Genomic DNA, 54,778 nt, shown 5'->3' on the forward strand with positions numbered 1-54,778 from the left:
AACCGTCGGTGGGCGTTGTCCACCGGCGGTTTCGTTGTGGAGGGACTCGGCGGCCGTGCTCATCTCCGGGCGAGCACCGTTTCGGCGATCACGCGGAGTGCGTCGGTGATCTGTCCGGAAGTCAGGCCGCGCTCGCGTTGCTGCCGGTAGACCTCGGCCGCCAGGGGTGCGAGGAGCGGGTCGACCAGCGCGTCCGGTTCGCGAATCCCGGCCGCCGCCAGCAGCGCTCGCACGTGGGCGTACCAGAATCCGTAAGCCCCGGTCGCGAAGCGAGCCCCGCCGATCTCCGCGCCGAGCGCCAGATGGGCGTGCGCGTCCAGCAATTCGACCATCGCGGCGTAGAACGCGGCCAGTCTCTGCCCGGGCGGAGCTCCGGGCCCGAGCGGCGGCGGACCGGAGAGCAGTTTCTCTTGCAGTGCTCGCTCGTGTTCGTCCAGCAGGGCTACGGCGACCGAATTCGTGTCCGGATACCGCCGGTACAGGGTGCCGCGGCCGACGCCCGCGGCCTTCGCGATGTCGTCCATCGTCACCGTGCGTGGGTCCCGGGTGGCGAACAACTCGGCCGCGGCGGCGAGGACTTTGGCTCGGTTGCGGGCCGCGTCCGCGCGTTCCGGGGGAGCCGACCGGCCCGGACCGAGGCCGGCGAGCAGATCGGATCGGTGGTGCATGCCGTGACTGTAGCCGATCCCGCGATAAGTGGACAACGTGTCCGTATTGCGAGTACGGTGGGCCCGTCGCTAATCGGACAGTTTGTCCACTTAATTGGAGGTCGGACCATGAGCACTCTGTTGCACGTAGACGCCAGCGCCCGGCGGCGGTCGATCAGCCGGGAACTGAGCGGCGCCTTCGCCGACGCGTGGCGCGCGGGGCATCCGGATGGCGGCTACCACTACCGCGACCTCGCCGCCGAGCCGGTGCCCTTCATCGGCGAGGCGTGGACCGAGCTGTGTGACGCCGTGCTCGCCTTGCCGAGCACCGACCCGGCGCGGCTCGGGGCCTTGGTGCGCACCCCGGAGCAGGCCGCCGCGTGGAAGGTCGTCGAGCCGTTGCTCGCCGAGTTGCTCGCGGCCGATGTGATCCTGATCGGCACCCCGATGTACAACTACTCGATCCCGGCCTCGCTCAAAGCGTGGCTGGACCAGGTGACCTTTCCGCGAATGTCGCTGGGCCACCGTCGGTTCGTCGTGACGAGCGCGCGCGGCGGCGCTTACTCGCCCGGCGCCCCCAAAGCCGCCTACGACTATCAGGAGCGTTTCCTGCGCGACTTCTTCGCGGGCCATTTCGCCGTATCCGATACCGTTTTCGTGCAGGCGGAACTGGCGAATGCCCGTCAGGACCCGGCGCTGGCGCACCTGCGCGCCGAGCACGAGACGTCGTACGCGGGCGCTTTGGCCGCCGCCCGCGCTCTGGCCGGGGAGTACTGACATGAACTGGGTGGTTCTCGCCGCCGCCGGGCTCGTGGAGATCGTCTGGTCGCAGAGCATCAAACCGACCGAGAATTTCACCAGGCTCGTCCCCACCCTGGTCTGTTTCCTGCTCGGCGCGACCGCTGTCTATCTGCTGTCGCGCGCCATGCAGACGTTGCCGGTCGGCACCGCCTACGCGGTCTTCACCGGCATCGGCGCGCTCGGCGCGATCACCCTCGGCATCGTCGTCCACAAGGACCCGCTGGGCATCGGGCGCATGCTGGCGCTCGCGTTGATCCTCGGCGGCATCGTGCTGGCCAGGATCACGAACCCGGAGTAGGACCCTCGACCGCCCGGATTCGCTTGGGCGTGGGGCACTTACCGCAGACGCGCCCGCCGTGTTCGAGCCCCTGCGTCGCGGCGAACGCGATCGGTGAACCGGTGGGCCGGGGCGCGTCGGCCGGGGTAGGTTCGTCCTGAATCGTCAAACGATCATCGGCGAAAGGACCGTGATGCCCACACGTACCGCGCGTACTGCCTGGACCGGCACCCTGCAGGAGGGTTCGGGACAGGTCGAACTGGCCAGTTCGGGGGTCGGTAAGTACGACGTGTCGTTTCCCAAGCGTTCCGCCGAGGAGGCCGACGGCACCACCAGCCCGGAAGAACTGATCGCGGCCGCGCACTCGTCCTGCTACGCGATGGCGCTGTCGGCGCAGATCGGCAACGCGGGCGGCACCCCGGAGAGCCTGGACGTCGCCGCCGATGTGACCCTCGGCCCCGACCCGGCTGGCGGCTTCCGGATCACCGGGATCAAGCTGACCGTCCGCGGTCGCGTCTCGGGCATCGACGCGGACGCCTTCCAGGCCGCGGCCGAGGCCGCCAAGGCAGGCTGCCCGGTGAGCAAGGCCCTCGCCGGCGTCGACCACATCACCCTCGACGCGGCCCTCGCCTAGCGCGCCGGTGCCCCGCACCCGCCACGGGCGCGGGGCACGAAGCGTGCTCGGGGATCAGTGCTCGCGGAAGTAGCGGCGCGCGGGCCGGGTGTAGAGCGCCGGGATGGCGATCAGCACGGCAATGACGTGAACCGTGCGGAAGGCGGCGAGCAGCAGCGACGCGGGTGCGGCATCCCGTACGAGGTCACGCAGTTCGTTCGCGGACATGGCCGCTGCGAGCGGCTCGATGATCAACGACAACAGGCCGAAGACGCCGATGCCGACGGTGAGCAGCAGGCGGGCCCAGCGGTCGCCGCGAGTCATACGCACCGCGACGGCGAGCACCAGAAGGTAGATCGCCATGCGGAGGCCCAGCCCGTTCGTGACGCTCGCCAGGTCGGCTCGGGGGGACACGAAGGCCCGCGCGATCGCCTCGGCGACGCCCGCGACCAATGCCACGACCAGTGCGACGAACGCGACACGGACGGCGCGCGGTGGTCCAGCGGGGTAGACGCGCGGTGGCTTGGTTCGGACGGAAGAGGCAGTGCCGGTCATGGGACCGACACTGCCTCAATGCTGCTAAGCGCGAATCACTCCGCGGTAGCGGCCGCGACCGGTACCGGGGTATCGGTGCGTGTCGCGAACTCGCTGAGCGCCGCGAAACCGAGGGCCAGGCAGGCCCACAGGGTCGCGGTCTCGGCCAGCGACGCCACCCGGAACTGCCACAGCAGGGTGGCCGGGAAGTCCGCGCTCACCTCGTTCACCCCGGGCAGCAGGATGTAGCCGAGCGTGGTCACCAGGACGAACGCCGCGACGCCACCGATCAACCGGAACGTGGGAAGTCGCCCGCGCAGCGCGGTGAACACCGCCACCGCCGCGCCGACAGCCACGAGGCCCAGCACGACCGCCGCCACCCACAGCAGGGTGCGCTCATCGATGGTGTCCGGGTCGCCGACCGCCGGTGGGTTGGCCGGGTACTTGAAGAAGGGCACCGCGACGATCGCGGCCCAACCCGCCGCGCCGAGCGCCAGTGCGAGCCGTGGCCCGGTCAGCGCGGTGTGGCGCCGCGCGAAATGCGCGACCGATGCGTAGATGGCGCCGAGCGCGAGCCCGGCCAGCCCGAGCGCGAGAAATTGCCCGAACTTCTGGCCGCCACGGCTCACCAGCGGTTCTTCCTCGTCACCGTGGGAATGCCCACCCGGGGATTGGGCGTGCTCGCCGTGCGAGTGCGGCGATTCGGCTTGTTCGCCGTGCGCGTGTTCGGTGGCGGAGCCTGCTTCCTCGATGGCGATGGCGGCGTCCACCTTGGGTTCACCGACGAAGTAACCGACTGTGGCGGCCAGCAGTCCGGCGATCAGACCGGCCAGCAGGCCGCGCAGCAGCAGTGTTCGGAGCGAACCGATCAGTGGCACGGAAGCCCCAGCAGGTGGCGTCCGTCGTGCATCAACTCATGCAGGTACATCCCGCTGCGCGAGATGACGCCCTGGTCGAACCCGACCAGGTACAGCGTGAGCAGTGCGAGAAGAACGACACCGACCGTGACGAGCACGGTGGCCAGGGAATCGGTTGCCCGGCTGGGTGAATGCGCGATGGCCATTCGAGTCCTCCTTGGGATACGCGTCCCGTCGGGTGGTGGCGCGACGGTGCCGGTGTCTGGCTTTCCGGCACCGGACTCGGTGCGTGGAACACAGTGGCGCGACCGCTCCGGAATCTCACCGGAATTACCGCGTCACCCTCGCGTTTGTCCTTCGAACTGTGACACCCGCACGGCCCCGGCGTCAACCGGGTCCGGCACGGGCGTACCACGGCGTCGGGCGAGTCGCCGGGCAGGCGGGCCTGCCCGGCGGTAGGTCTCGGACTCAGTTCGCGGGCTTCGCGTCGACGTCGAGCACGACCTCGAACTCGAGCAGGGACGCACCCGTCGAGACCGGCTTCTGCCGCTCGCCCGCGTGCGCCTCGCGCGCGGGCCCGTCCCGCCAAGCCGCGAAGGATTCTTCCGAATCCCATTGGGTCACCACGAAATAGCGCTTCTCGCCGGCCACCGGACGCAGCAGCTGGAAGCCGAGGAAGCCGGGGGAATTCTCGACCGCGTGCGCGCGGTGGGCGAACCGCTTCTCCAGCTCGGGGCCCGCGCCCTCGGGAACCTCGATCGCGTTGATCTTCACAACAGCCATGCGTCCAAGCTAGCGGCTGCTGCCGAGCAGACGCTCGGTGACTCGTATTGTCGAGACGATGTTGTACGACGAAGGCGGAGCAGGCGCGCCGATCCTGCTGCTGCACGGACTGATGGGCAGCGCGCGCACCTGGCGCGATCAGCTGGGCTGGCTGCGCGAACACGGCCACGTCTACACCTTCGACGCCGCCGGGCACGGCAGGCCCGCACCCGAGCGACTGACGACCGAGGCTTTCGTGGCCGACCTCGCCGCGAGCACCGCCGGGATCGCCGAGCCGATGGTGGTGATCGGTCATTCGATGGGCGCGCTGCACGGCTGGGTGTTCGCCGCGACCCACCCCGAGCGGGTCCGGGCGCTGGTGATCGAGGACATCGCGCCGGACTTCACCGGCCGCACCGCCGCGCACTGGGCGGCCATGATCGAGGCTTGGCCGCAACCGTTTCCCGACGACGAGGCGGTGCTGTCCTTCTTCGGACCGGTCGCCGGGCGGTACTTCCTGAATTCGTTCGAGCGCGGGCCGGAGGGATACCGGCTGCACGGTTCGGTCACCACCTTCCGCGATATCTCCGAGGAGTGGGGAACGCGCGACTTCTGGCGGCAATGGCATGCGGTGCGAGTCCCCGCCCTGCTGCTGGAAGGCGAGCACAGCATCACCCCGCCTGGGCAGATGCGGCAGATGGCCGCCGCCCATCCGGACGCCGACTACGTCCTCGTCCCCGGCGCGGGCCACCTCGTGCACGATGACCAACCGGAGCGTTATCGAGCCGAAGTCGAGCGCTTCTTGCGCCGGGTATCGGGCAGTTAGGAACTTCGGCGCTTCCGTCGCGCGGCCCGATGTCGGTTCAGCTGATCGCCCCGGGGTGCCCGCCCTCGCCCGCCAAGGCGAACAAACCATCGGGTGTCTGCTCGATCAGACCGTCCACCAGCAGCGAATCCAGAGCGCGGTCGCGCTGGCCCGGATCGCGGGTCCACGCCAAATCCAGGCGCACCCGTTCCACCGGACCGCTGGCGTGCCGCAAAACGTCGAGCAGGCGACCGCGCGCTTGCCGGTCGGTGCCCTCGTACTTCTGAGCGCGGCGGACCACATCGCTCACCGGACGGCCCGCCGCGACCCAGGCGCAGCTCGGCAACGGGCAGCGCGAGCAGTCGGGCGTGCGGGCAGTGCACACGGTCGCGCCGAGCTCCATCAGGGCGGCGGAGAACACCGCGGCGCGATCGACCTGGAGCGGCAGCAGCGCCTCGGTTTCGGGGAGGTCCCGCGACGACGGATTGCCCGCTTCCGCGCGCCCGTGCACCGCCCTGGCAACCACCCGGCGGACATTGGTGTCCACCACCGGAACACGCTGACCGTAGGCGAAACAGGCGACGGCGCGCGCGGTGTAGGCACCGATACCGGGCAGCCCGAGCAGCACCTCCACGTCGGCAGGCACCTCGTCACCGTGCTCGGCCGCCAATACCCGGGCGCACTCGTGCAGCCGCAGCGCGCGGCGCGGATAGCCGAGCTTGCCCCAGGCGCGCAGCACTTCCGCCTGCGACGAGGCGGCCATCGCCGAGGGCACCGGCCAGCGCGCCACCCACTCCCGCCAGATCGGTTCCACCCGCGCGACCGGCGTTTGCTGCAGCATGATCTCGCTCATCAGAATCTGCCACGCGGTGACGCCGGCGCGGCGCCACGGCAGATCGCGCGCGGTCGCTCCGTACCAGTCCAGCAACGTGTCCGCGTCGATGCCATTCGGTGCGCCGTTCCGCACTGTCCTCACTGTCCCCGTCCTACGGCCGCCAGGCGGTATTTGCCCACCCGTAACCGACCTAACTCGCTGGTAGCGCAACCGTCCTGCACAATGGTCGGTATGCCGGATTCCAACCCGATCAGTGCCTGGAAGTCCCTGCGTGAAGGCAACGACCGCTTCGTCAGTGGTGCGCTGCTGCATCCTAGCCAGGGTGCCGCGGACCGGGCCAAACTTGTCAGTGGCCAGCATCCGCACGCGATCTTGTTCGGTTGCGGTGACTCACGGGTCGCCGCCGAATTGATCTTCGACCAAGGTCTCGGCGACATGTTCGTGGTACGCACCGCGGGCCATGTGGTCGACAGCTCGGTGCTCGGTTCGATCGAGTACGGGGTGCAGGTGCTCAACGTGCCGCTCATCGTAGTGCTGGGGCACGACAGCTGCGGAGCCGTGAAGGCGACCATCGACGCGCTCGACGGCGGCGAGGTCCCCGGCGGGTTCATCCGCAGCGTGGTCGAGCGGGTCACCCCGTCCATCCTGGTCGGACGCCGCGAAGGACTGTCCACCGTCGACGAGATCGAGGCCAGGCACGTGGTGGAGACCAGCCGCCTGCTCATGCAGCGGTCGATGATCATCTCGCAGGCGGTCGCGACCGGCGCGTGCGCCATCGCCTCCGTGACCTACAAGCTGGCCGAGGGCAAAGTGCAGCTGCACCGGGTCGTCGGCAACATCGGCGAGGAGGCCTGAGGCCGCGATCGGCCCAGCGTGCCGGCGGAATGTACTCGCCGCCCGCGGGTGCGGGCGGCCGACACGCCGTGCCCCTGAGACGATGCGCCCGACGATGCCCTTACCGTTGAGGCGTGCTGGAACCGAATGGACCGCTGCCACCGGAGATCTACTGGCGTCGACGCGTGTTCGCCATCGGAATCCTGGTGGTCGCCCTGGCGCTGGTGATCTGGGTCGTGCTCGCCGTCGCGCGCGGCGGCGACTCACCCGGTGACGCCCGCACCGCCGGGTCCAGCACGGTCACGGCGAAGCCCGCCGACGCCGCGGCCAAGCCGTCGGGCGAGTCCGGCGCGCCGAAGACCTCCGCGGCGGCGAGCAGCGCCGCGGCGGGGCCATGCCCGGACCAGTCGCTGGCGATCAAGGTGACCGTCGAGCAGCCCACCTACAAGACGGGCGAGCAGCCGGTGTTCGGAATCGTCATCACCAACATCTCGGCGGTGCCGTGCACCCGCGACATGGGCTCCGGCCTGCAACAGGTTTCGGTGCACACGCTCGACGGCCAGCGGCGCCTGTGGTCGAGCACCGACTGCTATCCGGACGGGCAGCCCGACGTCCGCACGATGAGCCGCGGTGAACAGGCGGCGTTCACGGTGACCTGGTCGGGCACCACGTCCCAGCCCAACTGCGCGGGCGAACGCGTCCAGGTTCCCCCGGGGGCGTACAGCGTTGTGGCGCAACTCGGTTCGGTACGCAGCATGGCGGAGCCGTTCAACATCGCTTGACGAGGAGCGGTCAGCTGGCGGCTTCTTCGGGTGCGGCGCGTAGTTTGCGCAGGCCGGCTATGCGGATGGCGGAGCGGAGGTCGGTGACCTCGTAGATCTTCATGGTGCTCCGCACCGGCGCGAGGCCGGGCGGCACCAGGGCGGTGGTGAAACCGAGCCGTTCGGCTTCGGCCAGCCGCCGGTTGAGGCCGGTCACTTTACGGACCTCGCCCGCGAGCCCGACCTCGCCGAGGATCACCCAGCCCGGCGGGATCGGAACGTCGGACTCGGCACTGGCGATGGCGAGCGCGATGGCCAGGTCGGCGGACGGCTCGACCAGCCGCATGCCGCCGACCGTCGCGGCGTAGACGTCGCTCTTGCCGAGAAACACCCGGCCCCGGCTCTGCAGGACGGCCAGCACCATGGCGACCCGGTTGTAGTCCAGGCCGCTCACCGCGCGGCGCGGCTGCGGGATCTCGGTCTTCACGGTCAGGCCCTGCACCTCGCCGACCAGCGGACGCTTGCCGTCCATCGCGACGGTCACCGCGGTGCCCGGCACGGAATCCGTCCGATGGTGCAGGAACAGTCCGGACGGGTCGTCGACGCAGGCGATGCCGTCCTCGTGCAACTCGAAGCAGCCCACCTCGTCGGCGCTGCCGAAGCGGTTCTTGATGCCGCGCACCATGCGCAGTGTGGAGTTCTTGTCGCCTTCGAACTGCAGGACCACGTCGACCAAGTGCTCGAGCGTGCGCGGGCCCGCGACATTGCCGTCTTTGGTGACGTGCCCGACCAGCAGCACCGCGATCCCGCTCGCCTTGGCCAGCGAGGTCAGCGCGGCGGTCACCTCGCGGACCTGGGTGACGCCGCCGATCACGCCGTCCACCTCCGGCGCGAGCATCGTCTGCACCGAGTCGACCACCAGCAGCGTCGGGCGCACCTGCTCGACATGCCCGAGCACGATCGACAGGTCCGATTCCGCGGCCAGATAGACCCGGTCGTGCACCGCGCCGGTGCGGTCGGCCCGCAACCGGACCTGCCCCGCCGACTCCTCGGCGGTGACGTACAGCGACTTCTCCTCGCGCTGGGCCGCCCAGCGATGCGCCACCTCGAGCAGCAGCGTCGACTTGCCCACCCCCGGCTCGCCGGACAGCAACACCACCGATCCGGGCACCACCCCGCCGCCGAGCACCCGGTCCAGCTCGCTGACGCCGGTCGGCCGCGCTTTGGTGACCTTGGAATCGATCTGCGAGATCGGCGCGGCCGCAGTACTGGGCAACATCGCCTTCCGCCCCGGAGCCCCGACCGCCCCCGCCCCTGCCACTATCTCGTCGACGGTGCCCCAGGCCCCGCACTCAGGACACTTGCCCACCCACTTGGCGACTTCGTGCGAACAGGCGGAGCACCGAAAGGTCGGCTTGGTCTTTGCCACACGGGCACCATACGCACCAACCCCGACAGTGTTGGATTTGCCGCGACTGCGTCGCGGCGTGTTCGCGGCCCTCTTGTGGCTCGCGTTTGCGCGACCGCCGCTTGCTCCTTCGTCACCTACGCGACGGCCGCGCAAACGCGAGCCGGGCCGCGAACGGCGGATGCTCGGTCTCGCTTCGCTCGGAAGACGGGGTCGGGGTGAGCTGGGTGCGTCGGTAGCGAAGCGAACTACAAACGGGTGCGCGGGTTAGCTCGTCGAGCCCTGATTGGCGCAAGTCTTACGAGCGCCGTTCGCGGACCGGTTCGTGTCCGGGTGGGCGAAGCGCATGCGACGCAGTCGCGAGTCTCGCCCGCCCGGACACGAACCATCGAGGGGCCGCGAACCCGCCGCGCCGTAGGCGCGGCAAATCGGATACAGCTCAGTGGCCGCCGGAGTGCTCAGCTTCGGCCGGGCCGGACTTGTCGGACTCGTGGCGCTCGGTGTGCTGGCCCGCGTCGACCGGGACCTGGACCTGGACGGTGCCGTTCTGCTTGAAGTTGAACGAGACGTTGTAGGTCAGGCCGGGGGTGACGTCCCTGGTGAGGCCGGTGATCTCGATCAGGATCGGATTGGCTTCCGGGTCCTCGGAGGCGGCCGGGGAGCCGTGCTCGCCCGCGCCGTGCGAGTCGGCGGTGGTGGTCGGCGCGGCGGAACGGGGCGCGGAGGTGGGCGCGGTGGCGCTCGTGGTCGGCGCGGCGCTGGTCGTGGTGGACGCGGCTTCGCGCTTGACCGGGTGATCGGCCGCGACGACGGTCTGCTGCGGGGCGAGCTCGACGACGGACTTGCCGGAGGCCGGGGTGATCTTGACGGTGCCGAGGTCGGTGGTGATGCTGGTCAGCTCATCGCGGACGGACTCGCCGTTGTTGACGATGGACAACGCGATGAGCGCCTTGCCGCCTTTGGCGTTGTTGTACGCGGTGCCCTCGGTGGGGTACACGATGTGCACGTTGCGCAGCGCGATGCGGCCGACGTCGGCGTGGTTGCCGTTCACGGCGGCGACCTGCTCCGCGGTCTGCGAGATCTGGCCCGCGCCGCAGCCGGACAGCGCGATCGCCGCTCCGGCGGCGAGTGCGGCAACCGTCACCATGCGACGTCGCGCCCCCTTCGGGGCGGTCACAGCTTTCAGGGCAGTCACGGGTTGTCCCTCCATGTCGACCGGGCTCTGGCTCCGCGCGGGAGCGTAGTAACTAGGCAGCGTAGTAGTTCCCTCGGCGGACCGGGCGCGGGGGCCGTGTGGAACGCGGACGCGGCATCGCGCTGCGAATGCGCGGTGTGCGGCGGGCCACAGGACATCCGCGCCGACACTCGGCATGTCGATAACGGTTCGATCGAGCTTCGGAGGTTGCCGCGAAGGTGCCGGCGCGCGGGAGGCGAGCGGCGCGGAACGAGCCCGAAGATAACCCCTTCTGGCACAACGTAATGCACACCGCCTGGCATCTGTCAAGCCCCACGGTAGCCTCGTTGTGGCCCTGACCTGCACAGTTGATCGCGCCGTTATCGAGTCGCATGTTAAACTGTGAACATCGAAAGGGGCACGGGACACATGATTTTTAAGGTCGGAGACACCGTCGTTTACCCCCACCACGGAGCGGCGCTGATCGAAGCAATCGAGACTCGCACCATCAAGGGTGAGCAAAAAGAGTATCTGGTCCTGAAGGTCGCCCAAGGCGATCTCACTGTTCGGGTTCCCGCGGAGAACGCCGAATACGTCGGCGTGCGTGACGTCGTGGGTCAGGAGGGTCTCGATCGGGTCTTCCAGGTGCTTCGCGCGCCGCATACGGAGGAGCCGACCAACTGGTCCCGCCGCTACAAGGCCAACCTCGAGAAGCTCGCCTCCGGCGATGTGAACAAGGTGGCCGAGGTCGTTCGCGATCTGTGGCGCCGGGAACAGGACCGCGGCCTGTCCGCGGGCGAGAAGCGCATGCTCGCCAAGGCACGGCAGATTCTTGTCGGTGAGCTCGCGCTGGCCGAAGGCACCGATGACGGCAAGGCCGAGACCCTGCTCGATGAGGTCCTCGCAGCGGCTTCCTGACCGTGAACAAACCTGACAACGGTGTCCGTTCCACCGACGGACCCGTCGTTGCTCTGGTGCCTGCCGCCGGCCGTGGCGTGCGTCTGGGTGAATCCACACCCAAGGCGTTCGTCCCGGTCGGCGGCACGCCCATGGTCCGGCTCGCCGTCGAAGGCTTGATCGCCTCCGGCGCGGTCGACCGGATCATCGTGATGGTTCCCACCGAACTCGTCGACAGCGCCGTTGCCCTGCTGCCGCCCACGAGTTCGGTTCAGGTGGTCGTCGGCGGCGCCGAACGCATCGACTCGGTGCGGGCGGGTATCGCCGCGGCGCCCGACGCCGCCTTCTTCCTGGTGCACGACGCCGCCCGAGCCCTCACGCCGCCCGAACTCATCGCGCGGGTCGCGGCGGAATTGCGCGCGGGCCGGCCCGCGGTGATTCCCGGGCTCCCGGTGGCCGACACCATCAAGTCCGTCGACGCGGTCGGCGCGGTGACCGGTACCCCCGATCGCGCGTGTTTGCGCGCCATCCAGACGCCGCAGGGCTTCGCGGCCGATCTCCTCCGCTCTGCCTACGCGCCCGAGGGCATCCAGGCCACCGACGACGCGGGGCTGGTGGAGCGACTCGGCGTCGCGGTCCACACCATCCCCGGCGATCCGCTGGCTTTCAAGATCACCACTCCGCTCGACCTCCGGCTCGCGGGCGCGGTGCTCGACGGCGCGAGCCTCGGACCGGTGGTGGCGCCGTGAGCATGCGCGTCGGCATCGGCAGTGACGTCCATCCGATCGAAGCGGGCCGGCCCTGCTGGATGGCCGGTCTGCTGTTCGACGGCGACGACGGCTGCGCCGGTCACTCGGACGGCGACGTCGCCGCGCACGCGCTGTGCGACGCGCTGCTGTCCGCGGCGGGCCTCGGCGATGTCGGCGCGGTCTTCGGCACCGGACGCCCGGAATGGGCGGGTGTCTCCGGCGCGGCCATGCTGAAGGAAGTCCGCAGGTTACTGAACGAAGCGGGCTTCGAAGTGGTCAACGCCGCGGTGCAGGTCATCGGCAACCGGCCCAAGATCGGGCCTCGGCGCGCCGAGGCGCAACAGGTGCTCGGCGAGCTGCTCGACGCGCCGGTCTCGGTGTCCGGCACGACTACCGACGGGCTCGGCCTGACCGGTCGGGGTGAGGGCGTCGCCGCCGTGGCGACGGCCCTGCTGCAAGCCTGTCGTTGATCCAGCTCCGACGGACCCGAGCCGGTCCGTGAACGACCTTATACACCAGCTAGGATCGACTGCCGTGACGCTGCGCCTCTTTGACACCGACACGCGGACCGTGCGCGATTTCGCGCCCTTGGTCCCCGGCCGTGCTTCGGTGTATCTCTGTGGCGCCACCGTGCAGGGCGAGCCGCACATCGGCCACGTGCGTAGCGGAGTCGCGTTCGACGTGCTGCGACGCTGGCTGCTCGCGCACGATATCGACGTCTTCTTCATCCGCAACGTCACCGATATCGAGGACAAGATCCTGATCAAGGCCGCCGAGGCGGGCAGGCCGTGGTGGGAGTGGGCCGCCACGCACGAGCGCGCCTTCGATCGCGCCTACGAACAGCTCGGTGTGCTGCCGCCGTCCGCGGAGCCGCGCGCCACCGGCCACATCACCCAGATGGTCGAGATGATGCAGCGGCTGATCGAGCGCGGTCACGCCTACGCCTCGGCGGGCAACGTGTACTTCGACGTGGTCAGCTATCCGGATTACGGCAAGCTGTCCGGCCACCGGCTCGACGACGTGCATCAGGGGGAGAGCGCGGGCGAGGGCAAACGCGACCCGCGCGACTTCACCCTGTGGAAAGCGGCCAAGCCGGGCGAGCCCACCTGGCCGTCGCCGTGGGGTCCTGGCCGCCCGGGGTGGCACCTGGAGTGCTCCGCGATGGCCGAGTTCTATCTCGGTTCGGAGTTCGACATCCATTGCGGCGGTATGGATCTGGTGTTCCCGCACCACGAGAACGAGATCGCCCAGTCGAAGGGAGCCGGGGACGGCTTCGCCAGGTACTGGCTGCACAACGGCTGGGTGACCATGGGCGGCGAGAAGATGTCCAAGTCGCTGGGCAACGTGCTGTCCGTGCCGAACGTGCTCAAGCAGGTCCGTGCCGTCGAATTGCGGTTCTACCTCGGTAGCGCGCATTACCGCTCGATGCTGGAGTACTCGGACAAGGCGCTGCACGACGCGGCGCAGTCCTACCAGCGCATCGAGGCGTTCGTGAACCGGGTGGTGGACCGGGCCGGTGCTATTCCGGTGGGTAAGTGGACCGACGCGTTCGCCGCCGCCCTCGACGACGATCTCGCGGTGCCGAAGGCGCTGGCGGAGATCCACCGCGCGGTGCATGACGGCAACAAGGCGTTGGAGGCAGGCGCGATCGACTCGGCGCGCGACTTGGCGAGCCAGGTGCGCGCCATGCTCGCCGTTCTCGGCGTCGACCCGCTGGACCCGCATTGGTACACGCCGAGCGATTCCTCCGCCGCGCTCAGCGCTCTCGACGTGCTGGTGCGGGCGGAACTCGACCGCCGCCAGGAAGCGCGCGCCGCGAAGGACTGGGCGACCGCCGACGCCGTGCGCGATCGCCTGCAGTCGGCGGGTATCGAGGTCACCGACACCGCCAACGGCCCCGAATGGGCGCTCGGCGCATCGCAAACCGGAAAGGCCCAGTGATGGCAGGCAATTCGCAGCGCCGAGGTGCGGTGCGCAAGAGCGGCACCAAGAAGGGTGCCGTGGTCGGGTCCGGCGGCAAACGCAGGCGCGGATTGGAAGGGCGTGGCGCCACCCCGCCCGCCGAGATGCGGACCAAGCATCCCGCCGCCAAGCGCGCGGCCGCGAAAGCCAAAGCGGCGCAAGCGCGCTCGACCGCGCGCGGCGGGGCGGCCCGGCCCGCCGGACGCAAGACCGACGACGGTCCGGAACTGGTGCTCGGACGCAATCCGGTGGTCGAGTGCCTGCGCGCGGGCGTGCCCGCGACGGCGCTCTACGTCGCGGTCGGCACCGAGAACGACGACCGGTTGACCGAGAGCGTGCGGCTCGCCGCCGACACCGGCATCTCCATCCTGGAGGTGCCGCGCACCGATCTGGACCGGTTGAGCGCCAATGGTCTGCATCAGGGCGTCGCCCTCCAGGTGCCGCCGTATCGCTACGCCCACCCTGACGACCTGCTCGACCGGGCGCGCGGATCCGCGCAGCCCGCTTTGCTGGTCGCGCTGGACAACATCTCCGACCCCCGCAACCTGGGCGCTGTGGTGCGGTCCGTGGCGGCCTTCGGTGGCCACGGCGTCCTGATCCCGCAGCGGCGCAGCGCGAGCGTCACCGCGGTGGCCTGGCGCACCAGCGCGGGCGCCGCCGCTCGGCTTCCGGTCGCCCGCGCGACGAATCTCACACGGACGCTGAAGGATTGGGCCGCTCAGGGCGTTCAGATCGTCGGCTTGGACGCCGGGGGCAACACTTCGCTGGACGATTTCGACGGCCGCGAGCCGACCGTGATCGTGGTCGGTTCGGAGGGCAAGGGCCTGTCCCGCCTGGTCCGTGAGTCCTGTGACGCGATTCTGTCGATTCCGATGGCGGGTCCGGTGGAATCGCTGAACGCGTCGGTCGCCGCAGGCGTGGTGCTCTCCGAAGTCGCCCGCCAGCGCCGCGCCTGAGCGCCGTTTCCGCCTCGTACGCCTAAAAACCCGGAGAGGCGGCCCCGCCCAGTAGAATTCGGCTGGTGGTGATACCCAATCAGCCCATCGGTACTCCGGTCGAGCATCCGAACGCGACGGCGGTGTTGTTTCTCGGCGCGGCGAGCGTCCTTTGCTGCGGGGTGCTCGGGCCGGTGGCGTGGGCGCTGGGACGGCGCGCACTCGACCAGATCGAGGAATCCGGCGGCGCGTACGGTGGCCGGGCCCAGGTGCTGGTGGGCTACGTCCTCGGCGTCATCGGCACCGTCCTGATGATCATCTTCGCGGTGCTGTTCCTGCTCATCCTGATCGGCGGTAATGCTTGAGCGAGGCCGCGGGGCCACGCCGTGGGCCGACAGGGTCTAGTCCAGACTCGGCCGTTCGCGCTCCTCGGCGTCCCAGGCGGGCCATTCCGAGCTGACGCTGCCCGACCAGCTGGGCTGCCTGCGATCCCGGAACGCGGCCATGGCCTCGCCGCCGTCGACGCTCTTGGACGCGTGCTGGTTGAGTTCGGTTTCCAATTGGCCGACCACGGCGGGGCTCATCCCGAGCCCTTCCCAGAGCAGCCGCTTGGACAGTGCCACCGGTAGCGGCGCCGAGCCGTTCGCGATGTCGTGCGCGACGGCCAGCGCGGTGGGTAGCACCTCGCCCGCGGGTAGCGAGCTGTTGGCCAGCCCCATCGCCTTCGCCTCGTCACCGTCGAACGTGCGGCCGGTCAGCATGATGTCGGCGGCGTTGGCCATGCCGACGAGCCTGGGTAGCGTCCAGTGCGCGTAGCCGTCGGCGAGGACGCCGCGACGCACCTGGTTCAGCCCGTACACCGCGTCGCGGGCCAGGTAGCGCAGGTCGCACTGCAGGGCCAGGGCCAGGCCGATGCCGACCGCGTGGCCGTTCACGGCCGCGATTACCGGCTTGCGCACCCGCCACGGTGGCGGATCGATGGTGGCGCTGACCTCGCCCACCCGGTTGGACAGGTCCGCGCCCGCGCAGAACGCGGGCGGGGTGCCGGTGACGACCACGGCACGGATGGCGTCTTCCGAATCGCAGCGCTGCAACGCGGCGCCCAATTCGGCCGCCATCGTGGGGGTGAAGGCGTTCTGCTGGGCGGGACGGTTGAGCGTGAGCACGGCGACGCCTCGCGAGACATCGACGTGCAGTTCCGAACTCATGCCACAGGATGTTAGCCGACGGACGCGCACCTGACCCGGGGCCGAAAGTCCTCCGCTATCCGCGCAGCACCTTCCGCCCGATGGCGTACTTGTGCACCTCGGTCGGCCCGTCGTAGAGGCGGAACGCGCGCATGTCCCGGAAGATCATCTCGACGACCGTCTCGTCGCTGATGCCGATGCCGCCGAGCACCTGCACGCACCGGTCGGCGACCTTGAACAGTTCCTCGGACACGAACGACTTGGCGATCGAACTCTCGTGCCGCGCCTTCTCGCCGTTGTCCATCAGCCAGCACGCGTGCCAGATGGTCAGCCTGCACTGGTGCAGGGCGATCTCGTTGTCGGCGAGCATGAACGACACGCCCTCGTGCTCGCCGATCGGTTTGCCGAACGCGGTGCGGGTGCGGGCGTGCTCGATCGCGATGCTCTGGGCGCGTTCGGCGGCGCCGAGCCAGCGCATGCAGTGGGTGAGGCGGGCCGGGGCGAGCCGGAGCTGGGCGTAGCGCAGCGCCTGGCCCGCCTCGCCGAGCAGCGCCTCTCGCGGCAGCACCAGATCGTCGAAGCGGACCACGCCGTGCCCGGCGACGTAGTTGCGGTCCATCGTGTTCATCGTGCGCTCGATGACGATGCCGGGCTGGCCGCCGTCGGCCAGGAACAGCGTGGGGCCCTCGGGCAAGTGCGAGTTGGCGGCAAGGCGCGCCATGATGATCCAGGTCTTCGCGCCGTTCGCGCCGGTGATCAGCCATTTGCGGCCGTTGATGGTGAAGTTCTCGCCGTCGAAGGTCGCGGTGGTGGCGAGTTGGGCCGGGTCGGAGCCGGCGCCGTCGGGCTCGGTCATGGCGAAGACCGAGCGTTGGTGGCCCGCGACCACGGGGGCCAGATAGCGCTGGACCTGGTCGGGGTCGGCCACCTTGGACAGCAGGAACATGTTGCCCTCGTCGGGCGCCGCGCAGTTCATCGCGACCGGGCCGAGTGTGGACCAGCCCGCCGCCTCGTAGATCACCGCCTGCTCGATGTGGGTCAGGCCGCGCCCGCCGAGCGACTCCGGCGCCTGCACGGTGAGCAGTTTCTCGGCGCGGGCGAGTTCGACGAGTTCCTGCCGCAGCTCGTCGGTGGGGCCGTGCGCGGTCAGGCGCGGATCCCGCTCGTAAGGGACGATCTTGTCGATGACGAATCGGCGTACTCGGTCGCGTTCGGCGGCGAGGTCGGCGGGAATCGCGAAGTCGATCATCGTTGGTCACCATTCGTTCGGGGGGCGCGACGTGTCGAGCATACGAAAGTATCCGGTACCGACTGAAGGCGGCTGCCATCAATGGTGTGTCGCTTCCTGGTATGCGTCCTGAGCTGCGTCGACAATGGCTGACTGCGGCCTCGGCATAGCCGGAGACGGTGCCGAGAACCGCACCGATCGCGCGGGCATCCCCTGAACGGCCTCCGCGGCCGAGCTCGAGGTCGGTGCGCCGAGATGACGAAGGCGGGACAGCGACGAACCTGCGGCGACGTGTGGCCGAGGGCGTGCGACGACCTTCATGGCGACGCTCCGTAGCAGGCGGCGATTGCGGCGGCGCGGTCGCGCAGGGAAGTGCGCAACCACTCCGGGGAGAGGGCTTCCGCGTCCGCGGCGAGCTGCCACAGCGCCCATTCGGCATGCCGGGAATCCTGGAAGGTCACCTCCAGCCGCAGCCGGCCGTCGGCGTCGGCTTCTTCGGCGCGGACGGTGAGTGCGGTGCTCACCAGGTCGTCCCGCCGGGCCGGGTCCACCCGCACCAGCACGGTGACTTGGTCGCCGCCCATCCGGAACCGCGTGCTCCGTTCCTGCCAGGCCCGGTCCAGATCGACCCGGTCCGGGCGCTGTGCGGGTTCGGGAAGTTCCTCGGCGGCCAGCACACGCGACAACCGGTAGGTGCGGTCCGCGCCGGACCTCGTGGCCAGCAAGTATCCCTGGCCGCGCGCGGTGACCAAGCCGATCGGGTCCACCGTGCGCCACGCCGGGGTCTGGTCCACAGCCGCGTAATGGATGCGCAGCTTGTGCCCGGCGAACACCGCTCGCCGGATCTCGGTCACTACGGCGTCGGGCACCTCCTCGGCGGCCAGCCGCCGTGAGAGGAGGTCGGTTTCCGGGTCGATGAGCAGTCGCTGTGCCGCGTCGCTCGCGGTGGCCCGATAACTTTCCGGCAGCGCGTCGACCACCTTGAGCATGGCCGAAGCGAGCGCCGAGCCCAGGCCGAATATTTGCGCGCCGCGCCGAGTTCCGGCGACGAGCAGGGCGAGCGCCTCGTCGTGGTTCAGACCGGTGAGTTCGGTCTGGAACCCCGGTAACAACGCGAAACCGCCGTGCCGCCCGCGCTCGGCGTAGACCGGGACGCCGGCCGCGGACAGGGCTTCGATGTCGCGCAGCACCGTGCGGGTGGATACCTCCAGCTCGCGGGCGAGCGCGTCCGCGGTCAACCGACCGCGCTGACGCAGCAGCAGCACCAGCGAGACCAATCGGTCGGCGCGCATCCGGAAAACCTACCGGAATACACGACGGAGGATGTCGTGATTTGTTGGGAGGCTCATCTGCGTAGGAATTCTCGATGGATTGATGGGAGCTGATGTGGGAGTGCAACGAACGGCGGTCAACCCGGTGACGTGGGCGGCGGAGCTGGGTTTCAACCAGGGTGAGCTGGTCTCCGGGCACACCCGGACCCTGTACTGCTCCGGGCAGACCGCGATGAGCGGCGACGGCAAGCCCCAGCATGACGGGGACATGGCGGCGCAGTTGGCGCTGAGCCTCGACAACTTGGAGGCCGTGCTCGGCGAGGCCGGTATGTCTCTCGCGAACCTCGTTCGCCTGAACGTCTACACCACCGACGTCGACCTGCTGTTCCCGCACTACGGTGTGCTGGCGTCGCGGTTGGGCGCCGCTGGGGTGGCACCGGCCACCACGATGCTCGGCGTCACACGCCTGGCTGTCCCGGGCCAGATGGTCGAGCTCGAGGGCACCGCCGTCGCGTGATGCGGCGCCGCTCCTCGTGCCCGTTGAACCGGCACGAGGAGCGGAAAGTGGTGATTCGCCCGTCTCAGCGGCTCTGGAGCGCGTGCCGACCATCCGGGGGACGGCGAGTCCCGCGAGGCATGCGACCGGCACGACGCCGGCAGCGGTAGGCCGGACCGGTGACCCGTGGCTCAGCGGGCGCGGGCGAGTCGGCGGTTACGGGTGCCGAGCACGCGGCACGCGAGGTAGATCAGGAACGAGATGGTGGTGACGAAGGTCGAGACCGGGACGCCCGGCGCGAGCGACAGCAGAATGCCGCCCACGGCGGCGACTTCCGCGAACACCACGGCGAGCATCGTCGCGCGGATCGGGTCCGCGGTGAGCTGGGCGGCCGCGGCGGCCGGGGTGATCAGCAGGGCCAGGACCAGCAGCGCGCCGACGATCTGCACGCCGAACGCCGCGGTGATGCCGAGCAGCACGGCGAACACGATGGACAGCGCGCGCACCGGAACACCGCGCGCCACCGCCACCTCCGGGTCGGAGCTGGCGAACAGCAGCGGCCGGTAGACGAACGCGAGCACGGCGATCACCCCGGCGGTGCAAACGGCGAGCAGGCCGAGACCGTTGTTGCCCACGCTGACCACCTGGCCGGTCAGCAGCGAGAATTTCGATCCCGCGCGATCGGGCCCCAGCCACAGGAACAGCACCGAGAGACCCAGGCCGAACGAGAGCACCACCGCGATCACCGAATCGCGTTCGCGCGCGCGGGTCCCGAGCAGGCCGAACAACACCGCGGCGACCACCGACCCCGCGATGGCGCCCAGACCTACCCCCACCCCCGCCAGCAGCGCGGCGGCGGCGCCGGTCAGCGACAGCTCGCTGGTGCCGTGCACGGCGAACGACATCTGCCTGCTGATGATGAGCGGACCGATCACTCCCGACAGCAGCCCGAGCAGCGCCGCGGCGAGCAGTGCCTGCTGGACGAAGCCGTAGGACAGCAGGTTCGCGGTGGTGCCGAAGTCGAGCATCTTGCCGAGGACGCCGGAGAGCTTGTCGGTCACGACCGCGCTCCGCTCTGTTCGGGATCCGCGGGCCGGGCTGGACGGCCGCCTTTGCCCTCCGGAGAGTCCGCCGAAGCCTGAGATGCCGACGGCGCGCCGTTGCCGTGTAACGAGCCGATCGCCCCGTCAGCCGCCACCGCGATGGCCAGGCTCGGCGGCGACGCGTCGCCTGCCGCTCCGGTGCTCGCCGACCGGCCCGAGTTCGCGCGGTCGGCGGTGGTTGGAACCGCCGGTGTTCGGGTGCCGTTGGCCGCCGGGCGGGTTGCGTGGTCGGTTCGTGCGCTGGTCTGGAGATCGGCCGAAGTTGCGGGGGCGGTTGTTTCGTCGTCGGTCGACGATCCGCCTGGAATCGGGCGGGCGGACGCGCGGGCCGTAGCCGTTTGGTCGCCCGGGACGGCGCCGCTGGTTACCGAGTGGGTTGTGGACAGGCCGCCCCGCGCGCTGGTTCCGGAGTCGGCCGGTATCGCGGGGGCAGCGTCGGTGATTGCCGGGGTCTGTGTGGTGGGAATCGGCTCTGCTGCGGATGCCCCCGTCGCGGCATCGTCCGCCGGTGCCGAGGCGGAGGCCGAGTCGCCGTGTGGGAATTCGTCGCCGGCCGGGCCGTGACAGTGACCGCCTGCGGTGCCCAGCGCGTCCATGGTGTCGCCGGTGCCGACGACCACCAGACGCCCGCGCACCCGCAGGACGTCCACCTGGGTGCGGTACAGCTCCGACAGCACCGCCGAGGTCATCACCTGCTCGGGCGTCCCGATCCGGAACCTGCCGTCGACCAGGTAGAGCACCCGATCCACCAGCGGCAGAATCGGGTTGATCTCGTGCGTTACGAACAACACCGCCGTGTCGTGGGTGCGCCTGCGGCGATCGATCAGTTCGGCCACCAGTCGCTGATTCGCCAGATCCAGGCTGAGCAACGGTTCGTCGCACAGCAGCACCTTCGGATCGCCGACCAGCGCCTGCGCCACCCGCAGGCGCTGTTGCTCGCCGCCGGACATCGATTCCAGCGGCGCGTGGGCGAAGTGCTCCGCTCCGACGTCGGCGATGGCCGCGGCCACCTTGCGCTTGCGCTCGGCGCGGGAGCGCAAGCCGAGCCCCCAGCGATGCCCGTCGACACCGAGCCCGACGAGGTCGACGCCGCGCAACTGCACCCCGGCGTCGATCGTCTTCTGTTGCGGCACATAACCGATGTCGTGATTGCCCGCGCGCGCGGGAGAGCCCGCGATCCGCGCCGTGCCGGAACTCAAACCGACTTGACCGAGCAGCACCTTCAGCAGCGAGGTCTTGCCCGACCCGTTCGGGCCGAGTATCGCGACGAATTCGCCCGGCGCGACGGTGAGATCCAGCCCGTCCCATAACGTTCGGCCCCCGAACGAGAGGCGGGCCGCCTCCAGCCGCACCGCGGCCGAGTCGTCGCCGCTGTTCGATCGCCGCCGGTCCACCCCGTCGGTGTGCTCGGTCAGCGCGGCTCCCTCGGTCATCTGCTCAGCCCAGCGCGGCGGCCAGCGCCTGCGCGTTCTTCGTCTGCCACTGAATGTAATCCACGCCGTCGGGCAGGGTCTCGGTCACCTCGACGATCGCGACGCCCGCGTTCTGCGCGGTGCCGCGCAGGTCCTTGGTGATCTTGTCCTCGGTCTGCACGTTGTAGATCAGCGCGCGGACCCGTTTGCCCGTGAGCAGATCCTGAGTCGCCGCGACGGCCGCGGGCGCCGGGTCGGTCTCCTGCTCGACGGCTTCCTGGAACTCGTGCGGAGTCAGGTCCTCGGCTCCGGCGGCGGCCACCAGGTAGTGCGCGAGGGGTTCGGTTTGCAGGACCGGCGTCTTCGGGTGCTCGGCGGCGAGCTTGCCAGTGATGGCGGCGACCGCGGCGAGCCGGTTCTTGAACGTCGCGGCGCGCTCGGCGTAGGCCGCGGCCTTGTCCGGGTCCAGTTCGCCGAGCTGGGCCGCGATCCGGTCGGCGACCACGTCGACGGTGCGCACGTCGTACCAGACGTGCTCGTTGTCGTCGCTCTGGTCGACGCGCACGGAGAACGCGTCCACGGTGCGCTTGTTCGTGCCCGCCACCGCCTTCTCCGCGAACTCGTCGTAGCCGCCGCCGTTGTAGACCACGAGGTCGGCATCGCTGAGCGCGGCCGACTCGACGGCGGAGGTCTCGTGGGAGTGCGGGTCGGCGGACGGATCGGTGATCAGCGACCGGACGGCGGCGTCGGGGCCGGCGACGGCGGCGGCGATGTCGCCCCAGACGTCGGTGGAGGCGACGACGGTGGGCCGTGCGTCGTCGTTCGATCCGCCGCAGGCGGTCAGCGTCAGGGCGGAGACAACCCCCACAGCGATGCCTGCGCAGGTGATGGCAAATCCGGTTCTCACGTGGGGGTACTCCTGGCAGTGCTCTAGATCATAATGGAAATCGTTCCCGTTTAACTCTAGCAGGGGACGGTTAGCCGCGAGCCGAGAAGCCCCTCGAAAGAACGGAATGCGAAGGGCCCGGGAACGATTCCTCGTTCGCGGGCCCTCGGCCGGCTGCGCGCTGTCAGACCAGCGCGGCCTCCACCGGTTGTCCCAGCAACTGCGCGCAGCGCAACAGGCCGAGATGGCTGTAGGCCTGCGGGTGGTTGCCCAGCGAGCGCTCGGCCACCGGGTCGTACTCCTCGCTGAGCAGCCCGGTCGGACCGGCCACGTCGACCAGCTGCGCGAACAGCGCCTCGGCGTCGGAGCGCTTCCCGATCAGCAGGTACGCCTCGACCAGCCAGGCGGCGCACAGGTGGAATCCGCCTTCGCCGCCGGGCAGGCCGTCGTCGTGGTGGTAGCGGTACACCGTCGACCCGCTGCGCAGCTCGGCCTCGGTCGCCACGACGGTCGCCGCGAAGCGCGGGTCGGACGGGTCGATCAGACCGCTCAACCCGATGTGCAGCGTCGCCGCGTCCAGGTCCGTGCCGTCGTAGGCCGCGGTGTAGGACTGGACCTCGTCGTTCCAGCCCTTCGCCTTCACCTCGTCGGCGATGGTGTCGCGCAGCACCGACCAGGCCGGATCGACCTCGCGGTCGAACTTCTGCGCCAGGGTCAGCGCCCGGTCGACGGTCAGCCAGCCCATCACCTTCGAGTACACGTGGTGGCGCGGGTTGCCGCGGATCTCCCAGATGCCGTGGTCGGGCTCCTGCCAGCGCCGCTGCACGGCCGCGACCATGGCGCAGACCAGCTCCCAGTCGGCGTCGGGCAGCACGTCCGCCGGATCGGTGACGCCACGCAGCTCCCTGGCGTGCGCCAGGGTGGCGATCAGGTCGACGATCGGGCCGAAGACGTCCAGCTGTACCTGCATGTTGGCCGCGTTGCCGACGCGCACCGGGCGCGAGCCCGCGTAGCCGGGCAGCTGATCGATCGAGGCCTCCGGCGGCAGCGTCTCGCCGTACAGCGTGTACAGCGGGTGCAGGCGCTCGGGGCCGGGCAACGTCTCCAGCACCCGGTGCACCCAGCCGAGGTAGTTCTCGGCCTCGGCGAGCGAGCCGAGCGAGACCAGCGCCTGCGCGGTCAGCGCCGCGTCGCGCAGCCAGCAGTAGCGGTAGTCCCAGTTGCGCACACCGCCGATATCCTCGGGCAGCGAGGTGGTCGCGGCCGCGAGAATCGAACCGGACGGCGCGTGCACCAGGCCGCGCAGGGTGAGCGCGGAGCGCTTCATCAGGTCGGGCTTGAGCGGCGGCAGCGTGAGCGTCGCGGCCCACTCCGACCAGTACCGCTCCGCGGCCCGCCGCCGCTCCGTCTCACTGGTCGTAGCTGGATCGAGATCAGCGGTGCCACAGCGTAGTTCGAGCACGACGGGGCCCTTGGACGGGTCCACCACGGCCCGGGCCGATTCGTGCGTTCCGTCCGAGACGATCTCCCAGTGCACGCCGGGGGAGCGCAGCACGATCGGGTCGTTGGTGCCGTACACGCGCAGCCCGCCCTCCTGCGCTTCGAGGTTCACCGGCACCTGGCCGAACTCCGGCCGGGGGGCGAAGGTGATCACGGCCTTCGCGTCGCCGGTGATCACCCGGGTGAGGTCGGTGCGGGTGGGCGCCACGTCGTGCGGCAGGTAGTCGGTGACCTGCAACTTGGCCCAGCGCGTTTCGACGGTCATCGTGCCGTCGACGTAGCGCTGCGACAGCGGCAGGCCCGGCCGTTCGGGCTCGATGGTGAAGTGACCGCCCTGCGGGCCGCCGAGCAGGTGCGCGAACACCGCGGCGGAGTCCGGTTCGGGGTGGCAGAACCAGGTCACCGTGGCGTCCGGGGTGAGCAGCGCGACCGAGCGCGGGCTGGCCAGCATGGTCAGCCGCTCGATGCGCGGCGCGCTCGCGCCTGCCAGCCAGGTCCTGCGCTCCTCCAGCAAGTAGGCCAGCGCGCAGGCCACGGCCTCGGTGCTGTCCACCCGGAACTTGGCCAGGCTCTCGCCGTCGCCGACCTTGATGCCGACGTCGGGCCCCGACAGCACCCGGAACGCCTTCTCGTCGGTGACGTCGTCACCGAAGAACACCGCGGCCGACGCCCCCGCCTGATGCCGGACGGTGTCCAGAGCCGTGCCCTTGTCGGTCTGCACCACGGCCAGTTCGATGACCGCCTTGCCCTCGGTGACCTGCACGCCGAACCAGCAGGCCGGGCCCAGCCGGACCTGCGACAGCGCGCGATGACCGATCTCCGGGCTGGCGTTGCGCACGTGCAGCGCGACACTGGCCGGCTTGATCTCGACGGTGACGCCCGGATTGTCCGAGGCGATCTGGTTCAGGGCGGTCTGCACCTCTTGGAGCAGATGCTTGGCGTCGTTGTCGATCGCGTGCACGAAGCCCACGTCGAATTCCGAGCCGTGGCTGCCGATCAGTTGCACCTCGACCGGCAGGCGCGACAGCGCCGCGAGATCTCGCAGCGCGCGGCCGGAGATCACGGCGGCGGTGGTCCCGGTCAGGCCGGCGAGGGCTCGTAACGCGCTCACCGATTCCCGATGGGGGAAGGCTTTGGCCGGGTCGGACACGATGGGCGCGAGTGTCCCGTCGTAGTCCGATGCGACCAGCAGCCGTGGCACGCGCGCGACCGTCGACAGTGCACGGCGAAGTTCCAGTGGCAGATCCTGTGCGCTCACGCATCCAACCTAGTGATCGGAGGAGTTTTTTCAGGGGCGGGCAAAACAATACTGGGTTGAATTTGCCGCACAGCAACACACCGGTCCGCGTGCGCACCATAACGCACGAGCTGAACCGGTGTCCGGTAGATCTGCCCAGCTGACGCCAACGGGATCCGGGTAGGTGAGCTTCGTCGCAGCACGGGAGCCCTTCGGGCCCGGCGCGGTGACCGGGCGCCGAAATCGCTCGATGTGCGCTGAGAGATCCGCCTGAAGCTTACTGGTTGCGCTCGCCCAGCAGCAGGTCGACGGTCAGTTCCAGGCGCTCGGTGACGTCGGTGGCCGAGGCGCGCCGGGTGAGCCAGGCGACCAGATTCGACAGCCACACGTCGCTGATCACCCGGGCGATGGCGAGCTGGCGCTCGGTGGGCTCGCCGTCGTTCATGGCGCGGGCGAACACGCGGTCCATGACCTTGCCGACGCGGTCCACCTCGGCGGCGGCCGAGGCGTCGGCGAACATGAACGCCCTGGTCATGGCCTCGGTGAGGAGCGGGTCGCGCTGCATCATCCGGGTGATCTGGGTGAGCAGCAGATGCATGCGCTCCTGGGGAGACTGTCCGGCAAGCGGCTTGCGTTTGCCCTCGATCTGCTCGAACTCGCGCGACAGCGCCGAGACCAGCAGGTGCACCTTCGACGGGAAGTAGCGGTACAGCGTGCCGACGGCGACGTCGGCGCGTTCGGCCACCGCGCGCATCTGGACCGCGTCGTAGCCGCCCTTGGACGCGAGCGCCAAGGTCGCGTCCAGGATCCGCTTGCGCCGTTCGCGCTGCGCCGCCGAGCTCAGCTCGTCCTCGCTGAGCGTGGTGACCGTGGCCGCGGGCCGGGCCGCGCTCGGGTCGGCTGGCTGCGATCGGGACGGACTGGCCATTGATGAAAGTCCTTTCCGGAAACGTCGTTTCGTCGGCTGCGTGCGCGGTGTGGCCGCGGCGGCGATGGTCTCTTGACTTCCGCCCGGCTAGGATATTAGAACATGTTCTAGGTGTGGGAGTCACGCCGGAAAGGCGGTATGGAGTGTGACCATCGCCACCACTGACGAGCATAAAGCCGTCCAGGAGTCGATGCGCGGATGGGCGGCGTCGGTCCGTCCAATTGCAACAATGCGGACCGGTGCGGCCGACTTCTGGCGCGCCTATTGGCCCGCGCTGGCCGAGATCGGGATCTTCCGGGTCGCGGTGGCCGAGGACGCGGGCGGTGCGGGCGGGTCGGTCGCCGATCTGGCCGTGCTGGTGGAGCAGGCGGCGCACGACCTGGTCGGCGGCCCGGTGCTCGCAACGGCTTTGGCCAATCTGATCACCGGCGGGCGGCTCGACGAGGACCTGCCGTGCGGTGTCGCGCTCGACTTCGTCGTCGGCTCGACGGTGAGCGTACCCGCCGCAAGCGATGGTGTGTTGCTCACGGGTACCTGGGATTCCGTGCTCGGCGCCGCGCCCGGGACCGCCGTGCTGCTGCCGATCGACCATCCCCAGGGGCAGCGCTGGTGCCTGGTGCCGCCCGACGCCGCAGGCTTGCGGGTGGAGGCGCTCGCGCCGCTGGACCCGAGCACGCCGCTGGCGCGGGTGCACTGCGCCGACCTGCGCGTGCCCACCGAACGCGTGTTCGTCGCGCCGCACGCCGCCGAGGATCTGCTCGTCGCGCTGGTCGCCGCCGAACTGTCCGGCCTCGCGGGCTGGTGCCTGGAGACCGCGGTCGAGTACGCCAAGGTGCGCGAGCAGTTCGGCCGCAAGATCGGTTCGTTCCAGGCGGTCAAGCACATCTGCGCCTGGATGCTGTGCCGCACCGAACTCATCCGCGCCGTGGCGGCCGACACCGCGGCCGCCGTGGACGACGGCGGCGCCGAGCTGCCGATCGCCGCCGCCATCGCGGCCGCGATCGCTCTGGACGCCGCGGTCGAGACCGCCAAGGACTGCATCCAGGTACTCGGCGGCATCGGCTTCACCTGGGAACACGACGCGCACCTGTATCTGCGCCGGGCGACGGCACTGCGCCAACTGCTCGGCGGTTCGGCGCGCTGGCGGGCCCGGGTCACCGAGCTGACCCGCCGGGGCCTGCGGCGCACCACCGGCGCCGACCGGGTCTTCGCCGAAGAAGGCGTGGCCGCCGTGGACGGCGACCGCGCGCACGAACTGGCGGCCGACGTCGCGCGGATCGCGGCGCTGCCCGCCGAGCGGCAGCGCGACGCGCTGGTCGAGGCCGGCCTGGTCATGCCGCATTGGCCGCGGCCGTACGGGCGCGCCGCCGACCCGATGACCGGCCTGGTGATCTCCGAGGAACTGCGCCGCGCCGGGCTCACCGCGCCCGACCTGGCGATCGGCGGCTGGGCGATCCCGACGTTGTTGCAGCACGGGACGCCGGAGCAGATCGAGCGCTTCGCCTGGCCCACTTTGCGCGGCGAGGTGGTCTGGTGCCAGCTGTTCAGCGAGCCGGAAGCGGGCTCCGACCTGGCGGCGTTGCGCACCACCGCGAAGAAAGTGGACGGCGGCTGGGTGCTGCGCGGTCAGAAGGTGTGGACTTCGCTGGGCGACAAAGCGAATTGGGCGATCTGCCTGGCGCGCACCGACCCGGACGCGGCCAAGCACCGGGGCATCACGTACTTCTTGGTCGACATGCACAGCGCCGGGCTCGAAGTGCGCCCGCTGGTGCAGATCACCGGGGAGGCGCGTTTCAGCGAGGTCTTCCTCGACGACGTGTTCGTGCCGGACGACTGCGTGGTCGGCGCGCTGAACAACGGATGGAAGATCGCCCGCTCCACCCTCTCCACGGAGCGGGTGGCCATGGGCGGCAACGGCATCGGGCCCGTGCTCGAAGAGCTGATCGCGAAATCGCCAGCCACCGGTCCCGGCGCGGAGCTGGTGAACGATCGCCTGGGCGGCTTCGTCGCTGAGGCGATCGCGGGCCTGCTGCTCGAGCAGCGGGCCGCGGTGAAGATGCTGGCGGGCGGGGACCCCGGCGCGCAGAGCAGCGTGCGCAAGCTGGTCGGCGTGCGCCACCGCCAAGCGGTCGCCGAATTCGCCGCGGAGGCGGCGGGCCCGCTGGGCGCGCAGGACTCCGAGGTCACCAAGGAGTTCCTGCTCACGCGCTGTCTGTCGATCGCGGGCGGGACCGAGCAGATCCTGCTCACCGTGGCCGGTGAGCGGATTCTGGGGCTGCCCCGTGACGCGGACAGCTAGCCCTACAGTCGATCGGGAGACAAGCGTGGACTTCACCAGGGACGAGGGCCAGGACGCCGTGGCCGAGGTCGTCGTGAGCTTGCTGGAACGTGAACCGGCGCGCGACATGCGGTTGTGGCCGAAGCTGGCCGACTCCGGCTTGCTCGTCGTCGCGCTGCCGGAGCGGTACGGCGGGGACGGCATGGGGCTGCTGGAGGTGTCGGCGCTGCTCACCGAGCTGGCTACCGATGCCGTGGCGGTTCCGGCGCTGCCGACGCTGGGCTTCGGCGTGCTGCCGGTGGTTGCCTGCGCGCCGGAGCGCGTGCAGGAGCTCGTGTTGCCCGGGGTCGCCGAAGGCGCCGTGCTCACCGCGGCGCTGAGCGAACCGGCGGCACCGTTCACCGTCAAGCCGGAGACGACCGCGATCGTCGACGGCGACACGGTGCGCGTCACCGGCCACAAGGTCGCCGTGCCGTACGCCGAGGAGGCGAGCTGGCTGCTCGTGCCGACCAACGCGGGCATCGCCGTGGTGGACGCCCAGGCCGACGGACTCACCCGCACGCCGACGCCGGTCTCCGGCGGCATCCCCGAGTGCACGGTGCGGCTGGACCAGGTGGAGATCCCCGCCGACCAGCTGTGGCCGGTCGGGCTCGCCGACCTGCACCGGCTGGCGCTCGCCTCGATCGGATCGGTAGCCGATGGATTGCTCAAAGGGGCGATCACGCTCACCGCCGAGCATCTGCGCACCCGTCACCAGTTCGGCAGGCCGCTGGCGGAGTTCCAGGCGGTGGCCCAGCAGATCGCGGATCTGTACGTCGTCTCGCGCACTCTGCACGTCGCCGCGGTTTCCGCGAACTGGGCTCTGGCGCAGGACGATGCGAGCCAGGAGCATCGCGAGCGCACCGACGACGATCTGGAGATCCTGGCCTACACGGTCGCCGGGGAATTGCCCGCGGCCATGCAGAAGTGTCATCACCTGCACGGCGGCCTCGGCGTCGACATGACCCACCCGATGCACCGCTACTACTCACAAGCCAAGGACATCGCTCGCTGGCTCGGCGGCGCGTCGTTCCGGCTCGACCGATTGGGGGCCAGATGTTCATCGACCTGACCATCGAGCAACGCCGGCTGCGCGACGAACTGCGCTCCTACTTCGCCGATCTCGTGACTCCCGCGGAGGAGGCCGAGATGGCGGTGAACCGGCACGGCGACGCCTACCGCGCCGTGGTGCGCCGGATGGGCCGCGACGGCTGGCTCGGCGTCGGCTGGCCCAAGGAATACGGCGGCCAGGGCTTCGGGCCGGTCGAGCAGCAGATCTTCTTCAACGAGGCGGTCCGGGCCGACGTCCCGCTGCCGCTGGTGACGCTGCTGACCGTCGGGCCCACCTTGCAGCAATTCGGCACGGACGAGCAGAAGCAGCGGTTCCTGCCCGGAATCCTGTCGGGGGACATTCATTTCGCGATCGGCTACTCCGAGCCGGAGGCGGGCACCGACCTGGCCGCGCTGCGCACCTCGGCGGTGCGTGACGAGTCCGGGGACTGGATCGTCAACGGGCAGAAGATCTTCACCACGGGCGCGCACGAGGCCGACTTCATCTGGCTGGCCTGCCGCACCGGCTCCACCGAGTCGCGCCACCGCGGCATCACGATCCTGATCGTGGACACCACCGATCCCGGCTACTCCTGGACGCCGATCATCACCTGCGACGGCGCCCACCACACCAACGCGACGTATTTCGACAACGTGCGCGTCCCGGCGAGCATGCTGGTCGGCGAGGAGAACCGGGGCTGGAAGCTGATCACGACGCAGCTCAACCACGAGCGGGTGAGCCTGGGTCCGTCCGGCAAGATCGAACAGCTCTACGACCGGGTGCGCGACTGGGCGCAACCGCGCGGCGTGCTCGCCGAATTGGACGTGCGGCGCGCGCTGGGCCGCATCCACGCCATGGTCCGGTTGAACGAGCTGCTGAACTGGCAGGTCGCCGGGACCGTGGACGGCGACCAGGCCCAGGTGATCGCCGACGCGTCCGCCACCAAGGTCTACTCCACCGAATCGCTCCAGGAGGCGGGCAGGCTCGCCGAGGAGATCGTCGGCCGCTACGGCGACCCGGCCGACCCGGCCACCGGCGAGCTGCTGACCTGGCTGGACCGCAGGACCAAGCAAAACCTCGTTGTCACCTTCGGTGGCGGCGTCAACGAAGTGATGCGTGAGCTGGTCGCCTCGTCCGGGCTGCGGCTGCCGCGAGTACCCCGATAACCAGTGAAGGAGCCGCGCGTGCCGGAAACCACTACTCCGGAAGCCATTCTCGCCGCAGCCGAAACGATCAAGGCGGCGGGTGCGTGCGCGCCCCGTTCCGGGCGCGATCCGGTGAACCAGCCGATGATCAACAACTGGGTCGAGGCGCTGGGCGACGCCAACCCGATCTACGTCGACGAACAGGCGGCGCGTGCGGCGGGACATCCCGGCATCGTCGCGCCGCCCGCCATGGCCCAGGTGTGGACCATGTTCGGGCTCAACGGCTCCAGGCCCGCCGACGACCCGATGGGGGCGGCCACGGAGCTGCTCGATGCCGCGGGTTACACCTCCGTGGTCGCCACGGACTGTCAGCAGACCTACCACCGCTATCTCAATGTCGGCGAGCAGGTCTCGGTCACCAGCACGCTGTCGGATATCCGTGGCCCGAAGCGCACCGCGCTGGGCGAGGGATGGTTCGTCACCTTCCAGACCAGCTGGCGGGTCGGCGACGAGGTGGTCGCCGAGATGCTGTTCCGGCTGCTGAAATTCGCTCCCGGCACCGCGGCGCCGAAACCCGCCGCGGGCGAGCGGGTCAAGCCGCTGGTTTCCTGGGACACCGAATTCTTCTGGGACGGAACCAAAGCCGGTGAGCTGCGCATCCAGCGGCTGCCGGACGGATCGCTGCGGCATCCGCCGATTCCCGCCATCTGGCAGGACAAGTCGAAACCGACCGACTACGTCGTCGCCTCCGGGCGCGGCACCGTGTTCAGTTACGTCGTGCATCACGCGCCGAAGGTGCCGGGGCGGCAGCTGCCGTTCGTGGTGGCGCTGGTCGAATTGGAGGAAGGCGTGCGCATGCTCGGTGAACTGCGCGGCATCGACCCCACCGAGGTGCGGGTCGGCCTGCCGGTGGAAGTGGGCTTCGAGAAGCTCGACGACGAGACGGTTCTGCCGGTCTGGCAGGTGGTCGCATGACCGCGGCCGTCGAACCGGACGCCGTGCGCGTCGGCACGGTGCTGCCCGAGCTGGTGATCCACGCCGATCCGACATTCGTGATCAGCACCGCACTGGCCACCAGGGACTTCCAGGACGTGCACCACGACCGGGACAAGGCCGTCGCCCGCGGTTCGAAGGACATCTTCGTCAACATCCTCACCGACACCGGCTTGGTGCAGCGGTTCGTCACCGATTGGGCGGGTCCGCGCGCCGTCGTCAAGTCGATCGCGCTGCGCTTGGGCGTGCCGCTGTACGCCGGGGACACGCTGACGCTGACCGGCACGGTGACCGCGCTGGAGGGCGACGACATCCACATCGCCGTGGTCGGCACGGACAGCCTCGGCGATCACATCACGGCCACGGCCGTCATCGCGTTGCGGAGGGCCGATGTCTGACCAGCGGATCTCCGGCCGGGCCGCCGTCGTCGGCATCGGCGCCACCGACTTCTCCAAGGACTCCGGGCGCAGCGAACTGCGCCTGGCCGCCGAGGCGGTCACCGCCGCACTGGCCGACGCGGGGCTGACGCCCGCCGACGTGGACGGCCTGACCACGTTCACCATGGACACCAACACCCAGGCCGCGGTCGCCAGGGCGGTCGGCATCCCGCAGCTGACCTTCTTCAGCCACATCGGTTACGGCGGCGGCGCGGCGTGCGCCACCATCCAGCAGGCCGCCATGGCGGTGGCCACCGGCATCGCCGACGTGGTCGTGGCCTATCGCGCGTTCAACGAGCGGTCGGTATCGCGGTTCGGGCAGTTCTCCACGGCGCTGGCCACCGCGCCCACTTCGTCGGGCATCGACGCGGGCTGGTCCTACCCGCAGGGGTTGGGGACGCCGGCCGCGCAGGTCGCGATGGTCGCCCGGCGCTACATGCACGTCTACGGAGCCACCAGCGAAGACTTCGGCCGGGTGGCCGTGGCCGACCGTAAACATGCCGCGGTGAACCCGGCCGCCTTCTTCTACGGCAAGCCGATCACCCTGGCGGACCACCAGAACTCCCGCTGGATCGCAGAGCCGCTGCATCTGCTGGACTGCTGCCAGGAGTCCGACGGCGGTGTGGCGATCGTGGTCACCAGCGTGGAGCGGGCCCGCGATCTGCCGCAGCGTCCCGCCGTGATCGCCGCGGCCGCGCAGGGTTCCGGCGCCGACCAGTACGTGATGACCAGCTACTACCGCGACGCCATGACCGGTCTTCCGGAGATGGGGCTGGTCGGTGAGCAGCTGTGGGCGCAGAGCGGATTGCGTCCGGAGGACATGCAGGCCGCCATCCTCTACGACCACTTCACCCCGTTCGTGCTCATGCAACTGGAGGAGCTCGGGTTCTGTGGCCGCGGCGAGGCGAAGGACTTCATCGCAGGCGGCGCCATCGAGATCGGCGGCCGGCTGCCGCTCAACACCCACGGCGGCCAGCTCGGCGAGGCGTACATCCACGGGATGAACGGCATCGCCGAGGCCGTGCGCCAGATCCGGGGCACCTCGGTCAACCCGGTCTCCGACCTGACCAACATCCTGGTCACGGCGGGCACCGGCGTCCCCACCTCCGGCTTGGTGCTCACCACCGGCTGATCCGGTCGGCGTCGCCTGCGCGCGGACGACCGGTGGGAATCGCCGAGGCGTAGGTTGGGCTCGGTGGTGGACCGGCATCTGGTGGACGTGCACGTGCTGTTGCTGCGCGGCGCGGAGGTGTTGCTGAGCAGGCGGCGCAGTGCGGACGAGTTCGACGGGCTGTGGCACCTGCCGGCCGGGAAACTGGAGGCGGGGGAGTCGGCACTCGCCGCGGCGGCCCGCGAAGCGTGCGAGGAGGTCGGCGTGGTGATCGCTCCGGCGGATCTGCGGCACGTGCACTCCGCGCACGTGGTAGATACCGGGCGGGAGGCGCGGATCGGGTTGTTCTTCGAGACGCGCCGCTGGTCGGGCGAGCCGGTCAACCGCGAGCCCGGCAAGTCGTACGAACTGCGCTGGTTCCCCCTGGCAGACCTGCCGGAGACGCTGATCCCGTACCCGGCCGCAGGCATCCGCGGCTATCTCGACGGCGTGACCTACAGCCAGCGCGGCTGGCCGGACTGAGCGCGGCGGTCACGCGTTCAGGTGTGCGGCGAGGATACGAGCCAATTGCCGCACACTCTCCGGCGTGCCTGGGCGCAGGGCGGTGCGGTTGCCCGCGAAGCGGTCGAAGACGGCGCCCTCGACGACGGCGACGAAGTCCGCCGCCCGGGTCCGCGGGTCGGACGCGCCCATGGCGTGGAAGAGGTCTCGGGCGCGGTCGACCGAGAACAGGCTGCGCGCCAGCCGGGGATGCAGGTCGCGATCGTCGAGCAGGTCGACGAGCAGGGCATGGCGGGCGATCAGATGCGCGCGCCGGTCGGCCAGCAGCCGGTCGAGCCAGGCGGCGACGGCCTCGGCGGCCGATTCCGGCGCGGCGGCGGAGGGGGGCGCGAACGCGGCGGCGAAATCCGTGCGGGATCGGTCGGTGATCCGGTCCACGATGGCCTCGATGAGCGCGCGTTTGGTGCGGAAGTAGTACGAGGTCGATCCAGGGGGCAGTGCCAGTTCCGTGTCCAACGCGCGGTGGGTGAGCCCGCGCAGGCCCTTGGTCGCGATCAGTTCGATGGCCGTGTCGACGAGGAGCACGCGCCGGTCGCCTGTGGACATCATCACCCTTCCTGGCGGCCGCCCGGCCACGTCCTCTACAAATGTAGAGGACTCAGGAGGTGTCATGGAACCCGGTGTCATCCGGTGGGATTCCGATCAGGCGCGGGCGGCGGCGCGGTTGCGCGAGTTGGTCGATCGGCGCGGCCGCCCGGTCCGGCGTCATCGGGGCGTCTATCTCCACGGCAGACCCGGGCGCGGCAAGACCATGCTCATGAACCGGTTCTTCGCCCAGGTGGCGTCCGAACGCAAGCGCCGCTACCACTTCCACCAATTCTTCGCCGAATTGCACGCCGCGGCACACGCGTCCGGCTCGATCGATGCGGCGGTGGACGCGCTGCTCGGTGACGCCGTGCTGATCTGCTTCGACGAGTTCCACGTGCACGACATCGGTGACGCGATGCTGCTCGCACGGCTGCTCGACGCGCTGTTCGCCCGCCGCGTCACGCTGGTGGTGACCTCGAACTATCCGCCGGACGGACTGCTGCCGAATCCGCTGTTCCACGATCGGCTTCTGCCGACGATCGACCGGATCCGCGCGCACATGGACGTGGTGCCGGTCGACGGCGCGATCGATTATCGCTCTCTCGGCGTGCGCGCCGGCCGCACCGGATTCGCCGCCGGGCGATACATCGTGGCGCACTCGGCGGCGGTCGTCGGCGCGGGAAAAAGCGCTGTGCCACAACGCGAGAACGAAGCGTCTGCCGAGATTTCCATCGGCGCCCGCAGTTTGCGCGCCATTGCCGGAGACGGCGGCGCTCTCGTCATCGACTTCGCCGCATTGTGTGGAGTCCCAACTTCCGCGCCGGATTATGTTGCGCTGGCCCAACGTTTTCAGCGCTGGGAAATCCGGGAAGTGCCTCCGCTGTATGAAGTTCCGCCCGACTGGGCGATGCGTTTCGTGAACGTGGTCGATGTTCTCTACGACATCGATCGGGAGCTCACCGTCGTCGCGTCCGCGCCGCTCGGCGGGCTCGTGCGAGGCGTGGCGGAAGTGCCGGATATCTCACGTTTGGCGAGCCGTCTTTGTGAATTGTCCCAGTCCTCGTCGGATATCGCCCGGTAGTCGCCGCGACGACGGACGGGCCGTCGACTTCCCGCACAGCTGCGGTTTAAGAGGAGGGACTCCGAAGTATTCCATTCCATCCCGAGCGGACCGCCCGGCATGTAACTATGTGGCTGTTTTGTGGAGTACTCAGATTTGGCGGTAACCAGTGGCCCGGGCGCGAGCGCCGATATCGCGCGTGATCGTCCTGATCACGCTGCTGGCTTTTGCCGCCATCGCCCTGCACGGATACATCCCAGGAATTACCGAAACCGAGTCGCGCAGGCACGTCCCGTCCGCTCTGTCGGTCGCGCTCATGCCGGTGCTGCTCACCGTGTCGATCGTGATCCTGCTGGCCGGGGTGATCGCCAGTCAGCACCGTTTGCCGCTGGCCATGCCCGAGCAGGAACGGGAGGACGAACGCACGCAGTGGCGTCTCGGGCGCGTCGGCCTCGCACTGCTCGGCGCGCTGGCGCTGCTCGGAGTGCTGTTCGCGGCCGCAGCGGCGATCTACTTCCTCGGCGCGAGCAAGTCGAGCGAACCCGCGCGCCCCGCGGCGCCCGCCACCACCACGGGCACGCCGCCGGAGCACGGAACGCCGCCGTCCGCCGAATACGACCCGAAGTCGGCGGAGCTGACCGGTACGGCGCTGGTACTGGCCGGAATCGCGGCCGCGGGCTTGGTGACGGTGGCGATGAGCGGTCTGGTCGTGGTCGCGGTGTCGACCCGGCGCAAGCCCGCTCCGGCGGCCGCGCAGCCGGTCGCGGCGACCCCCACCGCGGCGGACTCGCTGGCCCGCGCGGCCGAGATGGGCCTGGCCGCGATGAACGCTCCGGGTCAGGACCCGCGCACCGCGATCATCGCCTGCTACGTCGCGATGGAGCGCGGTCTCGCCTCCGACCGCGCGGCCGCACCGCTCGTCTCGGACACCCCGATGGAAGTGCTGGCCCGCGCGTTCGAACGCGGCGCGCTGCACGACGCGTCCGCCCGCGAGCTGGTCGCCCTTTTCGAGGAAGCCAGATTCAGCCCGCACGCCATGCTGGAATGGCAACGGATGCGAGCCGAGCAATTGCTGCGCATCGTGCTCGCCGACCTGCAAGGGGAGGTGCCCGCGTGACCGGACGGGCGAGAAGGGACCTCGCGTGAATCGGATGGGGGTGGTGATCACCGGCGTGATCGTCATCGGGCTGGTCGAGCTGGTCGCCGTCGAGCGCGCCCGCGGGTTGCTGCTGGTCGTCGCCGGGATTCCGGTGGCGGTGGCGCTGGTCTGGCTGGTCTGGTCGCTGTTCGAGCGCTCGGAGGCCGCGGACGACGAGGTCGAGGACATGGAGAACGGGCCGGCGGAGATGCTGCAACGCTGGCACGCCAGGGCCGAGATGCTCGCGGACCGCGCGGACGGCAGCCGTGCCGATTGGGACCGGCACCTGCGTCCGCTGCTGGCCAAGGAGTTCGAGCTGTCCAGCGGACAGCGGGTGGCGAAGAACCGCAGGGCGATGGAGGCAGCGGGTATCCACCAGTTCGGGCCCGAGTTGTGGCGCTGGGTGGACCCGGCCAACTCGGCCCTTCGTGATCAGGCCGGCAGGGCACCGGGACGTGCGGCGCTGGACGAGATCCTGAGCCGCCTGCAGAGAATGTGAAATGGGTTGAGGCAAGTGCGGGTACACACATGACCATGCCGATGGACGTGACCATCCAGCGCAGCGAGGCCGTGCTCCGGGAGCTGTCCCGGGTCGTGGTCGGCAAGCAGGACGAGTTGCAGTTGATCATGATCGCCGTGCTGTCCGGTGGGCACGTGCTGATCGAGGACCTACCCGGCCTCGGCAAGACGCTGATCGCGAGATCGTTCGCGGCCGCGCTCGGGCTGCAGTTCACCCGGGTGCAGTTCACGCCCGACCTGCTGCCCGCCGACCTGCTGGGGTCGACGATCTACGACATGTCCTCCGGCCGGTTCACCTTCCGCCGCGGGCCGGTGTTCACCAACGTGCTGCTGGCCGACGAGGTGAACCGCACCCCGCCGAAGACGCAGGCCGCGCTCCTGGAGGCGATGGCGGAGGGGCAGGTCAGCATCGACGGCGAGACGTTGCTGCTGCCGCAACCGTTCGTCGTGCTGGCCACCGACAACCCGATCGAGTACGAGGGCACCTATCCGCTGCCGGAAGCCCAGCTCGACCGGTTCGCCATCCAGCTGCGGCTGGGGTACCTGTCCGAGCGCGACGAGACGCAGATGATCCGTCGCAGACTGGAGCGCGGGGCGCAGCAGCCGCAGGTCAACCAGGTCGTGGACGCGAACGGGCTGCTGGAGATGCGGCAATCCGTCGAATACGTGACCGTGCACCCCGACGTGGTGAGCTACGTCGTCGCGCTGGCGTCGGCCACCAGGGGGCACCCCCAGGTCGAGGTCGGCGCGAGCCCGCGCGCGGAACTCGACCTGGTGCAGATGTCCCGGGCGCGGGCGCTGCTGCTCGGCCGCGACTACGTGATCCCCGAGGACGTGAAGGCGCTGGCGATCCCGGCCATGGCGCACCGGATCACGTTGCGGCCGGAGATGTGGGTGCGCCGCATCCGCGGCGAGGACGTCATCACCGAACTGCTGCGCCGTCTGCCGGTCCCGCGCGCCACCGTGACATGAGGCACCGTGACGCCAGCTCCGCGGTCGACGCCGAATTGCGGTGGCGGCCCGCCCCGCTGGTCTTCATGCTCGCTGGATGCGCCGCGGCGGCCCTGGTGCTCGCAGTGGTCCTCGGCAGGTGGCAGCTGCTGGTGTTCGCCGCGCCGCTGCTCGGCGTGCTGGCCACCGCGCCGTGGCAGCAGTCCTCGACCCGGATCCAGGTCGACGGCGGCGGCACGCTGCGCTGCTTCGAGACCGAGGAGGTGACGCTCACCGTCGCCGCCTTCGTCGAGAAGGGGCACGCGCTGCTGCGCCTGAAACCGCAGAGCTCGGCAGGGCTGGGAATGCAGGTCGAAGAGGCCAGCGATTCCGGAGTCGCGCCCGCCGGGTTGCGCTTGGCCCTCTCGGCGGGCAGGTGGGGGCGCTACCCGGTGTCGGTGCGGGTCTCGGCGCTGAGCCCCGCCGGGCTCGCGGTCGCCACCGCGATACTGCCCGCGGGCGAGTTGTTCGTGTATCCGATCACCGATCCGCAGCGCATGCGCTTGCCGCGCACGGAGCTCCCCGAGCGGCTCGGCACCCACCTGACCCGCAGGCACGGCCCCGGCGTCGAATACGCGGACATCCGCGCCTACGCGCCCGGCGATCAGTTGCGCATCGTGAACTGGCCGGTGAGCGCGCGGCGGGGGCGGTTGTATGTCACCGAGCGGCTGACCAACCGGTCCGCGGACGTCGTGGTGCTGGTGGACACCTCCCAGCAGGCGCCGGGACCGGCCACCGATTCGCTGGAGCTGTCGGTGCGCGGCGCGGCGCAGGTGGTGCAGTCGACCCTGCAGGCGGGCGATCGGACGGCGGTGGTCTGCCTCGGCCAGGCGCCGCGCTGGCTGCGGCCGGACATCGGACGCCGCCAGTTCTACCGCATCGTGGACACCGTGCTCGACGTCGGCGACGAGCACATCCCCACCACCGGCACGCTCGCGCCGCACGCGGCGGTGCCGCTCGGCGCGATCGTGGTGGCGTTCTCCACGCTGCTGGACACGCAGTTCGCGCTCGCGTTGATCGACCTGCGCAAGCGCGGGCACGTGGTGATCGTGGTGGACGTCCTGCGCGGCACGCCGTTCCGGGAAGATCTCGACCCGATCCTGGCCAAGATGTGGCAGCTCGAGCGCGCGGCCATGTACCGGGACATGGGTACCGTCGGCGTCGACATCGTGGCGTGGCCGGAGGACGCGCGCCTGGACCAGATCATGCGAGCGCTGCCCGAGCACCGCAGGACCGTACGGGTGCGCCGATGACCAGATTCCTCGCCGTTCTCTCCGGGGTGCTGCTGGCGGCGTCGGTGGCGCTGCTGGAGCCCTGGATCGGCATTCCGGCCCTGGTCTTCGTCGCGCTCGGCTGGTGGCTGCGGCCGCTCGCGGTCTGCGCGGTACTGCTCGCGCTGGCCGTGCTGGCGATCGCGGACGCGGGTGTGCTCGCTTCCGCGGCAACGGGATTGGTCGCTACCACCTATCTGCTCAACGCCGCGACCGTGACCGCCCCGCACGGCGTGGTACCGACCACGATCCCGTCGGTGACCGGTGCGGTGGGCTTCGCGGCGGTCGCCGTCGCCGCCGCTCTGCTCCCACTGCGCTTGGCCTGGGCGCCGCTGGCCGCGCCGGTGCTCGTGCTGGTGCTGTACGCCCTTGTGATCCAGGGCGCCGCCGCGCGGCGCGGGCGCGGTGACCGGGAACTTCCGGCCTCGGGCGAAGTCTGACCCGAGCACAGGCGGCCGCTCGCAGTGGCGACACGGTGGCTGACGTGCGGCGATGCCGGAGACACCGCGAAGACCGCACGGCCGGTGCGCGTACCGTTCGGTAGTGCGGGGGGTGGGTCGACAGCCGAAGGCCGCCCCTGCCGAGGCTGCGCACGCGTTGTCGAGGAGCTGAACAACCGCGGGAGGTCCTATGACGTTCGCCGAGTTCGATCGTATGCACGCCTTGCTCATGACCTTCCGCGCGTCGCGTCGGGCGCCCGCTCGCGTAGCACTGTCGGCACGACTCCGGAGCGGCTCGTGGTGACCTTGGACCGATTGGCGAACGTACTGAGCGGCTATGGGATTCGATTGCGGTTGGGGTCGGTTCCCCGGTCCACCCCACTGCGCAGCGTGGTGATCCACGGGACCGATCAGGACCCCACGGAAACGGGCGACGTGCTGCTGGGGATCGGGGCACACTCGGTGTCGGAGGTGGTGGAATGGGCCGTCTCGGCGCGCGCGGTCGTCGCTCTTCTGCGCGGCAGTGCGGAGACCGAGACCGAGCCGGATGCCGAGGGCGTGGCGGTGCTGGTGGTCGATCCCGCGGTGGCCTGGAGCGAGCTGGCCGCGGTGGTCTACGGGTTGGTGCTGGAAGGTCGGGAGACCGAGGCCGGTCGCGGTCCGACCGATCTGTTCGCCTTGGCCGACAGTCTGGCCGAGGCTGTCGGGGGAGCGGTGACGATCGAGGACCGGCGGTCTCGGGTGCTGGCGTATTCGAAGCCGAAGCAGCACCTCGATCAGGCGCGGGTCGACACGATTCTGAGCAGGGAGATGCCGCCGTGGTTGCGGGCACTCTTCGACGCGCGTGGTGTCTTCGCACATCTGGCCGCCTCGGATGAGCCGTTGTTCGTGCCCGGGCAGGCGGAACACGGTGTGACGGGGCGAATGGTCGTGGCCGTGCGCGTGGGCAGGCAACTGCTGGGCTCGGTGTGGGTTTCGTGCCCGGCACCGTTGCGTGGGGCTCGCCGCGCGGCCTTGGCCGACGGTGCGCGTACGGTGGCCCTGCACCTGTTGCGCTCGCGGGCCAGCGCGGATCTGGAACGTCAGGTGGAATCGGACCTGGTCATCCGCTTACTGGAGGGCGCGGCCGACGCGGCGACGGTGGCCAGCAGACTGGGGTTGGCGCCGGAGAAGTTGCGCGTGCTCGCGCTGCGGGCTCGGGGCGCGGACGAGCGGCACGCCGCGCTGCTGTTGATCTTCGAGCGAGCGACGACCGGATTCGGCTGGTCCCGGTCGACCCGCAGCGCCTTGGTCGGCGACACCGTCTACACCGTGCTGCCCGCTGATCCCGCTGCGACGGCACGCCGTTGGGTCGATGAGCTGGAAGCCGCCCTGCCCGCGCGGATGACGGTGTCGGCCGGCGTCAGCGGTGTTGCGAGGGCTACGGAATTGGCGTCGGCGCGGCGAGAGGCCGACGAGTGCCTGGCGCTGCACGAGGCCCGGCCGGCAGCTGCCCCGGCCCCCGCCTATGACGAGTCGTGGGATGAGATTCTGCTACAGCGGTTGCGCACCGCGGGGCTCGCCGGACGCGCCCCGGAGCGGGGGCCGGTGTCGGAATTGCGGCGGCACGACCGCGTGCACTCCACCCAGTACGTGGCGACGCTGCGCGCCTGGTTGCAGGCGCAGGGCGATCCCGCGCGGGCAGGCGTACAACTCGGCGTGCACGAGAACACCGTCCGCAACCGGCTGCGCAAGATGGCGGAGGTGACCGACCTCGGCTTGGACGATCCCCGCAAACGTCTAGCCATGATGATCGAACTCGCCGTCAGCGACACCGTCTGACCCGCTGCCCTGTGCCATCGCCACAAATCCCCGCCCTCCGATTGTCGGATCAGCGCAACTGATCGGCTCGACGGCCACGCCACCATGGGGTTGAGCCACGAAGGAGGGATCGAAGTGAGGAACATGCAGGTACGCGAGGTGATGCAGCGACCGGTCATCGCCGTGCGGCGCGACGATACGGCACGCGAGGCGGCGCTGCTGCTCGCCGGATCGGGCTACGCGGCGCTGCCCGTTCTCGACGAGGACGACCGTCTCATCGGGATGCTCACCAGCGGTGATCTCTTGCGGTCCGGAGAACTCGACGACGAGGTCGGCGCGGTGATGACCACGCCCGCGGTGTCGCTGCCGCACAACGCGGCGCCGGCCGAGGTGATGAGCAGGCTGGCAACACACGGATTGCGCAGTCTGCCGGTCGTCGACGCCGAAGACCGCGTGGTCGGCATGTTCAGCCGCGGCGACGCGTTGCGGATCTTGCTCACCCCGGACGACGCGCTCGCGGCCGATGCGCAAAGCCTGCTGGATCAATACCGCGGCGCCCGGCGCTGGCAGGTCACCGTCGACGACGGCGACGCCACGATCTCCGGCCGGTTCGCCGACGAATCCGAACGACGCATCGCCATCGCCTTGACCCGCACCGTGCCGGGCATCCGCACCGCGAGCATCGCGCGCACACCCGCCGCGGCCGAGCATTGACCACCCACCAGCCCCGGAGTCGATGATGACCCACGCATACCCCGTTTCCCGCGCAAGCCTCAGTGAACACCTACCCGTGCTGCGCGCCGCACTGAACCAGCAACGCCGTTTCCGCCTGCAACAACTGGCCGAACTCGAAGCCGAGATCGACCGCGCAGGTGAGCCCGCCGACGCGGCCGCCGCGGCCAGACACGAGGTCGACGGCAAACTGGCCGCGGCGGCACGGCAAGCCCTGGCGGACATCGAGGCAGCTCTCATGCTCATCGCCACCGGACGCTACGGCCGGTGCCGTCGCTGTCACGCCGAGATCCCGATTCGCCTGCTGCGCACCATTCCCACTACCCAGTGGTGCTTGCGGTGCCATCGGCATCTCCCGTCCGCCGACGGATCCCGCGTGATCCGAGGACAGCGGCCTGGGCGACCCTCCCGAGCGCCGCGACGCGGCCGGTCGGCGAAAAGAGAGACGCTCGCGCCGTGACCGGCTGATGCCCTCGTCGACACCGGCACCGCCGCGGGCCGGGAGTCGTCCGCACCCGGCACCCTCGGGCGCCCGCCGTTCGGGTGAGTGCTGTCGGACGCGCCCCAGCCGGGGCTCGCTCGGGTGAAGCCGTGTAGGGATTCCTCAGGCGGGCCGGAACCGCAGCTCGACGTCGCCGAGGACCGGTGCCTCGTCGCGTTCGACCACGGTCGCGGCGATGGTGAGCACGTCGTCCTGACGCCAGATCCGGGTGCGGATCGTCTCGCCCGGGTAGAGCACACCGGCGAATCGGGCGCGGAAACCGGTGACGCGGCTCGCGTCGGAGTCGAGCACGGTGTCGGTCACGGTCTTGCAGACGATGCCGTAGGTGCACAACCCGTGCAGGATGGGCGCGGGAAACCCGGCCGCGCGGGCGAATTCGGGATCCGAGTGCAGCGGGTTGCGATCACCGGACATCCGGTAGAGCAATGCCTGCTGCGGCAGCGTCGGCGTGGTGACGTCGAAATCCGGAGCGCGATCCGGTAATTCGGTCTTGGTGCTCGGTCCGCGCTCGCCGCCGAAGCCGCCCTCGCCCTTGGCGAAGATCGAGGAGCGCTCGGTCCACAGCGGCGCTCCGTCGGAGCCGGTGACGGTGTGCTCCTGCACGATGACCGCGGCCGAGCCCTTGTCCCAGATCTCGGCGATCCGGCTGGTCTTGGTCGCCTTGCCCGCCGCCGGGATCGGCCGGTGCACCTCGACCTCTTGGTGACCGTGCACCACCTTCGCCAGGTCGATCTCGACCCCGGGGAAGCTCACCTTCGGCGGCTCGGTCTCGTGCACCGTCGCCGCCACGGTGGCGAAGGTCGGCAGCACCTGCGGTTCCCGGTCGTCGAGGTAGCGCAGCTCGGCCGGGTCGGTCCAGCGCGTGCCCGCGCCGAGGCCCAGCTGGTAGAGCTGCACGTCCGAGGGGGTCCAGGCGAACTCCCGGCTCGGCAGTTGCGCGCCGAGCGCGATCTTCGGGTCGATGGGCATCAGTTCTCCTTGTGCATGATTGTGGATCGATCCGGCACATGCGCGCCGCGCGCGAGGCCGTGCCGGAACCGGAACTCGGCAGCGCCCGGGTTCGATCCTGCGCGTCCGGACACCGGCTCGCCAGTGTGTCGTCCGCTCCGCGGGATCGTTTCACGGCTGCTCAGCGGCCTGGATGGATCGCGGTGCAGGCCGGGGCATTCCGGCCGGTGCCCGTGGGAGCGTGGCCGCACCGCGATCTCGTCTCACGCTTCCGCTGCGGCGGTGGCGGGCTGCTCCTCCTTGCGCTTGACGATGTCCAGCACCGCGAGGTACCCGAAGGCGATCGCGGGGCCGATGGTGGCTCCGGGCCCGGCGTAGGTGTGGCCCATCACCGGTGTGGAGCAGTTGCCGGAGGCGTACAGCCCCTCGATGACGCTGCCGTCCTCGCGCAGCACCCGCCCTGCGGTGTCGGCCACCAGCCCGCCTTTGGTGCCCAGATCGCCCGGCACGATTTTGGCGGCGTAGTACGGGCCCTGCACCAGCGCGGCCAGGCACGGGTTCGGCCGCACGGTCGGATCGCCGTAGTACCGGTCGTAGTGGCTGTCGCCGCGACCGAAGTCCTCGTCCTTGCCGGTCTCGGCGAAGCCGTTGAACCGGGCGACGGTCGCGGTCAGCTCGCCGGCGGGCACACCGATCTTGTCTGCCAATTCCTCGATGCTGTCGGCCTTGACGATGAAGTCGTTTTCCATCCACCGGGACGGAAAACGCTGACCGGGCTGTAGCCCGGCGAAGATGTAGCGGTTCCGGTAGCGCTGGTCGAACACCAGCCACGCGGGGATGTTCTCGCCCGGCCCCTCACCCTGCCCGTACTCGCCGCCGTACATGGTGTGCACTGCCTCGACGTAAGGAGCGGACTCATTTCCGAATCGCTTGCCGTCGGCGTTCACCATGATGCTGCCGGGCAGGTTCCGTTCGGCCAGCGCGAACCAGGGCTTGCCGCCCTTGAAGATGGTCGGCCCCCACCAAGCGTCCTCCATGAAACCGATGGCCGCGCCCGCCGCCATGCCCGCTTGGATGCCGTCGCCGGTATTGGCGGCCGCGCCGGTGGTCCACTCGGTGGTGATGGGCTGGCGCTGGTATTTGGTGCGCATTTCCGCGTTGTGCTCGAAACCGCCGCTGCCGAGGACGACGCCGTAGCGGGCGGTGAACGTGACCGGCTCGCCCTCGTACAGCGCACGGACCCCGGTGACGACGCCGTCGGTCACGACGAGATCGGTCATCGGGGTGTTCAGCAACAGCGGCACGTTCGCGTCCATGAGGCCCTTGCGCATGCCCGCGATGATGGCCTGCCCCATGCCGACGATGTGTTTGCGGGTGAACTTGGCCCAGTAGGTGCGCGCGCCGACGCGCATCGCCCGGAGCATGCCCTTCGGATGACGCCGGATCAGATTGAGCCGCACGAAGTCGGCCTGCATGACCACGACGTTCAGCGGAGCCTTCGCGTACGGCGGCTCCAGGTTGAACCGCTCCTCGCCCAGGATCTTCGTGTCGAACGGCTTGGGCTCGCACGAGCGGCCCTCGGGCCGCCCGCCCGGCGCCTCCGGATGGTAGTCGGAGTAGCCCGGCACCCACGTCATCTTCAGCGGCGAATGATCGAGCACGAAGTCCAGCGCTTCGGCCCCGCGATCGATGTAGGTGTCGATCCGCTCGGAGGGCACGACGTCGCCGATGATGCTGTGCAGATAGGTCCGTGCGTCCTCGCGGTCGTCGGGCCGACCGGACGCGCGCAGCGCCTTGTTGCCCGGGATCCACACGCCGCCGCCGGAGCGCGCGGTCGACCCGCCGTAGTGCGCGGCCTTCTCGATGACCACCACGCTCAGGCCGTTGTGGGCCGCGGTGAGGGCGGCGGTCATGCCGGCGGCGCCGCTGCCGACCACCACCACGTCGTATTCCCGATCAGTCATGTAGAACACGTTATAGAATGGACGCGCCATTGGTCTATGTTGTGTGGCAGAAGACTTGCTCGACGTTCTGTTTGTCGAGGAAACTTGTTTCAGTTTCAGACCGGAGTTAAGAACATGGGCCTCGAATGGGACCTGGCCACCGACGTTGTCGTGGTCGGATACGGCGCCGCGGGTGCGGCGGCCGCGCTGGAAGCGACCGCGGCGGGCGCGCAGGTGCTCGTGCTCGAACGCTTCGCCGGAGGCGGGACGTCGGCGCTGTCCGGCGGGATCATCTACGCGGGCGGCGGCACGTCGGTGCAGCGCGAGGCGGGAGTCGAAGACACCCCTGAGGCCATGTACGCCTATCTCGAGCGGGAGGTCGGCGACGCGGTCGCCCCCGAGACGCTGCGCCGGTTCGTCGACGAGAGCCCGGAACTGATCGAGTGGCTGAAGGCACACGGAGTCCCCTTCGAAGCCTCGCTGTGCCCGTACAAGACCTCCTACCCCAACGACCGCTACTACCTGTACTACTCCGGCAGCGAGATCTCCGGCGCGTTCCGCGACATCCCGGCCGCCCAGCGCGGGCATCGAGTGAAGGGCAGAGGGACGTCGGGAAAGAAACTCACCGGGCCGCTCGCCGCGGCCGCGTCCAGGGCGGGCGTGCGCGTGGAGACCCTCACCCGGGTCACCCGGCTGCTCACCGACGGTGCGGGCGCGGTGATCGGCGTCGAATGCCACACGCTGCGCGACGCGCCCGGCCGGGTCCGGGACCGCTACACCCGCATGGCCAAGGTCGCGGCCAAGCCCGGCATCTACTATCCGCCGCTGCGGCGGGCGCTGGAACAGCGGCTGGACGCGCTGGAACGCCGCTACGGCAGCACGATTCGCGTTCTCGCCCGGCGCGGGGTGGTGCTCGGCGCGGGCGGCTTCATCGCCAATCGCGACATGGTGCGGCAATACGCGCCTGAGTTCCACGGTGGTCTCGCGCTCGGCACCACCGCCGACGACGGCAGCGGCATCCTGATGGCGCAGCAGGTCGGCGCGGCGGTGGACCACATGGACAACGTCTCCGCGTGGCGCTTCCTGCTCCCGCCCAGCGCGTTCACCGGGGCGCTGCTGGTGGACGCCGAAGGTCGCCGGGTGATCGACGAGACGCGCTACGGCGCCGCGGTCGGCAACAAGCTGATCACCGAACACGGCGGCAAGGGCTGGCTGCTGGCCGACGAGCCGCTGATGCGCACCGCCATCGGGCAGATCGGCAAACAGGGCGCCTGGTTCCAGCGCGGGCAGTTCGAGACGATGCGGCGCACCGCCGTTCGCGGCGCGACGCTGGAGGAAGCCGCCGCCAAGGCGGGCATCGACCCGGCCGGTCTGCGCGCGACGGTCGACGCGCACAACACCGCGATCGAGACCGGCGCCCCCGATCCGGTCGGCAAGCCCGCCGAGTTCACCAAAGCGGTGCGCACCGGCCCGTTCTGGCTGTTGGATGTGGGCATCAAACCGAGCCTGACCAACCCGTGCCCCATGCTCACCCTCGGCGGCGTCGTCGTGGACGAGCGCACCGGCGCGGTCAAGACCGCCGAGGGTCGCGACATCCCCGGGCTCTTCGCCGCCGGGCGCACCGCGATCGGTGTCTGCTCCAAGTCCTACGTCAGCGGGCTGTCGCTGGCCGACTGCGTCTTCTCCGGCCGCAGGGCAGGCCGGTCCGCCGCGGGCGAGCAGGTCTCGGCGCTGGAAAAAGCAACTGTGGAAGGGAAATAGCGTGCTGTCCGACGCGGTACGAACCGAACTGGCCGACGAACTCGAGCGCGCGGAGCGTGAACGGGTGGCGATCGATCCGCTGATCGCCCGCCACCCGGACATCGACGTGGTCGACGCCTACGAGATCCAGCTGATCAACATCCGGCGCAGGCTCGACGCGGGCGCGCGCGTGGTCGGGCACAAAGTGGGCCTGTCCTCGAAGGCCATGCAGCAGATGATGGGCGTGGACGAACCCGACTACGGGCACCTGCTCGCGGAAATGGAAGTCTACGAAGACGTTCCGGTCGAAGCGGGCCGCTACCTGTTCCCCCGGGTGGAGGTGGAGGTCGGGTTCGTGCTCGGCGCCGACCTCCCCGGCGCGGAATGCACCGAAGAAGACGTGCTCGCGGCCACCGTCGCGTTCGCGCCAGCGATCGAACTGATCGACTCGCGGATCAAGGACTGGAACATCGGCTTGGCCGACACCATCTCCGACAACGCGTCCTCCGCCGGCTTCGTGCTCGGCGCCCAGCGCGTCGCGCCGAAGGACATCGACATCAAGGCCATCGACGCGGTGCTCACCCGCAACGGCGAGGTGGTCGCCGAAGGCCGCAGCGACGCGGTGCTGGGCGATCCGGTGATCGCGGTGGCCTGGCTGGCGCGCAAGGTGGCGAGCTTCGGGGTCCGGTTGAAGGCCGGTGACATCGTGCTGCCCGGCTCCTGCACCCGCGCCATCGACGCCCGTCCGGGCGATGAGTTCCACGCCGAGTTCGCCGGACTCGGCTCTGTCCGTCTGCAATTCACCTAGGGAGGCTGTCGTGTCCGAGAACGGGACCGTCACCGCCGCGATCGTCGGGTCCGGCAACATCAGTACCGATCTGCTCTACAAACTGCTGCGCTCGAAGAAGATCCAGCCGCGCTGGATGATCGGGATCGACCCGGACAGCGAGGGCCTGAAGCGGGCGCGCGGGCTGGGGCTGGAAACCTCGCACGAGGGCGTGGACTGGCTGCTCGCGCAATCCGAACTGCCCGATCTGATCTTCGAGGCGACCTCGGCGTACGTGCACCGCGCCGCTGCCCCGCGCTACGCCGAAGCGGGCATCCGCGCCGTCGACCTCACCCCCGCCGCCGTCGGCCCCGCCGTCGTGCCGCCGGTGAACCTGGGCGCGAATATCGACGCGCCGAACGTCAACATGATCACCTGCGGCGGTCAAGCGACGATCCCGATCGTCGCCGCGGTCTCGCGGGTCGTCCCGGTGCCGTACGCGGAGATCGTCGCGTCGGTGTCCTCGGTGTCCGCGGGCCCCGGCACGCGAGCGAACATCGACGAGTTCACCAAGACCACCAGCCGGGGTGTGGAGACCATCGGCGGAGCGCAGCGCGGCAAGGCCATCATCATCCTGAACCCGGCCGAGCCGCCGATGATCATGCGCGACACCATCTTCTGCGCCATCCCCGACGACGCCGACACCGGCGCGATCGCCGACTCCATCCACCGGATGGTCGCCGACATCCAGCAATACGTCCCCGGCTACCGGCTGCTCAACGAGCCGCAGTTCGACGAGCCCTCGGTGGTCTCCGGCGGCATGGCCAAGGTGTCGGTGTTCGTCGAGGTGGAGGGCGCGGGTGACTTCCTGCCCCCGTACGCGGGCAACCTCGACATCATGACCGCCGCCGCGACGCAGGTCGGCGAGGTCATCGCCGAACAGATCGTCACGGCCCGGGTGTAAGGAGCTTTCGACATGGCCTACTCAGCAGAACTCGACATCCGCGTCACCGACACCTCGCTGCGCGACGGGTCGCACCACAAGCGTCACCAGTTCACCGCCACCGAGGTGCGCGACATCGTGGCCGCGCTCGACGGCGCGGGCGTGCCGGTGATCGAGGTGACCCACGGCGACGGCCTCGGCGGCTCGTCGTTCAACTACGGCTTCTCCAAGACGCCGGAGCAGGAACTGGTCACCATCGCGGCCGAGACGGCCAAGCGGGCGAAGATCGCCGTGCTGATGCTGCCCGGCGTCGGGGTGAAGGAAGACATCAAGATCTCGCAGGACAACGGTGCGTCGATCTGCCGCATCGCGACGCACTGCACCGAGGCCGACGTGTCGATCCAGCACTTCGGTCTCGCCAGGGAACTCGGGCTGGAGACGGTCGGGTTCCTGATGATGTCGCACACCCAGCCGCCGGAGGTGCTGGCCAAGCAGGCGCGCATCATGGCGGACGCGGGCTGCCAGTGCGTCTACATCGTCGACTCCGCCGGCGCGCTCGTGCTGGAACAGGTCTCCGACCGGGTCGCGGCGCTGGTGGCCGAACTCGGCGACGACGCGCAGGTGGGCTTCCACGGGCACGAGAACCTCGACCTGGCCGTCGCCAACTCCGTCTACGCCATCCGCGCGGGCGCCACTCAGATCGATGGCAGCGCACGGCGTTTCGGCGCGGGTGCGGGCAACACCCCCGTCGAGGCGCTGGTCGGGGTGTGCGACAAGCTGGGTGTGCGGACGGGCATCGATTTCTTCGCCATCGCCGACGCCGCCGAAGACGTCGTCCGTCCCGCGATGCCGCAGGAATGCCTGCTCGACCGCCAGGCCCTGATGATGGGCTACGCGGGCGTCTACTCCAGCTTCCTCAAGCACGCCGAACGACAGGCAGAGCGCTACGGCGTCTCGGCGGCCGAGATGCTGGTCCGCGCCGGCAAGCGCAAGCTCGTCGGCGGCCAGGAAGACCAGCTCATCGACATCGCGCTGGAACTGCAGCGGGAGAAGGCGACCGTCTCCGCCTGACGGGTGGGCGCGCCCGGTCGAGGGCGGGCTCCGGCCGGGTCTCGACCGTCCGCCCGTGGCCGCGGAGAAGCATCGCTGCGGCCGATCGGCGGGGTCGCGGTGTGGGCGCACACAGGCGCGGCTGTGGACAGTTGTGCACAACTCCGCGTCTACGGCAATGACGGGAGGGGGAAGCGCAGTAGCGCCGCGGCCAGGTGTTCCTTCAGTTCGGTGTCGGCCTTGACGTGCCGGACGGAGCCGCTCTCGTCGATGACGCTCTGGGCGAGTTCGTCCAGGATGTCCTCGGTCGGCCGGGGCCGGTCGCCCGACACCGGGCACTCGTCCCCGGACAGGCCCAGCCAACCGCAGCTGTCGCAGACCACCCCGTGGACCATCGCGCCGTCCTGGATCAGCAGTGTGTCCACCGCCTTCGCGGTGGCGGCCCGCAGACAGTTCGCGACGTCGACGACGGCCGGGTTGCCGGTGGCGATCCGCTCCAGCACCTCGCCCACCCGGCGGACATCGACCTCCCGCTCGTAATGCGCCACGATCTCGGTCGCGTTCTGCTTCACCTCACCGACCGTCGCCGAGCCGGTGTCGATGGTGAACGTGCCCGCGACACGCTCCCGGAGTTCGCGCGGCAGGGTGTCCACGAAGTGCGGTATCTCGTCGCGATGGCCGCCCACGGCGAGCAGGTCGTAGTCGTCGCCGGCGAACATTTCGGCCATTTCGGCCGCGGTGTGCCGGTAGTGCTTCTTGAGCAACTCGTCCGCCCTGTGGTGCACCCTGTTCTCGAGACGGTTCGCCGCGTAGTTGGGGTCGCGCAGTGAGGGATCCCGGATCTGGCGCGCCTCCGCGATCTCGTCGGCGAACAGCTCCCACACCGCCGCGGTCGCCCGGTCCACCACCGCCACGCAGCAGCGGGCGTATTCCTCGAGCACGGCCAGCAGCGGCCGGGTCCAGGCCACCGCGTCCACCACGACGCGGTCGTGGACGGCGTGCGGGAGCTGCACCGCTTCGAACATGTTCTTGCCGCCACAGGCGAACATCGCGACCGCGCCTGGCTGCCAGATGTCCGACCGGACGGTTTCGCGCATCCGTTCCAGGTCGTCGCGGACCGACAGCCTGGCTTCGTGGTCCGACGACTTGTCCTTCACCACCGGGTTGACCTCGTCGGCCATGCTGTTCACCCGGCTCACCAGCCCGGAGCGCTCGCCCGGATCCACCGGAACGTGCGCGTACATCGATACGACGGGAATGCCGTCACCGTGCATCCGGCGTATCCGTCCGATCGTCTCGGCTGTGATCATCGCTCCTCGCTTCCACCGTGGTTCGCGCGGGCCTCGGTCTGCGGCGCTTCGTACACCACGGTGTCGAGCTGGGCGCGGCAGAACCTCCGTCCGCCCGGACGACTCGCTCGACCTGATTGTTCTCCCTGTCCTGGCGGACGCGCCTCGACCTGCCAGGTCCAGTGCCGGGTCGCGTGTTCACCCGGCCGGGCCGGTAGGGGGTGGGCGTCGACCAGCGCGGAGCGCGGTGATCAGCTCCTCGGCCGGGATCGTGCGGGGGCGGTCGCTGACCTGGCCGTCACCGAGCTCGACCAGGCGCCAGACCCGGTCCTCGCGCAGCACGAAGTCGGCCGTGACGAAGGGGAGGCCGAGTGCGGCGATGGCATGCTCGACCGGAGCCGGATCGAATTCGCAGTCGGGCAGTTCGTCCGGAGTGTCCGGGTGCGGTCCGACCAACCGGCACTTGCCCTCCACCCACCAGGTGCGGACTTCGGGCGACCGGAAGCGCTCGAAGCGGCGCAGGACGAACCCACCGGTCAGGTCGTCGCCGCGAAGTTCGTGGAATCTGCTCGCCACGCGCCAGGCCGCATCCGCATCCGCGACGTCCGGGATGAACGCCGCTTCGTGCCAGTAGTGCTTCATCGACTTCGTGTAGTCGCGCAGGACGGCGGCGCCCGTCCCCAGTTCCCGCCGTGCGTGATCGAATGCGGCGCGATCTTTTCCGGTGGTCCACACCGATCGCGGAGTCATCTCGGCGAGTGCGGGATACCAGCCGGGCAACTCGTGAGCGCGCCGGTACTGCTCCGCGTCGGTGCGCAGCGTGACGCCCCGCTGCCGCAAGCTGCGGTCGAACGCGGCGTACTGATCACTACGCAGCATCCAGCCGCGGTAGACGGCCACGCCGCCCGCGCGAACGCGGCGAACGGCCCCGTCCGCGCCGCCGGTGCGGGTCAGCGCGTCGTGATCGACCACCGCGACTTCCAGCCCGGCGTCGCGCGCCGCATCCGCCTCCGCGGCGAAATGCTCGTCGACACGCTGGGGGCGAAGCACATCGGCCGGAACAAGCAGCAGCACAGCCCATATCCTCGCGGCACGGCCGCGCGATTCCCAACCGATTTCCACGCACCACTGTTATCCGCTCAACTCCGCGACGATCCGGCGCAGTTGGGTGGCGCGCTCGGCAGGCTTCCGCGATTTCATCAGTCGCAGCAACAGCGCATACCGCGCGGTGCGGTCGAGCTGATCGAAAGTATCTCGTGCGCAGGGATTTTCGCTGAGGGCAGCGGTCAAATCGTCGGGACAGGCGGCGGTGCGCTGAGGCGCGTAGGCGGCTTGCCAGCGGCCGTCGGAGCGGGCGGCGGCGATGGCCGCGAAGCCCGGGGTACGCATGCGGCCCGCCGCGATCAGCGCTTCGGCTTTGCCGACGTTGATCTGCGACCACGGACTCTCCGGCCGGCGCGGCGAGTACCGCTGCAGGTAGTGGTCGGCGTCGAGACCGCGGCGGTGGCTGTCGATCCACCCGAAGCAGAGTGCGCCGTCGAGCGCCTCACCGTTGCTGATCGTCCTGCCGGCCGCCCCCTTCTTCGCGATCTTCAACCACACGTCGGCCGCGTGGTCGTGATTGGCGGCGAGCCACTCCTCCCACTGCGCGACGTCGGCGCATGTGAGGATTCCTGTTTCCTCGAACTGACCCACGGTGCCTCCCGAGATGCGATGCCTTTTTCTCACCTCATCCTCCGCCCCAAAGTGCTCATCAACTGAGCACTTCGCCGAGGACGGCCGCCCACCGCTGCTCGGTATCAGCGAGGCGAAGTGGAACGTGTCCAGGGGCTGGGGAAACGGCTTCGAACGCGTCACGGGGAGCGATCTCCGATCACGCCGAGGGTACGTTGATGCTGTTGGCGGCGCAGGTCGCCCCGAATCGTCGCGGGCTTCTTCGCAACAGTCGAGAGGAGAAACGAATGACCATCGATATTCGCAAGGTGACCGTCCTCGGCACCGGGGTGCTCGGGTCGCAGATCGCCTTCCAGACTGCCTTTCACGGTTTCGAGGTGACGGCCTACGACATCGACGACAATGCGCTGGCCGCCGCCGAGGAGCGAATCGACAAGCTCGCGGCGGTCTACCGCGAGCAGGTACCCGGTGGCGGGGACGGCAAGGCGGAACGAACGGCGGCAGGCATCGCGCTGAGTTCTGATCTGGCTGGAGCGGTGCAGGACGCGGACCTGGTCATCGAGGCCATTCCCGAGGTGCTGAGCATCAAGCGGCAAACCTACGAGGAACTCGGCCGGGTCGCACCGGAGCGCACGATCTTCGCCACCAACTCCTCCACCCTGCTGCCCAGCGCCATGAAAGACTTCACCGGCCGCCCGGACCGGTTCCTCGCGCTGCACTTCGCGAATCAGGTGTGGCACTTCAACACGGCCGAGATCATGGGTACCACCGACACCGACCCGGCGGTGTACCAGGCCGTGGTCGACTTCGCCGCCGAGATCGGCATGGTGCCGATCGAAATCCACAAGGAGAAGGCCGGTTACGTCCTGAACTCGCTGCTGGTGCCGTTGCTCAACGCGGGCATGAGCCTGGCGGCGGGCGGCTACGCCGATCCCGAAGCGGTGGACAAGACCTGGCAGATCGGCACCGGCGCACCGGCCGGCCCCTTCCGCATCCTCGACATCATCGGCCTGACCACGCCGTACAACATCCTCGTCCACAACGAGGACGAGGACTCCCAACGGCTTGCCCAGTGGTTGAAAGAGAACTACATCGATAAGGGCAAGCTCGGCATCGCCACCGGCGAAGGTTTCTACAAGTACTGACCGGCGAGCCCGGTGAGTCCGGGTTTCGCCGCGCTCATACACCACTCGTCGAGCAAAGGGCGGCTGATCGAGGTCGAGCACTTCATGCGCTACACCGCGATGATCTCGAGCATGCTTTCCAGCTCGCGGAAATCCGCGCTGTTGCGGGTGTACAGCGGTAGCCCACGTGCTGACGCGATTGCCGCGATGAGCAAATCCATCCGGCGGGGCCGCGGGTCGCGTTTCGCCGCCAGGGTGAGTGCTACCAGGGTGCCGTAGCGTGTCGCGGCGTCCTCGTCGAAGGGCAACGGATCGAAATCCACAATGGCGGCACCGAGTTGCTCGGATCGTGCGGCTCGGGTGACGGTGTCTTTCGCCATGGCGACGCCTTGGTGCAATTCGGCTAACGTGATCGCCGTTATCTCACACGACTCCGGCAAACAAGCGGGATCCAGCGTGCCCAGGTCGATGTAGGCGCAAGTGTCCAATACGCCTGATGCATGCCGCTCGGTCATGAACGCGATCCCCACGCATCGTCGTCCCCGACTCGATCTTCCGTTCCGAAGAATTCGTCGGCCTCTTGCCGCATGCGGGCGAAGTCGACACG

At 69.8% G+C, this 54,778-nt stretch carries 57 protein-coding genes and 1 pseudogene (1 of these 58 running past the window's edge); 34 read left to right on the forward strand and 24 right to left on the reverse strand.

All coding sequences use genetic code 11. From position 1 onward, the window contains the following. Nucleotides 1-59 precede the first annotated feature (59 nt). On the reverse strand, nt 60-668 hold the full coding sequence (locus tag QMG86_RS00540) for a TetR/AcrR family transcriptional regulator (protein ID WP_281877007.1): 609 nt from the start codon (nt 666-668) through the stop codon (nt 60-62). Nucleotides 669-776: 108 nt separating this feature from the next. Here QMG86_RS00540 and QMG86_RS00545 point away from each other — a divergent pair, with 108 nt between their 5' ends. The 3 genes from QMG86_RS00545 to QMG86_RS00555 all read left to right on the forward strand — a co-directional run bounded on the left by QMG86_RS00545 (nt 777) and on the right by QMG86_RS00555 (nt 2,359). Further along, nucleotides 777-1,424, forward strand: coding sequence for an FMN-dependent NADH-azoreductase (locus QMG86_RS00545; RefSeq protein ID WP_281877009.1), 648 nt, complete (start codon nt 777-779; stop codon nt 1,422-1,424). A 1-nt stretch (nt 1,425) separates the two neighbouring features. Beyond that, on the forward strand, nt 1,426-1,746 hold the full coding sequence (locus tag QMG86_RS00550) for a DMT family transporter (protein ID WP_281877011.1): 321 nt from the start codon (nt 1,426-1,428) through the stop codon (nt 1,744-1,746). Between the two features lie 172 nt (nt 1,747-1,918). Continuing rightward, entirely contained in the window at nt 1,919-2,359 is a 441-nt protein-coding gene (locus QMG86_RS00555; RefSeq protein WP_281877013.1) for an OsmC family peroxiredoxin, read from the forward strand. Between the two features lie 54 nt (nt 2,360-2,413). On the opposite strand, the gene QMG86_RS00560 is transcribed toward QMG86_RS00555, so the two are convergent. The 4 genes from QMG86_RS00560 to mhuD form a co-directional block, all read right to left on the reverse strand. Next, nucleotides 2,414-2,893 (reverse strand): hypothetical protein, encoded by a 480-nt coding sequence (locus QMG86_RS00560; RefSeq protein ID WP_281877014.1) that lies wholly within the window; start codon nt 2,891-2,893, stop codon nt 2,414-2,416. A gap of 35 nt (nt 2,894-2,928) precedes the next feature. Next, nucleotides 2,929-3,750, reverse strand: coding sequence for a CbtA family protein (locus QMG86_RS00565; RefSeq protein WP_281877016.1), 822 nt, complete (start codon nt 3,748-3,750; stop codon nt 2,929-2,931). Continuing rightward, nucleotides 3,741-3,935, reverse strand: coding sequence for a CbtB domain-containing protein (locus QMG86_RS00570; protein ID WP_039794710.1), 195 nt, complete (start codon nt 3,933-3,935; stop codon nt 3,741-3,743). The genes QMG86_RS00565 and QMG86_RS00570 overlap by 10 nt, the downstream gene beginning before the upstream one ends. A 262-nt stretch (nt 3,936-4,197) precedes the next feature. Beyond that, nucleotides 4,198-4,512, reverse strand: a complete 315-nt coding sequence (gene mhuD, locus QMG86_RS00575; RefSeq protein WP_039794711.1) for a mycobilin-forming heme oxygenase MhuD — start codon at nt 4,510-4,512, stop codon at nt 4,198-4,200. 58 nt (nt 4,513-4,570) lie between these two features. Between mhuD and QMG86_RS00580 the strand changes: the two genes are divergently transcribed. Next, on the forward strand, nt 4,571-5,317 hold the full coding sequence (locus QMG86_RS00580) for an alpha/beta fold hydrolase (RefSeq protein ID WP_281877018.1): 747 nt from the start codon (nt 4,571-4,573) through the stop codon (nt 5,315-5,317). Between the two features lie 37 nt (nt 5,318-5,354). Here the strand turns inward: QMG86_RS00580 and QMG86_RS00585 are convergent, their stop codons facing one another. Then, entirely contained in the window at nt 5,355-6,272 is a 918-nt protein-coding gene (locus QMG86_RS00585; protein WP_281877020.1) for an HhH-GPD family protein, read from the reverse strand. Nucleotides 6,273-6,362: 90 nt separating this feature from the next. Between QMG86_RS00585 and QMG86_RS00590 the strand changes: the two genes are divergently transcribed. Both QMG86_RS00590 and QMG86_RS00595 read left to right on the forward strand, forming a co-directional pair. After that, nucleotides 6,363-6,986: a carbonic anhydrase gene (locus QMG86_RS00590; protein ID WP_063022306.1), complete on the forward strand. Its 624-nt coding sequence runs from the start codon at nt 6,363-6,365 to the stop codon at nt 6,984-6,986. 113 nt (nt 6,987-7,099) lie between these two features. Beyond that, nucleotides 7,100-7,747 (forward strand): T9SS type B sorting domain-containing protein, encoded by a 648-nt coding sequence (locus tag QMG86_RS00595; RefSeq protein ID WP_281877021.1) that lies wholly within the window; start codon nt 7,100-7,102, stop codon nt 7,745-7,747. Between the two features lie 10 nt (nt 7,748-7,757). On the opposite strand, the gene radA is transcribed toward QMG86_RS00595, so the two are convergent. Further along, nucleotides 7,758-9,155 carry a DNA repair protein RadA gene (gene radA, locus QMG86_RS00600; RefSeq protein ID WP_281877022.1) on the reverse strand — a complete coding sequence of 466 codons (1,398 nt, stop codon included), beginning with the start codon at nt 9,153-9,155 and terminating at the stop codon, nt 7,758-7,760. Nucleotides 9,156-9,573: 418 nt separating this feature from the next. Next, a complete protein-coding gene (locus QMG86_RS00605; protein WP_281880703.1) occupies nt 9,574-10,281 on the reverse strand; it encodes a hypothetical protein in 708 nt (235 codons plus the stop codon). A 456-nt stretch (nt 10,282-10,737) separates the two neighbouring features. On the opposite strand from QMG86_RS00605, the gene carD reads away from it, so the two are divergent. From carD to QMG86_RS00635, 6 genes are all read left to right on the forward strand, one after another. Then, on the forward strand, nt 10,738-11,226 hold the full coding sequence (gene carD, locus QMG86_RS00610) for an RNA polymerase-binding transcription factor CarD (protein ID WP_011206964.1): 489 nt from the start codon (nt 10,738-10,740) through the stop codon (nt 11,224-11,226). Nucleotides 11,227-11,228: 2 nt separating this feature from the next. Beyond that, nucleotides 11,229-11,954 (forward strand): 2-C-methyl-D-erythritol 4-phosphate cytidylyltransferase, encoded by a 726-nt coding sequence (ispD, locus tag QMG86_RS00615; RefSeq protein WP_281877023.1) that lies wholly within the window; start codon nt 11,229-11,231, stop codon nt 11,952-11,954. Nucleotides 11,955-11,956: 2 nt separating this feature from the next. Continuing rightward, nucleotides 11,957-12,424 carry a 2-C-methyl-D-erythritol 2,4-cyclodiphosphate synthase gene (gene ispF / locus QMG86_RS00620; RefSeq protein ID WP_281880705.1) on the forward strand — a complete coding sequence of 156 codons (468 nt, stop codon included), beginning with the start codon at nt 11,957-11,959 and terminating at the stop codon, nt 12,422-12,424. Nucleotides 12,425-12,488: 64 nt separating this feature from the next. Continuing rightward, nucleotides 12,489-13,895, forward strand: coding sequence for a cysteine--tRNA ligase (gene cysS, locus QMG86_RS00625; protein WP_281877025.1), 1,407 nt, complete (start codon nt 12,489-12,491; stop codon nt 13,893-13,895). Next, a complete protein-coding gene (gene rlmB, locus QMG86_RS00630; RefSeq protein WP_281877027.1) occupies nt 13,895-14,872 on the forward strand; it encodes a 23S rRNA (guanosine(2251)-2'-O)-methyltransferase RlmB in 978 nt (325 codons plus the stop codon). Before cysS ends, rlmB begins: the two co-directional genes overlap by 1 nt. A gap of 65 nt (nt 14,873-14,937) precedes the next feature. After that, nucleotides 14,938-15,216 (forward strand): DUF4190 domain-containing protein, encoded by a 279-nt coding sequence (locus tag QMG86_RS00635; protein ID WP_281877029.1) that lies wholly within the window; start codon nt 14,938-14,940, stop codon nt 15,214-15,216. A gap of 36 nt (nt 15,217-15,252) precedes the next feature. Here the strand turns inward: QMG86_RS00635 and QMG86_RS00640 are convergent, their stop codons facing one another. The 3 genes from QMG86_RS00640 to QMG86_RS00650 form a co-directional block, all read right to left on the reverse strand. After that, entirely contained in the window at nt 15,253-16,059 is an 807-nt protein-coding gene (locus tag QMG86_RS00640; protein ID WP_281877031.1) for an enoyl-CoA hydratase/isomerase family protein, read from the reverse strand. A 55-nt stretch (nt 16,060-16,114) separates the two neighbouring features. After that, nucleotides 16,115-17,287 carry an acyl-CoA dehydrogenase family protein gene (locus tag QMG86_RS00645; protein WP_281877032.1) on the reverse strand — a complete coding sequence of 391 codons (1,173 nt, stop codon included), beginning with the start codon at nt 17,285-17,287 and terminating at the stop codon, nt 16,115-16,117. A gap of 296 nt (nt 17,288-17,583) precedes the next feature. Then, complete coding sequence (locus QMG86_RS00650; RefSeq protein ID WP_281877034.1) at nt 17,584-18,558, reverse strand: helix-turn-helix transcriptional regulator; 975 nt, start codon at nt 18,556-18,558, stop codon at nt 17,584-17,586. 100 nt (nt 18,559-18,658) lie between these two features. Between QMG86_RS00650 and QMG86_RS00655 the strand changes: the two genes are divergently transcribed. Beyond that, the gene (locus tag QMG86_RS00655; protein WP_281880707.1) at nt 18,659-19,054 is read left to right on the forward strand and encodes a RidA family protein; all 396 of its coding nucleotides are present in this window, start codon (nt 18,659-18,661) and stop codon (nt 19,052-19,054) included. 170 nt (nt 19,055-19,224) lie between these two features. On the opposite strand, the gene QMG86_RS00660 is transcribed toward QMG86_RS00655, so the two are convergent. The 5 genes and pseudogenes from QMG86_RS00660 to kstR form a co-directional block, all read right to left on the reverse strand. Then, nucleotides 19,225-20,094 (reverse strand): metal ABC transporter permease, encoded by an 870-nt coding sequence (locus tag QMG86_RS00660; protein WP_281877035.1) that lies wholly within the window; start codon nt 20,092-20,094, stop codon nt 19,225-19,227. A 611-nt stretch (nt 20,095-20,705) separates the two neighbouring features. Next, nucleotides 20,706-21,569, reverse strand: a pseudogene (locus QMG86_RS00665) (metal ABC transporter ATP-binding protein); the annotation flags it as partial. Between the two features lie 4 nt (nt 21,570-21,573). Beyond that, nucleotides 21,574-22,455, reverse strand: a complete 882-nt coding sequence (locus QMG86_RS00670; RefSeq protein WP_281877037.1) for a metal ABC transporter solute-binding protein, Zn/Mn family — start codon at nt 22,453-22,455, stop codon at nt 21,574-21,576. Nucleotides 22,456-22,618: 163 nt separating this feature from the next. After that, on the reverse strand, nt 22,619-25,192 hold the full coding sequence (gene otsB, locus QMG86_RS00675) for a trehalose-phosphatase (RefSeq protein ID WP_281877039.1): 2,574 nt from the start codon (nt 25,190-25,192) through the stop codon (nt 22,619-22,621). Between the two features lie 256 nt (nt 25,193-25,448). Continuing rightward, a complete protein-coding gene (gene kstR, locus QMG86_RS00680; protein WP_043686038.1) occupies nt 25,449-26,099 on the reverse strand; it encodes a cholesterol catabolism transcriptional regulator KstR in 651 nt (216 codons plus the stop codon). A 145-nt stretch (nt 26,100-26,244) separates the two neighbouring features. Here kstR and QMG86_RS00685 point away from each other — a divergent pair, with 145 nt between their 5' ends. The 7 genes from QMG86_RS00685 to QMG86_RS00715 all read left to right on the forward strand — a co-directional run bounded on the left by QMG86_RS00685 (nt 26,245) and on the right by QMG86_RS00715 (nt 33,675). Beyond that, nucleotides 26,245-28,398 (forward strand): acyl-CoA dehydrogenase family protein, encoded by a 2,154-nt coding sequence (locus tag QMG86_RS00685; protein ID WP_281877041.1) that lies wholly within the window; start codon nt 26,245-26,247, stop codon nt 28,396-28,398. 25 nt (nt 28,399-28,423) lie between these two features. Beyond that, complete coding sequence (locus QMG86_RS00690) at nt 28,424-29,488, forward strand: acyl-CoA dehydrogenase family protein (RefSeq protein WP_281877042.1); 1,065 nt, start codon at nt 28,424-28,426, stop codon at nt 29,486-29,488. After that, a complete protein-coding gene (locus QMG86_RS00695; RefSeq protein ID WP_281877044.1) occupies nt 29,473-30,633 on the forward strand; it encodes an acyl-CoA dehydrogenase family protein in 1,161 nt (386 codons plus the stop codon). Before QMG86_RS00690 ends, QMG86_RS00695 begins: the two co-directional genes overlap by 16 nt. An 18-nt stretch (nt 30,634-30,651) precedes the next feature. Then, a complete protein-coding gene (locus tag QMG86_RS00700; RefSeq protein ID WP_281877045.1) occupies nt 30,652-31,587 on the forward strand; it encodes a bifunctional MaoC family dehydratase N-terminal/OB-fold nucleic acid binding domain-containing protein in 936 nt (311 codons plus the stop codon). After that, the gene (locus QMG86_RS00705; protein WP_281877046.1) at nt 31,584-32,003 is read left to right on the forward strand and encodes a MaoC family dehydratase; all 420 of its coding nucleotides are present in this window, start codon (nt 31,584-31,586) and stop codon (nt 32,001-32,003) included. The genes QMG86_RS00700 and QMG86_RS00705 overlap by 4 nt, the downstream gene beginning before the upstream one ends. Then, a complete protein-coding gene (locus tag QMG86_RS00710; RefSeq protein ID WP_281877048.1) occupies nt 31,996-33,174 on the forward strand; it encodes a lipid-transfer protein in 1,179 nt (392 codons plus the stop codon). Before QMG86_RS00705 ends, QMG86_RS00710 begins: the two co-directional genes overlap by 8 nt. A 63-nt stretch (nt 33,175-33,237) precedes the next feature. After that, nucleotides 33,238-33,675, forward strand: a complete 438-nt coding sequence (locus tag QMG86_RS00715) for an NUDIX hydrolase (protein WP_281877050.1) — start codon at nt 33,238-33,240, stop codon at nt 33,673-33,675. Between the two features lie 9 nt (nt 33,676-33,684). Here the strand turns inward: QMG86_RS00715 and QMG86_RS00720 are convergent, their stop codons facing one another. Continuing rightward, the gene (locus tag QMG86_RS00720) at nt 33,685-34,260 is read right to left on the reverse strand and encodes a TetR/AcrR family transcriptional regulator (protein ID WP_281877051.1); all 576 of its coding nucleotides are present in this window, start codon (nt 34,258-34,260) and stop codon (nt 33,685-33,687) included. A gap of 64 nt (nt 34,261-34,324) precedes the next feature. Between QMG86_RS00720 and zapE the strand changes: the two genes are divergently transcribed. The 9 genes from zapE to QMG86_RS00765 all read left to right on the forward strand — a co-directional run bounded on the left by zapE (nt 34,325) and on the right by QMG86_RS00765 (nt 42,652). Beyond that, nucleotides 34,325-35,323, forward strand: a complete 999-nt coding sequence (gene zapE, locus QMG86_RS00725) for a cell division protein ZapE (protein ID WP_281877053.1) — start codon at nt 34,325-34,327, stop codon at nt 35,321-35,323. Nucleotides 35,324-35,501: 178 nt separating this feature from the next. Then, entirely contained in the window at nt 35,502-36,419 is a 918-nt protein-coding gene (locus QMG86_RS00730) for a DUF4129 domain-containing protein (RefSeq protein WP_281877054.1), read from the forward strand. Between the two features lie 34 nt (nt 36,420-36,453). Beyond that, entirely contained in the window at nt 36,454-36,939 is a 486-nt protein-coding gene (locus tag QMG86_RS00735) for a hypothetical protein (protein ID WP_281880709.1), read from the forward strand. A gap of 29 nt (nt 36,940-36,968) precedes the next feature. Next, nucleotides 36,969-37,931 carry an AAA family ATPase gene (locus QMG86_RS00740; RefSeq protein ID WP_159841996.1) on the forward strand — a complete coding sequence of 321 codons (963 nt, stop codon included), beginning with the start codon at nt 36,969-36,971 and terminating at the stop codon, nt 37,929-37,931. Continuing rightward, nucleotides 37,928-39,202, forward strand: a complete 1,275-nt coding sequence (locus tag QMG86_RS00745) for a DUF58 domain-containing protein (protein ID WP_281877055.1) — start codon at nt 37,928-37,930, stop codon at nt 39,200-39,202. The genes QMG86_RS00740 and QMG86_RS00745 overlap by 4 nt, the downstream gene beginning before the upstream one ends. Next, nucleotides 39,199-39,660, forward strand: coding sequence for a hypothetical protein (locus QMG86_RS00750; RefSeq protein ID WP_281877056.1), 462 nt, complete (start codon nt 39,199-39,201; stop codon nt 39,658-39,660). Before QMG86_RS00745 ends, QMG86_RS00750 begins: the two co-directional genes overlap by 4 nt. 297 nt (nt 39,661-39,957) lie before the next feature. Beyond that, the gene (locus QMG86_RS00755; protein ID WP_281877057.1) at nt 39,958-41,481 is read left to right on the forward strand and encodes a PucR family transcriptional regulator; all 1,524 of its coding nucleotides are present in this window, start codon (nt 39,958-39,960) and stop codon (nt 41,479-41,481) included. 123 nt (nt 41,482-41,604) lie between these two features. Next, nucleotides 41,605-42,174, forward strand: coding sequence for a CBS domain-containing protein (locus QMG86_RS00760; RefSeq protein WP_281880710.1), 570 nt, complete (start codon nt 41,605-41,607; stop codon nt 42,172-42,174). Nucleotides 42,175-42,199: 25 nt separating this feature from the next. Next, complete coding sequence (locus QMG86_RS00765; RefSeq protein ID WP_281877058.1) at nt 42,200-42,652, forward strand: TraR/DksA family transcriptional regulator; 453 nt, start codon at nt 42,200-42,202, stop codon at nt 42,650-42,652. A gap of 144 nt (nt 42,653-42,796) precedes the next feature. On the opposite strand, the gene QMG86_RS00770 is transcribed toward QMG86_RS00765, so the two are convergent. Then, entirely contained in the window at nt 42,797-43,663 is an 867-nt protein-coding gene (locus QMG86_RS00770) for a MaoC/PaaZ C-terminal domain-containing protein (RefSeq protein WP_281877059.1), read from the reverse strand. A 242-nt stretch (nt 43,664-43,905) separates the two neighbouring features. Then, on the reverse strand, nt 43,906-45,615 hold the full coding sequence (gene kstD / locus QMG86_RS00775; RefSeq protein WP_281877060.1) for a 3-oxosteroid 1-dehydrogenase: 1,710 nt from the start codon (nt 45,613-45,615) through the stop codon (nt 43,906-43,908). Between the two features lie 105 nt (nt 45,616-45,720). Between kstD and QMG86_RS00780 the strand changes: the two genes are divergently transcribed. Genes QMG86_RS00780 through dmpG form a run of 4 tightly spaced genes read left to right on the forward strand, consistent with a single transcriptional unit; the run spans nt 45,721 to nt 50,105 of the window. After that, nucleotides 45,721-47,346 carry an FAD-binding protein gene (locus QMG86_RS00780; RefSeq protein WP_281877061.1) on the forward strand — a complete coding sequence of 542 codons (1,626 nt, stop codon included), beginning with the start codon at nt 45,721-45,723 and terminating at the stop codon, nt 47,344-47,346. 1 nt (nt 47,347) lies between these two features. Beyond that, nucleotides 47,348-48,133 (forward strand): 2-keto-4-pentenoate hydratase, encoded by a 786-nt coding sequence (locus QMG86_RS00785; protein ID WP_281877063.1) that lies wholly within the window; start codon nt 47,348-47,350, stop codon nt 48,131-48,133. Between the two features lie 10 nt (nt 48,134-48,143). After that, entirely contained in the window at nt 48,144-49,055 is a 912-nt protein-coding gene (locus tag QMG86_RS00790) for an acetaldehyde dehydrogenase (acetylating) (protein WP_281877064.1), read from the forward strand. Between the two features lie 12 nt (nt 49,056-49,067). Then, nucleotides 49,068-50,105 carry a 4-hydroxy-2-oxovalerate aldolase gene (gene dmpG / locus QMG86_RS00795; RefSeq protein ID WP_195088505.1) on the forward strand — a complete coding sequence of 346 codons (1,038 nt, stop codon included), beginning with the start codon at nt 49,068-49,070 and terminating at the stop codon, nt 50,103-50,105. Between the two features lie 149 nt (nt 50,106-50,254). Here dmpG and QMG86_RS00800 read toward each other — a convergent pair whose 3' ends face one another. The 3 genes from QMG86_RS00800 to QMG86_RS00810 all read right to left on the reverse strand — a co-directional run bounded on the left by QMG86_RS00800 (nt 50,255) and on the right by QMG86_RS00810 (nt 53,230). Next, the gene (locus tag QMG86_RS00800; RefSeq protein ID WP_281877065.1) at nt 50,255-51,394 is read right to left on the reverse strand and encodes a baeRF10 domain-containing protein; all 1,140 of its coding nucleotides are present in this window, start codon (nt 51,392-51,394) and stop codon (nt 50,255-50,257) included. Nucleotides 51,395-51,571: 177 nt separating this feature from the next. Continuing rightward, complete coding sequence (locus QMG86_RS00805; protein WP_281877066.1) at nt 51,572-52,447, reverse strand: ATP-grasp domain-containing protein; 876 nt, start codon at nt 52,445-52,447, stop codon at nt 51,572-51,574. Between the two features lie 57 nt (nt 52,448-52,504). Continuing rightward, nucleotides 52,505-53,230, reverse strand: coding sequence for a YdeI/OmpD-associated family protein (locus tag QMG86_RS00810; RefSeq protein ID WP_281877067.1), 726 nt, complete (start codon nt 53,228-53,230; stop codon nt 52,505-52,507). A 104-nt stretch (nt 53,231-53,334) separates the two neighbouring features. Here QMG86_RS00810 and QMG86_RS00815 point away from each other — a divergent pair, with 104 nt between their 5' ends. Then, a complete protein-coding gene (locus tag QMG86_RS00815) occupies nt 53,335-54,192 on the forward strand; it encodes a 3-hydroxyacyl-CoA dehydrogenase (protein ID WP_281877069.1) in 858 nt (285 codons plus the stop codon). 89 nt (nt 54,193-54,281) lie between these two features. On the opposite strand, the gene QMG86_RS00820 is transcribed toward QMG86_RS00815, so the two are convergent. Together QMG86_RS00820 and QMG86_RS00825 are read right to left on the reverse strand one after the other, a co-directional pair. Next, nucleotides 54,282-54,686 (reverse strand): type II toxin-antitoxin system VapC family toxin, encoded by a 405-nt coding sequence (locus QMG86_RS00820; protein ID WP_281877071.1) that lies wholly within the window; start codon nt 54,684-54,686, stop codon nt 54,282-54,284. Beyond that, a protein-coding gene (locus QMG86_RS00825; protein ID WP_281877072.1) for a type II toxin-antitoxin system Phd/YefM family antitoxin crosses the window boundary here: on the reverse strand, nt 54,683-54,778 show its 3' end. It continues 180 nt past the right edge of the window; the window shows 96 of its 276 coding nt (coding positions 181-276); the start codon falls outside the window, past its right edge — the gene reads right to left on this strand; its stop codon occupies nt 54,683-54,685. The genes QMG86_RS00820 and QMG86_RS00825 overlap by 4 nt, the downstream gene beginning before the upstream one ends.

This window comes from Nocardia sputorum (assembly GCF_027924405.1).
GTDB classification, from domain to species: Bacteria; Actinomycetota; Actinomycetes; order Mycobacteriales; family Mycobacteriaceae; genus Nocardia; species Nocardia sputorum.

What these genes read in the sequence shown, in the direction of transcription:
- QMG86_RS00720 (WP_281877051.1), bottom strand. Translation starts at nt 34,260, where the DNA reads ATGTCCACAGGCGACCGGCGCGTGCTCCTCGTCGACACGGCCATCGAA.
- QMG86_RS00545 (WP_281877009.1), top strand. Translation starts at nt 777, where the DNA reads ATGAGCACTCTGTTGCACGTAGACGCCAGCGCCCGGCGGCGGTCGATC.
- QMG86_RS00735 (WP_281880709.1), top strand. Translation starts at nt 36,454, where the DNA reads ATGGGGGTGGTGATCACCGGCGTGATCGTCATCGGGCTGGTCGAGCTG.
- QMG86_RS00570 (WP_039794710.1), bottom strand. Translation starts at nt 3,935, where the DNA reads ATGGCCATCGCGCATTCACCCAGCCGGGCAACCGATTCCCTGGCCACC.
- QMG86_RS00765 (WP_281877058.1), top strand. Translation starts at nt 42,200, where the DNA reads ATGACCCACGCATACCCCGTTTCCCGCGCAAGCCTCAGTGAACACCTA.
- QMG86_RS00800 (WP_281877065.1), bottom strand. Translation starts at nt 51,394, where the DNA reads ATGATCACAGCCGAGACGATCGGACGGATACGCCGGATGCACGGTGAC.
- zapE (WP_281877053.1), top strand. Translation starts at nt 34,325, where the DNA reads ATGGAACCCGGTGTCATCCGGTGGGATTCCGATCAGGCGCGGGCGGCG.
- rlmB (WP_281877027.1), top strand. Translation starts at nt 13,895, where the DNA reads ATGGCAGGCAATTCGCAGCGCCGAGGTGCGGTGCGCAAGAGCGGCACC.
- QMG86_RS00645 (WP_281877032.1), bottom strand. Translation starts at nt 17,287, where the DNA reads ATGATCGACTTCGCGATTCCCGCCGACCTCGCCGCCGAACGCGACCGA.
- kstR (WP_043686038.1), bottom strand. Translation starts at nt 26,099, where the DNA reads ATGGCCAGTCCGTCCCGATCGCAGCCAGCCGACCCGAGCGCGGCCCGG.
- QMG86_RS00760 (WP_281880710.1), top strand. Translation starts at nt 41,605, where the DNA reads ATGCAGGTACGCGAGGTGATGCAGCGACCGGTCATCGCCGTGCGGCGC.
- QMG86_RS00580 (WP_281877018.1), top strand. Translation starts at nt 4,571, where the DNA reads ATGTTGTACGACGAAGGCGGAGCAGGCGCGCCGATCCTGCTGCTGCAC.
- QMG86_RS00705 (WP_281877046.1), top strand. Translation starts at nt 31,584, where the DNA reads ATGACCGCGGCCGTCGAACCGGACGCCGTGCGCGTCGGCACGGTGCTG.
- QMG86_RS00590 (WP_063022306.1), top strand. Translation starts at nt 6,363, where the DNA reads ATGCCGGATTCCAACCCGATCAGTGCCTGGAAGTCCCTGCGTGAAGGC.
- QMG86_RS00780 (WP_281877061.1), top strand. Translation starts at nt 45,721, where the DNA reads ATGGGCCTCGAATGGGACCTGGCCACCGACGTTGTCGTGGTCGGATAC.
- QMG86_RS00550 (WP_281877011.1), top strand. Translation starts at nt 1,426, where the DNA reads ATGAACTGGGTGGTTCTCGCCGCCGCCGGGCTCGTGGAGATCGTCTGG.
- QMG86_RS00740 (WP_159841996.1), top strand. Translation starts at nt 36,969, where the DNA reads ATGACCATGCCGATGGACGTGACCATCCAGCGCAGCGAGGCCGTGCTC.
- mhuD (WP_039794711.1), bottom strand. Translation starts at nt 4,512, where the DNA reads ATGGCTGTTGTGAAGATCAACGCGATCGAGGTTCCCGAGGGCGCGGGC.
- QMG86_RS00540 (WP_281877007.1), bottom strand. Translation starts at nt 668, where the DNA reads ATGCACCACCGATCCGATCTGCTCGCCGGCCTCGGTCCGGGCCGGTCG.
- QMG86_RS00820 (WP_281877071.1), bottom strand. Translation starts at nt 54,686, where the DNA reads ATGACCGAGCGGCATGCATCAGGCGTATTGGACACTTGCGCCTACATC.
- carD (WP_011206964.1), top strand. Translation starts at nt 10,738, where the DNA reads ATGATTTTTAAGGTCGGAGACACCGTCGTTTACCCCCACCACGGAGCG.
- QMG86_RS00815 (WP_281877069.1), top strand. Translation starts at nt 53,335, where the DNA reads ATGACCATCGATATTCGCAAGGTGACCGTCCTCGGCACCGGGGTGCTC.
- QMG86_RS00710 (WP_281877048.1), top strand. Translation starts at nt 31,996, where the DNA reads ATGTCTGACCAGCGGATCTCCGGCCGGGCCGCCGTCGTCGGCATCGGC.
- QMG86_RS00745 (WP_281877055.1), top strand. Translation starts at nt 37,928, where the DNA reads ATGAGGCACCGTGACGCCAGCTCCGCGGTCGACGCCGAATTGCGGTGG.
- QMG86_RS00650 (WP_281877034.1), bottom strand. Translation starts at nt 18,558, where the DNA reads ATGCGCGCCGACCGATTGGTCTCGCTGGTGCTGCTGCTGCGTCAGCGC.
- QMG86_RS00560 (WP_281877014.1), bottom strand. Translation starts at nt 2,893, where the DNA reads ATGACCGGCACTGCCTCTTCCGTCCGAACCAAGCCACCGCGCGTCTAC.
- dmpG (WP_195088505.1), top strand. Translation starts at nt 49,068, where the DNA reads ATGGCCTACTCAGCAGAACTCGACATCCGCGTCACCGACACCTCGCTG.
- QMG86_RS00695 (WP_281877044.1), top strand. Translation starts at nt 29,473, where the DNA reads ATGTTCATCGACCTGACCATCGAGCAACGCCGGCTGCGCGACGAACTG.
- QMG86_RS00770 (WP_281877059.1), bottom strand. Translation starts at nt 43,663, where the DNA reads ATGCCCATCGACCCGAAGATCGCGCTCGGCGCGCAACTGCCGAGCCGG.
- QMG86_RS00640 (WP_281877031.1), bottom strand. Translation starts at nt 16,059, where the DNA reads ATGAGTTCGGAACTGCACGTCGATGTCTCGCGAGGCGTCGCCGTGCTC.
- ispF (WP_281880705.1), top strand. Translation starts at nt 11,957, where the DNA reads ATGCGCGTCGGCATCGGCAGTGACGTCCATCCGATCGAAGCGGGCCGG.
- QMG86_RS00605 (WP_281880703.1), bottom strand. Translation starts at nt 10,281, where the DNA reads ATGGTGACGGTTGCCGCACTCGCCGCCGGAGCGGCGATCGCGCTGTCC.
- QMG86_RS00555 (WP_281877013.1), top strand. Translation starts at nt 1,919, where the DNA reads ATGCCCACACGTACCGCGCGTACTGCCTGGACCGGCACCCTGCAGGAG.
- QMG86_RS00750 (WP_281877056.1), top strand. Translation starts at nt 39,199, where the DNA reads ATGACCAGATTCCTCGCCGTTCTCTCCGGGGTGCTGCTGGCGGCGTCG.